This window comes from Micrococcus sp. HMSC067E09, assembly GCF_001812555.1.
GTDB lineage: Bacteria > Actinomycetota > Actinomycetes > Actinomycetales > Micrococcaceae > Micrococcus > Micrococcus lylae.
In genome coordinates, this window is the sequence record NZ_KV809438.1 from 179,185 (window position 1) to 234,859 (window position 55,675).

Below are 55,675 nucleotides of genomic sequence, written 5' to 3' on the forward strand. Positions count from 1 at the left end.
CCTCCACGGCGCGCGCGAAGTCGGCGTTCTCGGAGAGGAAGCCGTAGCCGGGGTGGACGGCGTCTGCGCCGGAGCGTTCGGCGGCGTCCATGATCTTGTCGATCAGCAGATAGGAGTCCGCCGCGGTCTGGCCGCCGAGGGCCACGGCCTCGTCCGCCAGTCGCACGTGCATGGCGTCCCGGTCCGGCTCGGCGTAGACGGCCACGGAGGTCAGCCCCTCGTCCTGGCAGGCGCGGATCACGCGGACGGCGATCTCCCCGCGGTTGGCCACGAGGACCCGGGAGAAGCGACGGGGCGGGGCGTCGGTCTCACGGTTCTCGTGTGCGGCGGCGGAAGTCATGCGCGTCAGTCTCCTCACGGTGGCAGGTCTACTCGGGCGCCCGCGCCGTCCGCGCACATGATGTGCGCCGAACCGGGCGTCGCCCACTCGGGCACCCTAGCCGCGAGACGTCGAAAACCTACAGTTCTCGGCGCCGATCCCGCGCTGTCAGCGCTCGGAGTTGGAGGAATCCCACAAAACGGTGAAGGGGACGCCCAGCTCCTCGCACTGTGTCCGCAGCGTGGACACGGACAGGCCGACCACCGCGTTGGGGTCACCGTCCACGGAGTCGACCAGTGCGGCACCTGCGCCGTCGATGGTGAAGGCGCCGGCGCACCGGAGTGGTTCTCCGGTGGCCACATAGGCGGCGATGGTCCGTTCGTCGGCGGCGGCGAACCTCACCACAGCGGACACCTGCGCGGAGGTTGACCGCAACGTGCCGTCCGGCTGCACCAGTCCCAGCCACTGCCCGGTGTGAAGCACGCCCTCACGGCCCTGCTGCAGCCGCCAACGCTCCACCGCCACCTCCGGCTCGTACGGCTTGCCGTGGGCGACGCCGTCGATCTCGAACACAGAGTCGCAGCCGATCACCAGGGTCGGCCGCTCCACGCCGGCCTCGGCGACCTGCGCGGCCACGTCCTGTCCCTTGGCCTCGGCCAGCAACAGGGCGAGCTGCGCTGGGGACGCGCCGGAGGCCCGGGCGCCGACCGCCGCCTCGTCCACGTGGGAGACGAGCGTGCGGAACGGCACCCGGGCCCGGGTGAGGATCTCGGCCCGGCCCGGCGAGGCCGAGCCGAGCACGAGCTCCGGTGCGTCGGTCATGCCAGCGCCTCGCGCAGGGTGTCCAGCCCCATGCCGCCGAGCTTGAGGGCGCGGGTGTGGAAGGCCTTGAGGTCGAAGTCCTCGCCCTCGCGCTGCTCGTGCTCGGCGCGGATCTGCTCCCAGATGCGCTGGCCCACCTTGTACGCCGGCGCCTGCCCCGGCCAGCCGAGGTAGCGCGTGAACTCGAAGCGGCGCTGGCCCTCGGAGATCATCAGGTGCTTGGCCAGGAACGCGTAGCCCTTCTCCGGGGTCCACGCGCCGCCGCCCTCGGACTCGGGGGCGTCGAAGCCGCAGTGGTAGCCGATGTCGAACACCACGCGGGCCGCGCGCATGCGCTGCATGTCCAGCATGCCGAGATGGTCGCCCGGGTCGTCGAGGAAGCCGAGCTCCTCCATGAGCTTCTCCGCGTACAGCGCCCAGCCCTCGCCGTGGCCGGACGTCCAGCAGAAGCTGCGACGCCACAGGTTGAGGTTCTCCCGGTTCATCATGGCGGTGGCGATCTGCAGGTGATGGCCCGGGACGCCCTCGTGGTACACGGTGGTGGTCTCGGCCCAGGTGGTGAACTCGTCTTCGCCGGCGGGGACGGACCACCACATGCGGCCGGGCCGGGAGAAATCGTCCGAGGGGCCGGTGTAGTAAATGCCGCCCTCCTGGGTGGGGGCGATCATGCACTCCAGCCGGTCCATCGGGGCCGGGATCTCGAAGTGCTCCTTCATGGCCTCGACCGCGTCGTCGGAGAGCCGCTGCATCCACGTGCGCAGGGCCTCGGTGCCCTTCAGGGTGCGCTCCGGGTCCGCGTCCAGGATCGCGCGCGCCTCCTCGATCGTGGCGCCCGGCCGGATGCGCTCAGCGTCCGCCTGCTGCGCGGCGATGATGCGGGCCAGCTCCTCCTGGCCCCAGCGGTAGGTCTCCTCGAGGTCGATCTCGGCGCCGAGGAAGACGCGGGAGGCCAGCCGGTAGTACTCGATCCCGACGCCGTCCGCCTCCGGGGCGTGCGGGCGCAGCTCGGCCTCGAGCGTGTCCGCGAAGTCGCGGTAGGCCTGCGCGGCGGTGTCCGCGCCGGAGCGGATGCGGGCGGCCAGGGCGTCGTCCACGACGTCGGCTGCCTCGGCCCGCTCGACCAGGCCCGGGAAGAACCCGCCCTCGGCGCCGTGGGCGCGGGCCTGCTCCACCACGATGTCCACCTGGCGCACCGCGGCCACCTGGCCGCGGTCGCGGGAGGCGAGCAGGGACTCGGTGTAGCCCTGCAGAGCGGCGGGCAGGTTCGTCAGGCGGCCGGCGATGTGTTCCCACTGCTCCGCGGTGTCCGTCGGCATGAGGTCGAAGACCGCGCGGATGCCCTGGGCGGGGGAGGCGATGTTGTTCAGCTCGGTGCGGCCGGTCGCGTGGATCTCGCGCTCGAGGCCGAGACGCTCGCGGAGGGCGGCGATCGTGACCCGGTCGACGTCGTCCGCGGGTTCGAGGCCATCGAGGGCGCCGAGGGTGTCCCGGTTGAGCTCGTCCAGGGCACGGGCCCCGGCGGGGGAGTAGTCGCCGTACTCGGTTTCGTAGCCGGCGCGGCCGAGGGTGGTGGCCTCCTCCGGGTGGAGCTCGAGGTAGCGGGCGACGTGGCGCTCGGCCAGATCGTCCACGGCGGTCGGGGTGCGCGTGCCGGTGGGCGCGTCAGAGATGATGGAGGTCATGCTCTGCACTCTATCCGCAGCCCGAACACCTGCCGAGGAAGTTCGACTCGCCTCGCGAAGGACCCCGGGGCGGCAGGTCAGGTGCCATCGGTGGGGGAGGGGGCGGCCGTCGCCAGAGCGGAGGAGAGGTTGCGGCGCTTGAGGGCGCGCATCTCCACGACGAGCAGCACGCAGAGGTAGACCGTGATGCATACCTCTGCCGCCGCGTATGCGAGAAGGAGCCCCGCGGCTCCGAGGAGGGCCGTCAACGGGTAGGCGGCGCAAGCCAGGGTGATCAGGGCGGCGGTTCCTCCCGCGGCGACGGATCGGGTACGGCCCAGCAGCACCAGGGACGAGTTGCCGGTGATCGAGTTGAAGGCGATCGCCCCGAGCACCACCCCGACCGCTGTGGACTCCACTGGAGACAGCGTGATCTCACCCGCCGAGATGACCGGGGAAAGCGACCAGGTCACGATGGCAGATCCGATGGTGGTGACGACAGACAGGACGATTGTGCGGAGAACGCCTCGCCGGATCCGCATGGCCAGGGGGCTGGTGCCGCGGGGAATAGAGGTCTGCATGAATTGCAGGAACGGCGTCAGCGCTCTGTTCCCCCACCGGATGAACTTGTCCGCGAGGGCTACGACTACGCCGATGCCTTCTGAGGCTATGCCCGCCGCGAGGACGGGCAGACTCATCCTGGCGACCAGCACGAGACCGATCACGAATGCGCTGAATCCGGCACGCAGTTCCGTGAGCGCCTGAGTGAAGGTGGGATGGGCGTAGGCGACGCCCGCGCGGGCGAGCCTGCGCCGCATGACGACCACAGGGATGACGGCGGCGACGACGTTGGAGGTCAGGACCGCCGTCGAGTACAGCCAGGCCTCCGGGTGCAGGGCAAGTGCCGCGACGCCGAACAGTGGCACGATGGTGCGTGGAAGCGCGTCGTACCGCAGGAGGCCGCGCGGATCGTGGGCACTGATGTAGATCCACGCCCCGTTGAGCCCATTGACCATGCCTGCGGATGCCATCAGGGCGAAGTCGATTGGCGAGGCTGTGGGAATAAGGGCCGTGGCAAGCGCGATCGCCCCTGCCGCCGGCAGGCACAGCAGGAGTCGGGGCGGTATGGAGTCTAGGTAAAAACCGGGGCGGGCGCCGTCCTCCAGTGCTGAGGCACGCGCTAGGCCGACGGAGTTCCAGCCCCAGATGACGACGACCCGCGCCAGCTCTCCCAGGGCCTGGCCCAGGGCGATGCTCAACCAGACCGCCTGTCCTGCCACACCCAGGAGGATGGGGACGGCCACCATGGCGCTGATGCTCACCAGGAGGGGGGCGAGGGTGAACCCACTGACGTTTTTCAGTGCCGAACGCATGGGAGGGTCAGGCGGATTCGGGGAAGTTCAGCCGGGACCGGCGCACCACCTCGGGCCGCACCCGGGTCAGCTGGTCGATCACGACGTTGCGCTGGTCGAGCCAGGAGCGGAGCACCGAGACAATGGCGTCTCCCATCCCCGGGCGGGGCTGGACGACGCCATCGGTGAGGCCCATCATCTCGTAGAGGCCCTCGACCTTTCCGGCGGTGGCCACAGTGACCACGGGGACGGAGTGCGTCATGGACATGATCGCCAGATGCATGCGTCCGGTCACGACGATGTCCGCATGTTGCACAAGCGCCTTGACTTGGGCCGGCCACAGCTGCTCGGTGACGAGGTGGTCCGTTGTGGCAGCGTAGCGCCGGAACACCGCAGACGAAGCCTGGAGGTCGTCGTCCCAGTCACGCAACACATGCGGCAGGACCAGGATCCTCAGGCCGCGCTCGTGCAGTTCTCGGAAGACTAGGTCATACTCGGTGGCCTGTGCGGAGAACTTCCGCCCCACCATCCCACTCACGTTGACGATGGCGACAGGCTGATCAGATGCGTCGAGCCATTGGGTGACGGCGTTCGGTAGGTCCTCGAGCGTTCCGTAGTCGAAGACGATGTCCGCCGCGTCCACGACCGGAGTTACGCCCGAGCTGACCAGACGCCGGTGCGATAACGGATCGCGTGCTATGAGACGTACCCCCTCCCGTGCGGCGTTCCGGGCGGCACGCACGACTGAACGCGGTGCGTCGTCGGACCAACTGAAGCCTAGGATTGTGGTCGGGACGCCCTGCGCGGCTGCCAGGCGCGCCAGGGAGAAGCGGGCGAGGGAGGCCGAAGGATGGCCTCCATCCATCGTGTCCGCTCCGGGAATCCAAAAACGGGCGGCACCGTCGAGCGCGCGGAGGAAGCGCCGGATGTCGGCCCCGCGGACGGGCGGCGGCGTCTTGAGGAGGTGAGGGACAGTGACGAGGGTCACGCGTCGGCGGTCGGCGTCGCGCAGCCGGAGCGCGTCGCCGTGGCTTACGAGGGCCACGATAGGACCCTGGGCGGTGGCGAGGATCATATCGAACATGGCTTGGTCGCCGATGTTCCCGCCCCCGGAGGGTGCCAGGAGCAGTGTATGGCCTGATGTCGAGGGCGCGACCGGGAACCGACGTCCGAGGAGTTTGTCGAACTGATGCAAAGCGGTCGCGTAGAGCGAGCTGGCCAGGACGTTTTTCCCGGTCTGACGGACCAGACGACGGGAACGGCTTTGGAATGACATGTTCCTCTTAAGAATGGGCGTGAGAGGGGGCGGGTAGCATGAGCGGTCGGGAGGCGGCCAGGAGCGTTCCCACCATCGGCTACAGTCTAACGTGAATTATGGAGACTCCATGACCTCTGTCCCCGTTGATCCGCAACGCCGCGGTGCCCCGCGAGCAAAGAGGTCGTTGTCCGAGCATCTGGTCTGGCTGGCCATGGCCACATTGCCCTTTCAGCGTGCCCTGACGATCGACGTGGGGGTTCCATTGAAGCTGAGCGAGATCTTTCTGGGCTTGGTGCTGGTCAGCCTTCCGTTCACCATCAGACGACGTCAACGCATCGTCGGCCTTCCAGCGGTTGTGGGTCTGGCGATGGTCGTAGTGTTGTCCACGCTGGTGGCGTACGCGGGGCCGCTCCCGCTGCAGCCGATCGGGGTCACGGATCTCCGCTTCGACACGGTGTTCTATGGAGTGTTCGCGGTAGTCACGCTTGTCTTCTGGTGGGCTGTGGCCACGCGGTCCGTCTCTGTGGTCGAGTCCGGGCTGCGGATGGGCGTCTGGCTCTGCCTGGCCGCGGTCGTCGTTCAGTTCGTGCTCTACACCAACGGACAGGTAGACCTCTTGGAGGCCATGAATTTTCAGACGGATCGGGCGACGCAGGCTCTGGAAGGCGACGGCGAGACCGCCTCGCTGCGCACCGGCCCCTTCACCGAGGGGCAGCATCTCGGGTTCTTCGCGGGGGGCATGTTCTTCCTCAGCCTGCGCCGGCGTGAGTGGTTTACCGCGCTGGCAGCGCTCGGTAGTGTCTACTATTCCCAGTCAACCACCAGTTTCATCGCTGTCCTCGCAGGGGTCGCGCTCATCGGATTGCGCTCCTGGTCCGCACCGGGATTGCTGCGCACCGTCATCGTGGGAGGTGGAACGGCGATCGCCGTGTTGTCCTCGGACTCGGCTCGGGCGTTCGTCCGGTTCCAGGGGGCGAAGCTGGGTCTGGTCGACATGCCTGGAGGCGCGTTGACCCGTTCCATGGACCTTCGTGCGGCCAAGACGGAGATGGGCTTTCAGATGGCCCTGGACCACCCATTGGTGGGTCTGGGACCGGGACGCTTCGCCGGGCATTTCGCCGACTACGTAGACCGCAGCGCCGTAACCTTCCCCAACAACTACTTCACCGGGGAGTTTCGCCCGATTGTGGAAAACGCCTACGCCCAGATCGGTGCGGAACTAGGTCTGGTCGCCCTCGTTCTGTTCATCTGCCTTCTCGTGGCCGTAGGGTGGAATGTTCGGCGGTCCCCTGTGATGTCGGCACTGGCGCTGTTCCTTGCGGTCATGCTGTCCACCGCTTCGTCGTGGACCTTCATGCCCGCATGGGCCTTCCTGGCAGTCCTCTGCCTCAGGAGAGGCCAGCGGTTCGTGGCGTCGGCGCCTGTCGCATGACGGCGCGCGGGTGCCGCATGGACAGATGCCGCCGCTCAGTCGTGGTGCCGGATCGTCTCGGCAGTCGGGCGACGGGGGGAGCGCGCCACCCGGTAGCCCGCGGCGGGGTACCCCAAGGCGATGACACAGATGATGTCCTCCCGGACCGGGATGTCGGCCACCTCGCGCAGGCGTGCGCTCATGGCGTTGGACTTCGACCAGTTCAGCATGCACGCTCCGACCCCATGAGCGTGCAGCGCCCAGACGAACGACATTGCCACCAGGGCACCGTCGATCCACTTCTGATTGCGTTCGCCGGCGCCAGCGAAGAGCGTCGAATTCACCGTCACGACGGCAAGCTGTCCGACGGTTTGGCCGAATCCCATGTTGCCGCGCTGGAGGCGGAGGATGTGCTCGACGAGCTCGTCTTCGCAGTAGAGGTGAATGCGACCTGCCCGCCGGTTGCAGACCGAAGGAGATGTCATGGCGAGCTCCGCGGCATGGTCGAGGATCTCGTGGGGGACCGGACGAGAGCGGTCGAAGTTCCTCACACTGTGCCGTGAGAAGACGAAGGCCTCAACGGCCTCGCGATCGAGTGCGCGTAGTTCGGGTCCAAGCGGAGCGATCTCCTCGTCCACCACGCCCTCATCGTTCCAGCGGGACAGGGCCGCACGGGCTGACGTGACGTTCCGCACAAGGTCGTCGTCCATGGAGGCCGGATCCAGGAGGCCGTCGATGCGGTGCTCCAATGCACTGCCGAACGGCCGCTTGGGCGCGGGCATGGCAAGGCCCTTCTCAATTCGGTGGTAGTCCTTGATGAGCTGTGTGTCCCGGGAATGCGGCCGCAGGTCGCGGCCGAATCCGACCTCGGGTGTGGAGGAAAGGGCGATGCTGCGACGCATGTCAGCCGTGTGTTCGAGGACGGTCTGACCCTTCAGGGCGAACCGCATGAGGGGCAATCTCAGTCGGGAGGGCAGATGGCCGAGGGCGGATCTTACAAGTCGACGCATAGGCGACCTTCCGTTACGGGGGAGATGGGTGTCCCAGGCTCACGGCAGCTGATCGCCGAGCGTGATGACATCGAGGACGGTTCGTGTGCCAGTATATGAGCGCACCACTTGCTCTGAATACACGGTGCCCCTGTGACCTACCCCGCCCCCGCGACGATTCGACTACCGCCATGCGCCCGCGAGGAGAATGATGAAGATCTACATGCCGTCTCGAATACTGGATCGTCATGTGGGAGGAAATACCACATACGCCCGGCATATAGCCCAGGGGATGCGTGAGCGCGGTCATCAGGTGCTCTCCATGCCTGCGCACACGATGGCCCCGGTGACGGCACTTCTCGAGACCGGCTTTGGACTGCGCCGCGGTGGTGCCGAGGACGTGCTCCACTACGTGGCGGACACCGGTCCGCTGCTGGACACCCGGCGTCCTTCGGTGGTGACGGTTCACGGAGTCGCTTCGCGGTGGATCTCGACGGCGCGCACTCCACGGCAGGAGTGGACGTGGCGTACCCGGGTCTCCCGCGCCATCGCCGCGACCGACGCTGTGATTACGGTCTCCGAGTCCAGCGCTGACGACATTGCCGATGTATTCGGCCTCGACAGGTCCCGGATCACGTCGATCCCGCATGGAATCGACGTCGCCCACTTCTCCCGACCGGTGGTGATGTCGGACGCCGTCCGAGCCCGGGTCCCGAAGAACTTCGTCCTGTACCTGGGGAACCTGGAACCTCGGAAGAACGTGGTGAACCTCATCCGTGCGTTCGAATCCCCGGCCGTCAAGGCCCTCGGCGTCCCCTTGGTCATCGCTGGAAAGCCTGCATGGAATTATTCGCAGATCCTGAACGAGATCGAGGGTTCCTCCAACGTGATCGCGCTGGGGTTCGTCAGTGACGACGACCGTGTCGCGATGATGCAGAATTGCGCTCTGTTCGCCTTCCCAAGTCTGTACGAGGGCTTCGGGTTCCCCGTCCTCGAGGCGATGGCCGCCGGTGCCGCCGTGATCACGACCGACCGCGGCTCCCTGAAGGAGGTCGCAGGGCCGGCGTTGCTGTTCGATGGCGTCGATGAAGAAGCGATCCAGGCCGGTCTCCTCCACGCACTTGAGGACTCCCGGCGACGGGAGGAGTCGCGCGTGTCGGGCCTTACCTGGGCCAGCCAGTTCAGCTGGGGTCGAAGTGTCGCCCGCCACGAGGAAGTCTACCGGGCGGTGCTTTCCGCATGAGAATCCTAGTCCTCCACGGCTACAGTGCTGCCAACCTCGGTGATGGTCTCCTCGTTACGGAGACACTCGAGTTGCTGCACGAGGCGTTCGGAGCTGATGTGGACCTGACGATCGTCGCCTCTCACCCCGAGACCTTCAGCGCACTGCCCCATCGAGTCGTCGACTCGATGCCGCGGTGGAACGGCTATGCCCCCGCGTACCGTGCTGTCCTTCGCGAGATCGACGAGTTCGATCTCGTGGTCGCCGTCGGTGGCGGGTATCTGCGAGCCGGCCGGCCTGTCGAGGCATTGAAGACCTTGCTGGTGCATGGGCCACAGCTGCGCGCAGCGGCGCGCACGACCGCGCCGACCTTCTATATGCCTCAGAGCATCGGTCCAGCGCGTGGGGGGACTCGGTGGATCTTCGAGGCTCTTCTGCGCGCTGTGGACATGGTCCACGTCAGAGACGACCGCAGCCTCGAACAGTTCCGGCGGGCGCAGGTCCATCGGACCCCTGACCTTGCTGTCCTGGCCAGTGAACGATCCTGGCCTCAGGAGGACTCCGTCCCGGACCTCCATCCCGTCTTCAGCATCCGGGCCATTCACGGCAGCGTCCCGGAGGCCGTGATGGATCTAGCGCGGCGATTCGAGGGCGTGGGCTACGATACGTACATCCAGAGCCAGACGGGAACGGGGAACGACGACCGCGCAGCCACCGATCAGCTCTCTCCCCGACGTGTCATCGATCGTGCGGAACTGATGACCACAGGGGCAGGGCCAACACGCGTCGTCGTCGCGGTGCGGCTCCACGCTTCCCTTATGGCTCTGGCCGCTGGTCATTTCGTGGTCCATCTGGCGTACGAACGCAAGGGCTTCGGTGCTTTCAGTGATCTCGGAGTTCCGGATTTCGTTCACAATGTCAACGATTTCGACGTGGACCTCGTTTCTGAACAGATCGAACGGTTGCGCACTGATCCGGCGGCGCGTCGCGACTATGCACAAGCGCTTCATTCACGAGCCGCCCAGATGCCGGCCGTACGTGAGTCGTTGGTGGGCTCACTGCGCAGGGCGGCTGCATCCCGATGACCGACCGTCTGTCACCTTTGACCACCCCGCTTTCAGTTAAGCTTGGCGCCATAGGAAACCTGAGGAATTCGTCGTGCGCATACTCCATCTGACACAGTGCCCTGTGGCCGGCGTGCCCCATGCGATTGAGCGTTATGCGCGGGGCACCTCCGAAGTCCACGAGCATCACCTACTAGCGGTGCCCGAAGTGGACGTGGAAAAGTCGGCTTTCGCCAGTTTCATGCCCCTGCCGTCCGGGACCCTGGGACGTATCCGTGAGGTGGCTCGGGCAGTGAAGAAGATCCGGCCGGACGTCATCCACGCCCATTCGAGCTTCGCCGGGGGATACGCGCGTCTGGCGCCCGTCGCCGTCCCGATCGTCTATCAGCCCCATTGCTTCGCCTTCGACGATCCAGGGCGGCCCTGGGCCGTTAGGGGTGCCTATTGGGCCGCAGAGGTCCTACTCGGGGTCCGCAGCACCTTGACGGTGGCCTTGACGCCGCATGAGAGGGCTCTCGCTCGCAGCATCGGCCAGGGGCGCCGCACAGTGGAGGTACCCAATGTGTCGAACGTGGAGCCTCTCGGCGCCAGCGTCGTGCGGCGGCACGTCGGCAGGGCCCTGAGAGTGGCCATGATCGGCCGCATCGCACCCCAGAAGGACCCAGCGTTCTTCGCTGAGACCGCTCGCAACCTGGGTCTCAACGAGGGGCGGAACCCGGGAGTCGAGCTAGTGTGGATCGGGGGCGGAGACCCGCAGGACGAAGCCACGCTGCGCGACTCCGGGGTCACTGTGACCGGCTGGACCGATCGTGAGGGCGTCGCACGGCAGCTCGACGAGGCGGATCTGTACCTGCATTCCGCTGCATACGAGGGGTTTCCCCTGTCGGTGCTCGATGCTGCTGCCAGGAATGTGCCCGTGGTGGTCCGAGACATCTCGTGCTTCCGCGGATACGACATTCGCAAGGTCTCCTCGCCGAAGGAGGCGGCGGCGCTGTTGACCACTCTGACTGAAGACAGGTCGCCCCTCAATGCGATCGGCAGACAATCGGATGCCCTTCTGCAGCACATGAACCCGGCCTCTCAGAAGAACGCACTTTTGGACCTGTACAGTCGTGCCGTGGGGTCGGCAGCCTTGGGTAAGGAGCACTGAGATGAGCTGGATGGTGACCGGAGCGGCCGGATACATCGGATCACACGTTGCGCACACCCTGCATGGCAGGGGGCGGGAGGTCGTCGCCGTCGACAACCTCTCCACGGGGCACCGCGCGTTCGTTCCGGAGGGCGCGGTGTGGGTTGCGTGCGACGTGCGGGACGCACGACAGTTGACGGAGGTCATGCGCCATCATGACGTAACGGGTGTCATCCACTTGGCCGGCTTTAAGTACGCGGGTCTGTCGGTGAAGGAGCCCCTGCGGGCCTATCAGGACAACGTCCACGGAACGATGGGTCTGCTGCAGGCCATGACTGACGCTGAGGTCCGCATGCTCGTCTTCTCATCTTCTGCGGCGACGTACGGTACACCGAGCGAAGAGGTCGTCACCGAGCGCACCCCGGTGCGACCGGAATCCCCGTACGGAGAGTCGAAGCTGATCGGGGAGTGGTTGATCGCCGATCAGGGGCGTGCCACAGGGCTGCGGCACACCTCGCTGCGCTACTTCAATGTCGTCGGTGCTGGCCGTCGCGAGGTGGCCGACACCAGCCCCCACAACCTCTTCCCTCGCATCTTCTCGGCTTTGGACCAGGGACGCTCCCCGAAGATCTTCGGCACGGACTACCCCACCTCCGACGGGACGTGCGTTCGTGACTACGTCCACGTCCAGGATCTCGCCGACGTGCACGTCGCGGCCGCAGACTGTCTGGAGGCCGGAATCGAGCTCGACCCTATCTACAACATCGGTTCAGGTACGGGGACGTCCGTGGCGGAGATCATGTCTGTGATGAAGAAGGTGACGGGGATCCCCTTCGATGCCGAGGTCTGTCCTCGGCGACCCGGCGATCCCTCCCGCATCGTCGCAGACGGTGCCGCCGCGCGACGTGACCTCGGCTGGGCCATGTCTCACTCGTTGGAGGAGATGGCGGCCTCCTCATGGGATGCGTGGAGGAGATTCCACCGCTGAGAGGCGTCAGAGGCACGCCACATTGACGCAGCGGGATCACCCGGCCGTGCGCTTACTCTCTTGGCGCAGGTGCGACGCGGCCCTCATGATCTGGGGTAGGTTCCTGAGGAACTTCTTCCAACGGGCCGTTCGCGCCTTCATACGATGCACACGCGAGGCGTTCTCCAGGGAGAGATCGCGTTTCACAAGAAGCTCAGCGGAAGGGAAAGCCGCGTGCCACAGGAGACGGGGCCAGTGTCTCAGTGGTGCCCGTCGGATGGCGTCCAGCCAGAGGACCGTGGGATGCTCCAGATGTTGATAGAGCAGCCACTCGTGGGAGGCCGGTCCGAGATCCGGGGTGATGCTCTCGGGAGCTTGCTCGGCGAAGAAGGAGGAGAGCGCGCGTGCCGCATCCAGGGTCTGGGCGAGGTCGTTCAGTGCATGCCAGTCGTCGACGTCGAGCACGGATGCCAGATGCGTCAGCTCCCTTTGGGCGCGCTTCTCCCAGGGTGTCCTGAGCCCATTGAGCATCAGGAGCATCGCATGGGCGATTCGTGACGGGACTGGGACGGGGACATGGGCTATCTCGAGTGCGTCGCGTTCCTCCCACAGGCGCTCGAACGCCTCCTCGGGGTCCGCTTCGATGCCCGGGACCCGGCGGTGGAGATCTATGTCCACGGGCCAGCCGTCGTGCAGCAGAGTCCGCGCGTGGACAAGACCAACGCCCAGATCACCTCCGGAGGGTCGGTCTCTCCAGCCGTGTGCGGCCAGGGCCTGGACGACGGCGTCTTCTCCCCCCGGCTCGATGAGAACATCAACATCGGACGACCGATTGCGCACCCGCAGATTCATGCCATGGGCGATGGGGCCCTTGAAGAAGAGTCCCCTTCCCCCGACGTCGACGAGCGTCTGGGCCACCACACCATGCGCCAACTCCACCGCGACATCAAGCGGCAGTCGAACCTCGACGGTGTGTTCGGAGGAAATTGAGGGCGTGTTCATGGTGTCAGGACCGGCCTGCAACGTCCTGCTGCTGACTTGCAGTGTAGTAGGTGGCCCCGTAGTACTGGTAGGCGCTCGCGGCGGTGCCCGACGCTGGGACGCGGTTGAGCACCGCGCCGAGAACCTCTCCATCGATTTTGCGGATGCTTGAGACGGCCTTGCTGAACTCGTCGTACGTGGTGCGACCGGCGCTGACGACCAGGAGGCATCCGTCGAATCGGCGGGCAAGGATGGCCGCGTCCGTGACAGGGAGGAGAGGCGGTGCATCGATGATGACTAGGGCGTCCTCGGCGAGGGCGTTGATGAGGTCGTTGAAACGGTCGGATGCGAGGATCTCAGATGGGTTCGGCGGAATGGGGCCCGACGCGAGCACTTGAAGCGACGGTCGATTCCCCACCGTCTGGAGCGCGTCAGCCAGTTCGACGCGTCCCAGGACTACGTCTGTGAGACCCACGGTAGAGATCAAGCCGAAGTTCTCTGCGACGACGGGGCGACGGAGGTCGCCGTCCACGAGGACAACCCGCTGGCCGGACTCGGCGACGGGGACGGCCAGGTTGGCCGCCACCGTGGACTTCCCTTCACCCGGGTGCGCCGAGGTGACCGTGACGATGCTCACGGCTTCGTCCGGACGGAGAAACTGCAGGTTGGTTCGCAGCTCTTTGAACGACTCGGTGAGCCGGAAGCTATCTTGATGCTGTTTCGGCGACGTCTCACCGTCGACACGGCCAGCCAGGTTAATGACGTCGCCGCCATCGCGGCGGCGTCGGTTTCTCGCGGAACGGGTGGACTCCGGAACCGTGCCGAGGATGGTCAGGCCGAACCGGCTCTCCAGAGCAGCCGCAGATCGGATCTTGTTGTCCAGCACATGCCGGACGACGGCGACGCCGAGTCCCGCGAGCAACCCCAAGGCGCCGCCGATGGAGAGGGCGAGTGGCAAATTGGGACTGGAGGGGGCGGAAGGGAGGGAGGCGTCGGAGAGCGTTTCGAGCGAGATGATGGACTGGCCTGCGATGCCCCCGGCCTCTACCTCGGTCGCCTGTGCCTCAAGTGCCCCTAGCCATGCGGAGGCCAGCTGCTGGGCACGTTCCGGTGAGGAATCCTCTGCACGGACGACGATTTGGGCGCTGCCGCTCGTGGAGGCCACCTCGACATTCCTCAGCGCCTCACCGGAACTCAGGTCGAAAGGGAGTTCCTCCACCGCCTTGTCCGAAACGGCGCGGGACTCTCCCAGCAGCGCGTATTGCTGGGCCTTTGATTTGGCCAGGTTGTCCGCTGTGAGGGCGACACCGAGGCTCTCACTGTTGCCCACCACCACCAGCGCGTTAGCTGTAGAGGCGTACCGAGGGTTCTGCGTCAGGACCCAGAGTCCGGCCAGCAGGACGCCGATGAGCGGCGCAGCAACGAGGATCATCCAGTGCCTCTGGAGCATTGACATGGCCTTGGAGAGGCTCATGACGGGGGGCGCTGGTGCCATGGGCGATTCTGTGGTCACAGGGGGTCCTTCGAAGCGGAGACGAAATGGTCGAACTGTGGGCTGGGCATGGCCAGGAACATGGCATGCCCTCTACGTGCATCGAGAATTCGTTCGTCCTTAGTGTAGGTGACGCTGAGCAGGTCAGTGCCGTTGACGTCGTCTCACTGGAGATTCACTCGATCAAACCTAGTCGTCTCAAAGCGCAGACCTGGGCGAGGACTTGCCGGGTGGACGGCGCATCGGCAAATGATCCTGCCGCGGCCAGACGCTCGCGGATCTCACGGGCCGTCGTCGTGCCGAGCGCCTCCCGCCAAACGCTGAGGCTGGGCTCGTGCAACCGATATGCGGATGAGGGATCAGGGGCTACATAGACCTCATCGGGGGACACCTCTACCCACGGGACTCGGACGGCGCGGATGCAGGTGTCCGGAGTCAGCGGACGATGCTGGTTTCCGGTCACTGCGGCCCCTCGCCCCGCCGCCACTGGCCGGAACCGGGCCGGGCCCACAGCCCGAGCCGCTGGCGGCGGTCCAGGGTGCGGTCCACGCCGCGCGGGCCGGAGGGGCGGTGCTGCTCGCGGCCCCCGCGCTCGCTCTCCACCGGGGGAGCGCCGGCCTGCAGCTGGTGGATGAGGGCGGTCAGCGCGGCCATCTCCTCCGGCTCCAGGTGGGCGCCGGAGATCTGCACGGCCTCCTGCGTCTCCTCGGCGGCGGTGGTGTCCGCGTCGAAGCGCTCCGGGTTCTGCTCGGTGCTCACAGCGGCATGTTCCCGTGCTTCTTGGCGGGCCGGGCTTCGCGCTTGTGCAGGGTGGCCCGCAGCGCCTTGAGCAGGTTCACGCGGGTGTGGGACGGCGGGATGACGGCGTCCACGTAGCCGAGCTCGGCGGCCTGGTACGGATTGAGCAGCTCGGCCTCGTAGTCCTGCACCAGCTGGGCGCGCGTGGCCTCCACGTCCTCGCCGGCCTCCGCCGCGGCGGCCAGGTCCCTGCGGTAGAGGATGTTGACGGCGCCCTGCGGGCCCATCACGCCGATCTGCGCGGACGGCCACGCCAGGTTCAGGTCCGCACCGAGCTTCTTGGAGCCCATCACGATGTACGCGCCGCCGAAGGCCTTGCGGGTGATCACGGTCAGCTTCGGCACGGTGGCCTCAGCGTAGGCGAAGATCAGCTTCGCGCCGCGGCGGATGATGCCGTTGAACTCCTGGTCCGTGCCGGGCAGGAAGCCGGGGACGTCCACGAAGGTGAGGATGGGGATGTTGAAGGCGTCGCAGAACCGGACGAAACGGGCGGCCTTCTCCGAGGCGGCGATGTCCAGGGTGCCGGCGAATTGCATCGGCTGGTTGGCCACCACGCCCACGGACATGCCGTCCATGCGCGCCAGACCGGTGATCACGTTCGGCGCGTACAGCTCCTGCAGCTGCAGGATGTGGCCGTCGTCCACCACGGAGCCGATCACGTCCAGCATGTCGTACGGCTGGTTGGCCGAGTCCGGGACGAGGGTGTCCAGCTCCTCGTCCTCCTCGGTGACCTCCAGGTCCGCCGGGGCCGGGAAGACGGGGGCCTCGGCGAGGTTGTTCGACGGCAGGAACTCGAGCAGCTCCTGCACGTAGGAGATGGCGTCCTCCTCGGACTCCGCCATGTAGTGGGCGGTGCCGGAGGTGGTGGAGTGCGAGTGCGCGCCGCCGAGGGTCTCCATGTCCACGTCCTCGCCGGTGACGGTCTTGATGACGTCCGGGCCGGTGATGAACATGTGGGAGGTCTTGTCCACCATGACCACCACGTCCGTCAGGGCGGGGGAGTAGGCGGCGCCGCCGGCGGAGGGGCCCATGATCAGGGAGATCTGCGGGACCACGCCGGAGGCGAGCACGTTGGCGCGGAAGATGTCCGCGAACTGGGCCAGGGACGCCACGCCCTCCTGGATGCGGGCGCCGCCGCCGTCCAGGATGCCGACCACGGGGCAGCCGTTGCGGGCGGCGAACTGCTGGACCTTCACGATCTTCTGGCCGTTGCGCTCGGACAGCGAGCCGCCGAACACGGTGAAGTCCTGCGAGTACACGGCCACCTGGCGGCCGTCCACGGTGCCGAAGCCGGCCACCACGCCGTCGCCGGCCGGATGCTTGGCGTCCATGCCGAACGCGGTGGTGCGGTGCACGGCCAGGGCGTCGAGCTCCACGAACGAGCCCTCGTCCAGGAGCATCTCGATGCGCTCGCGGGCGGTGCCCTTGCCGCGGGAGTGCTGGCGCTCGACGGCGGCCTCCCCGCTGGGGGCCTGCGTCTTCTCGAGGCGCTGATGCAGGTCCTCGAGGCGGCCGGCCGTGGTGGTCAGGTCCGGTGAGGTCACGGATGCTCTCCTTGCGACGGTGCGTTCTCGTGCGTCCTGCGGCGGGTTGCAGGGTTCGGACAATCCCTCCTGGTCCAGAAGGCTGGCCGGAACTGCCGCAATTCGCCAGTCTAGGCATGCGCCGCGTCGTCGCAGGCTTGGAGGAAACCTCCAAAACACCGGCCGGGCTCTGCAGGAGCCGTGCAGGGCACTGCGGTATAGGTAGGAGTCATGACCGAGATGATCTGGCTCGAGACCGTGGACTCCACGCAGGACGAGCTGCTGCGCAGGCTCGCCCCCGGCGGCCCCGGGCTTCCCGACGGCGGCGCCCTCGCCTCCACGGACCAGCGCGCCGGCCGTGGGCGTCAGGGGCGTACGTGGACGACTCCGCCCGGCACGGCCCTCGCCCTGACCGTCCACCTGACCCCGGCGGCCTGGCGGCCGCCGGTCGGCGTGCAGCACTACTCCTGGCTCTCCCTCGTGGTGGCCTCTGCGGTGGTGGACGTCGTCCGGGATCTCGGTGTCCCGGCCCACCTGAAGTGGCCCAACGACGTGCTGGTGGCGGACGGCCGCAAGCTGTGCGGCGTGCTCGCCGCGGTCACACCCGGCGGGGGCGTGGCCGTCGGCATGGGAGTGAACGTGGACCACCGCGCCGGCGTGCCCGTGGAGACCGCCACCGCACTCTCGGACTGGATGCCTGCCGAGGAACTTCCCGCCCCCCGGGACCTGGCGGCCCGCATCCACGCGGCGGTCCTGGACCGGGTCCGCGGCTGGGCCGCCGCCCTGCCCGCCGACGGCGGGGTGGTGGACGGCACGCACGGGTGCGTGGCCGGCGTCGTGGACCATCTGTCCACGCTGGGACGGCAGGTGCGGGCCGAGCTGCCCGGTGGAGAGGTGCTCGAAGGGGAGGCCGTCGGACTCGGCCCCGGCGGGACCCTGCGTGTGGCATTCGCCACGGGGGGCCATGAGAAGATGGCGGTGCGTGAGATCAGCGCAGGGGACGTGGTCCACCTGCGCGGAGACGTCCGCCGTGCGCACTGACCGCCGCCTGGCGGCGTGCCCGCCCGCGCAGACATGAAGGAGGGGCGATGCGACTCGAGGAGAACGAGCACGTCGTGATCCGCACGCGCGCCCACCCGCGCCAGCTGCTCGGCGCCGGCGCCGTCCTGGTCCTCACCGCCGCCGCCCTGGCCTTCGTGGTGGGCTGGCTGGAACGGCCGGACCTTGCCGCGCCGTTGGCGCAGTACGTGACGCCGCTGCGTGCGGCCGCCATGGTGATCGCCGCCCTCGTGGTGCTGCTGGGGACTGTCCGCCCGCTGTGGCGGTGGGCCACTCGCACCGTGGTGCTCACCTCGGACCGCCTGGTGCAGTCCGGCCCCCTCGGAGGCGGGGAGCGGTCCATGCCGCTGCTGAGCATCGCCGCCGTGGAGCAGCGCCGCCGCGGCTCCGGCGCCGGGGACCTGCACGTCACCTTCCAGGATGCCTTCCAGCAGGTCTACTGGCGCCTGACGAACGTCCCGGAGATCGAGCGCTTCGAGGCCGCCATGGCGGACGAGACCGTCTCTGCCCGCCGCCGGAGCGAGCGCGCCTGGGCCGCCGTCCCGCGCCACGCCGCCGGAACGCACACCGGAAGGTGGGGCCGGTGACCGACCACATGCCGCGCGACCGCGACGCGCTCCCGCAGAACCCCGGCTGGACCACCGCCATGCGGACCCTGGACGCCGGGCTCGTGGTGGGCCCGCGCAGGTACACCCGCGAGGAGGCCGCCGAGCGGCTCGGCATACCCGCCGAGTCCGCCCGCCCCATCTGGCAGTCCCTCGGCTTCTCCCACGTGCCCGAGGGCGAGAAGGTCTTCACCGCCGCGGACCTCGAGTCCTTCGAGGTCATCCTGTCCCTCGTCCGCCGCGGCGTGCTCACCGAGGCCACCGCAGGCTCCCTGGCCCGCTCGATCGGCCAGATGACGGACCGCATGGTGGTGTGGCAGATCGAGGCCCTCGTGGAGGACCGCGTGGCCTCCGGGATGTCCGACCCGGAGGCCCGCCGCGAGGTGGTGGACATGCTCCCGGAGCTCATCACCCCGCTGGAGAAGGTCATGCAGACCGTCTACCGGCGCCAGCTGAACAACGCCGTCCAGCGCCTCACGGTCAACGTGGAAGCCGGGCTGGCCGCCTCCGAGCGGGGCCGTGACGGCTCCGAGGACGACGCCCCGCTCCCGCTGGCCCGCGCCGTCGGCTTCGCGGACATGGTCTCCTACACCTCCATGTCCCGGACCATGGACGAGCGCACCCTGGCCCGCATGGTCCAGCGCTTCGAGGCCCGGGCCGCGGACATCATCACGGCCGAGGGCGGCTGGCTGGTCAAGACCATCGGAGACGAGGTCCTCTTCAACGCAGAGACCCCCGAGGTCGGCGCAAGGATCGCCCTGCACCTGGCCCGCGCCATGTCCGAGGACCCGGTGCTGCCTGCGGCCCGCGTGGCCCTCACCTGGGGGCGCGTGCTCTCCCGCCTCGGAGACATCTACGGCCCCACCGTCAACCTGGCCGCACGGCTGACGGTGCTGGCCGATCCGGGCACCGTCCTGGTGGACTCCCTCACCGCCGCCGCCCTGGCCCGGGACGACCGCTTCGTCCTGGTCCCGCAGCCGCCGCAGATCGTGCGCGGCTTCGGGGAGATCCGCCCCTCCATGCTGCTGGCCGCGTCCGCCGACGGCCTCGACTTCGACCGATGAGGATGCATGACCGACTCCACTGACCAGACGTCTCCGCAGCATCCGCTGGTGGCCGCCCGCACGGACGTCGGCGCCGTCCGCGAGCTCAACGAAGACTCCTACACCGTGCTCACCGATCCCGTGTTCCTGGCCGCCGTCGCGGACGGCATGGGCGGCCATGCCGCCGGCGAGGTGGCCTCCGCCGCCGCCGTGCGTGCCCTCGACGACGGCCTCGCACGCCTGGTCGAGGCCGAGGGCGGCCCCTCCCTCGAGGGCCTCGGCGAGCTCGTGCACGCCGCCCACCAGGCGGTGCTCGAGCAGGGCCCGGACGGCTCCGGCACCACCCTCACCCTGCTGGCCGCTCTCGACCCCGCGGAGGGGCGCTGGGCCGTGGCCAACGTCGGCGACTCCCGCGTCTACCGCCGCCCGGCGGGCTCCGCGGTGCTGCAGCAGCTCACGGTGGACCACTCCGCCGTGCAGATGCTCGTGGACGCCGGCGAGCTCACACCGGATGAAGCCCGCGTGCACCCGCGCCGCAACGTCATCACCCGAGCCCTCGGCACCACCGAGCAGCTCGTCGTGGACGTGGGCGAGGTCCACGCCGTGCCCGGAGACCGCTTCCTGCTCTGCTCGGACGGCCTGACCGGCGAGCTGCTGGACGAGGAGGTCCTCGCCCTGCTCGAGGACAACACGGACCCACAGTCCGCCGTGGACGCCCTCGTCCAGGCCGCCCTCTGGCGCGGCGGACGGGACAACGTCACCGTGGTGCTCGTGCAGATCCCCGAGGACGCTGAGGCCGCCGCAGAGGCGGAGCCGACCGCCGGCTGAGCAGGGCGCCGCCGGCGGTGTCCGCCCCGCCCGTTCACTAGGCTGGGGCCGTGACTGCCCAGAAGGATCCCCACGCCGAGTCCGCCGTGCCCGCCGACACCGCCGCCGAGGCGCATCTGTTGGACGCCGAGGACACCCCGCAGGCCTCCCTGCGCGAGGAGTACCAGGAGCTGGTGGAGCAGGTGCGCGCCGCCCGCACCGCCTACTACCAGAAGGACGCCCCCGAGCTCTCCGACGCCGAGTACGACCGGCTCTACCGGCGCCTCGAGGACCTCGAGACCCTCCACCCGGAGATCGTGGCCAACGACTCGCCGACCCAGGAGGTCGGCGGCGAGGCCTCCGAGGCATTCGCCCCCGTCACCCACGGCGCCCGCATGTACTCCCTCGAGGACCTCTTCTCCGAGAGCGAGCTCGAGGTCTGGTTCCGCCGCACCGCCGAGGCCGTGGCGGCCGCCCGCCCCGGCGCCGAGCCGCGCTGGCTCGTGGAGGTCAAGATCGACGGGCTCGCCGTCAACCTGCGCTACCAGAACGGCGTGCTCACCCGGGCAGCCACCCGTGGCGACGGCGTGACCGGCGAGGACGTCACCCACAACGTCCGCACCATCGGCTCCATCCCGCAGCGCCTGGAGGGCGACGGCTGGCCGGAGGACCTCGAGGTCCGCGGCGAGGTCTTCATGTCCTCCGCGGACTTCCGCGCTCTCAACGACTCCCGCGCCGAGGACGGCAAGGCCCCCTTCGCCAACCCGCGCAACGCCGCCGCCGGCTCGCTGCGCCAGAAGGACCCCAAGGTCACCGCCGCCCGCCCGCTGAGCATGTTCGTCCACGGCATCGGCGCCCACTCCGGGCTGGACCTGTCCAGCCAGGGCGAGACCTATGAGGCGCTCGCCGGCTGGGGTCTGCCCACCAGCCCGTACACCCGTACCGTGACCGGTCTCGGGGACACGGCACTGCAGGGCATCCTCGAGGTCATCGCCGAGTACGGCCGGCGCCGCCACGAGCTGGTGCATGAGATCGACGGCATCGTGGTGAAGGCGGACGACTTCGCGGACCAGCGGGCCCTGGGCCACACCTCCCGCGTGCCCCGCTGGGCCGCCGCCTACAAGTACCCGCCGGAGGAGGTCCACACGAAGCTGCTGGACATCCAGGTCTCCGTGGGGCGCACCGGGCGGGTGACCCCGTACGCGGTGATGGAGCCGGCCACGGTCGCCGGGTCCACCGTCTCCATGGCCACCCTGCACAACCAGGACGTGGTCAAGGCCAAGGGCGTGCTCATCGGGGACACGGTGGTGCTGCGCAAGGCCGGCGACGTCATCCCCGAGGTGGTCGGGCCCGTGCTTCCCCTGCGGGAGAAGGCCGAGGCCGCCGGAGAGGAGCTGCGCGAGTTCGTCATGCCCGCCGAGTGCCCGTCCTGCGGCACCGCCCTGGCCCCGGCCAAGGAGGGCGACGTGGACCTGCGCTGCCCGAACTCCCTGACCTGCCCGGCCCAGCTGGCCGGCCGCATGGAGCACCTCGCCTCCCGCGGCGCCTTCGACGTGGAGGCACTCGGCGAGGAGGCCGCCGTCTGGCTCACCACCGGTCCCGGCCCGGACCCGGCAGGTCAGGAGGGCGTGGTCACCCCGGAGGGCGCCGGCGTGCTCACCTCCACCGCCCAGGTCTTCGACCTCGCCACCGGGACCCCGGAGGAGATCACCGGACCGCGCGGCGAGGACGGCCTGACGGACCTGCAGCGCTCGCTCGGCGACGTCCGGGTCTGGCGGGAGAAGCGCACCAAGGTGGACGGGAAGTTCGTGCCGTCCGGCGTGTGGGAGCTCAAGCCGGCGTTCTTCACCCAGGGCTCCGCGAAGAAGCCGTCCGCGCCGACCGCCAACACCCTGCGCCTGTTCGAGGAGCTTCAGAAGGCCAAGTCCCAGCCGCTGTGGCGGGTGCTCGTGGCGCTGTCCATCCGGCACGTCGGCCCCACCGCCGCCCGCTCCCTGGCCGTGGCCTTCGGCTCCATGGACGCGCTGCGCGAGGTGGCGGAGGCGAAGGACGTCGAGCGCCTGTCCGAGACGGACGGCGTCGGACCGATCATCGCCGAGGCGGTGGTGGAGTGGTTCGCCGTGCCGGAGCACGTGGCGATCGTGGAGGCCTGGGCCGCCGCCGGCGTGCGCATGGAGGACGAGCAGGACGAGTCCACCCCGCGCACCCTGGAGGGCGTGACCGTGGTGGTCACCGGCACCCTGGAGGACTTCAGCCGCGACTCTGCCAAGGAGGCCATCCTGGTCCGCGGCGGCAAGGCCTCCGGCTCCGTGTCCAAGAAGACCCACTTCCTGGTGGCCGGCGCCTCCGCCGGCTCCAAGCTCGACAAGGCCGAGGCCCTCGGCGTCCCCGTGCTGGACGAGGACGGCTTCAAGCGACTGCTCGCCGAAGGACCCGAGGCCTTCGCCGAGGAGGGCGCCGACGCCGACGAGGACGCTGACGCCAAGGAGGGCGCTGCGTCCGAGGGTGCGGAGGAGGACAGGTGAGCGCCGCCGTCACCCCCGCCGGACTGCTCGCCGTCGCCCGGGCCGCCGCCCGTGCCGGTGCCGCCGTGCTCAACGAGCGCTGGACCGCCGCACACCCGGCGACCCCGCTGACCGCCGCCGCGCTGGGCGCGGAGACGAAGTCCTCCGGCTCGGACTGGGTCACCGACTTCGACCGCCGCGCCGAGGATGCCGTGCGCGCGGTGATCTCGGGCTACCGGCCGCAGGACGAGATCACCGGTGAGGAGTACGGGGCCACGGTCCCGGACGATCCCACCGGGTACCGCTGGTCCATCGACCCGCTGGACGGCACCACCAACTTCATCCGCGGCATCCCCCAGTTCTGCACGTCCGTGGCGGTCTGGGGACCGGACGGCCACGGGGAGGGGCGCTGGCTGGCGGGGGCCGTCGTCGCCCCGGCGCTCGGCCGCACCTGGTACGCGCACGCCGGCGGCGGCGCGCACTCCACCGTGGACGCGACGACGGCCGCCTCCGCCCGCGAGGACCGTGACGCTCCCGTGCGGCTCACCGGCCCCGTGCCGGGCCGCTCGGGGCGGCTGATCGCCACCGGCTTCGGCTACGACGCCGAACGCCGCGCCCGCCAGGTCCAGGCGCTCGCCGCGGTGTTCGCAGAGTTCGGGGACGTCCGCCGCATCGGCTCGGCCGCCCTGGACCTGTGCATGGTCGCGGACGGCACCCTGGACGCCTACGCGGAGTACGGCACCCAGGAGTACGACTGGGCGGCCGGTGCCCTGATCGCCGAGGAGGCCGGCGTGCCCGTGGTGCGCCCGGCCCACCCCGACGGCGACGCCCACCCGGACTGGATGCTGGCCGGCGACCTCGGCGGGCTGGAGACGACCCTGCGGACGGCGATGGCATGAGGAGACTGTTCGGACAGCCCTGGTACTACCCAGTGGTCTTCGTCTGCTTCGGCCTGGCCTTCGCGGGCTGGGGCGCGATCGACGGCAACATCTGGCTCGTGATCCCCGGACTGCTGATCGCCGCCTTCGGCGTCTGGTACTGGCCGGCCATGAAGGTCTCCTCCCGCCCGGCCTCCGGCGTCGAGGAACATGTGGCGAACGGGGGAGTGGTGCTCTACTGGCGCCCCGGTTGCCAGTTCTGCCTCAAGCTCATCCGGAGCCTGAGCGCACAGGAGCGGGACACCGCCTACTGGGTCAACGTCTGGACCGACGAGCAGGGCCGCGCCCAGCTCTGGGAGGCCCACGAACGCCGCACGGGCGTGCTCGAGGGCCGGCCGGACGAGACCGTCCCCACCGCCGTCAGCCGCCGCCAGGCGGTGGTGGTCACCGGTGAGAAGAACATCGCACGCCTGCGCCAGATGCTGCAGGCGGCCGCACGGAGGAGGGGCGCATGAGCTCAGACGAGCAGCAGGCCACGCCGACCACGTCCACCGGGGGTGCGGACAACGAAGGGCGGACGGCCGTCGTCGTGCGTACGATCACCGAGGCGGACTACGCCTGTGTGGCGGAGCTGACCGAGCAGGCATACGTCCAGGGCGGGCACGTGAAGCCGGACGACGCCTACCTGCCCAAGCTCCGCGACGTGGCCACCCGCGCCGCCGAGGCCGAGGTGCTCGTGGCCGAGGTCCCCGTGGACGGCCGGCCCCGCGTGGCCGGCTCCGTGGTGCTCGCCCCGCACGGCCACCCCTGGGCCGAGGTCGCCTACGAGGACGAGTTCGAGTTCCGCATGCTCGCCGTGCACCCGGACCTGCACCGCCGCGGTGTGGCCCGAGCCCTGGTGGAGGCCGTGATCGAGCGGGCGAGGCAGACTGAGGGCGTGCGCGCCGTGGTGCTGTCCACGGTGCTCTCCATGCGTGGGGCACAGCGGCTCTACACCGCCCACGGATTCGAGCACGTGCCGAGCCGGGACTGGATGCTCTCCGAGGTCATCCCCGGGATCCCGCCGGAGGAGGACAAGGGACCGTTCCCCGTGTACCGGATGGAGCTGGAGTCCTCCTGACGTGTGAGTCCACGCGGGGCCGGTGTGGAGTGAGCGACTAGACTCGACGCAGACCCCCGCCTCGCCTGCCGGTCGGCCCCGCCGTGCCCGCAGCCGGGCGGAGACCGCCGACCGACGACCGAGGAGATCCATGGCTGAGATCACTCGAGACCAGGTGGCCCATCTGGCCCGCCTGGCCCACATCCGGATGAGCGAGCAGGAGCTGGACACCCTGTCCGGCGAGCTCGGCCTCATCCTGGACTCCATCTCCCAGGTGCAGGAGGTGGCCGGCGAGGACGTTGTGCCGACCTCCCACCCGATCCCGCTGACCAACGTCTTCCGCGAGGACGAGCCGCGGGACATGCTGACCCAGGAGCAGGCCCTCGACCAGGCGCCGGACTCCGAGGACGGCCAGTTCAAGGTCCCCACGATCCTGGACGGAGAGTGAGCACAGCCGTGACTGAGAGCTTCGACGTGAACGCCGAGCTGACCGCTGACCAGCTCGTCCGCCTCACCGCCCTGCAGATGGCCGAGCGCCTCGCCGCCGGCACCACCACCTCCGTGGAGCTCGTGCAGGCGCACCTGGACCGGATCGGCGAGTACGACGGCGACCCGCGCTCCGACGCCGCCTCCGACCGCGGCGTGCGCGCCTACCTCCACGTGAACACCGACGAGGCCCTCGCCGTGGCCGCCGAGGTGGACGCGATCCGCGCCGCCGGCGGTGCCGAGGCCGAGGCCCTGCACCCGCTGGCCGGCGTCCCGGTGGCCGTCAAGGACAACATCGTCACCGTGGGCCAGCCCACCACCGCCGCCTCGACGATGCTCGACGGCTGGATGAGCCCGTACGACGCCCACGTGATCGAGCGCATCCGCGCGGCCAAGCTGCCGATCCTCGGCAAGACCAACATGGACGAGTTCGCCATGGGCGGCTCCACCGAGCACTCCGCGTTCGGCATCACCCGCAACCCGTGGGACCTGGACCGCGTGCCCGGCGGCTCCGGCGGCGGCTCCGCCGCGGCCGTGGCGGCCTTCCTCGCCCCGTTCGCCCTCGGCTCGGACACCGGCGGCTCCATCCGCGAACCCGCCGCCTTCACCGGCACCGTCGGCATGAAGCCGACCTACGGCACCGTGTCCCGCTACGGCGTGATCGCCATGGCCTCCTCTCTGGACCAGGTGGGCCCGGCCGCCCGCACCGTGGCGGACGCCGCGGCGCTGCAGCAGGTCATCGGCGGCCACGACCGCCGCGACTCCACCTCGCTGCCGGATGAGCAGGCCGACTTCGTGGCCGCCGCCGGCAACCGCGACCTCACCGGTGTGAAGGTCGGCGTCATCGCCGACCAGTCCACGGAAGGGTTCGACGCCGGTGTGAAGGCCGCGTTCGACGCGGACGTGGAGGCGCTGCGCGGGGCCGGTGCGGAGATCGTGGAGGTCTCCTGCCCGCACTTCGACGCCGCCCTGGCCGCGTACTACCTGATCATGCCCTCCGAGGCCTCCTCCAACCTGGCCCGCTACGACGGCGTCCGCTACGGCAACCGCGTGGTGCCGGAGGGCGGCGGCACGATCGAGCAGGTCATGGCGGCCACCCGTGAGGCCGGCTTCGGCCCCGAGGTCAAGCGCCGCATCATCCTGGGCACCTACGCCCTGTCCGCCGGCTACTACGACGCCTACTACGGCTCGGCCCAGAAGGTCCGCACCCTGGTGCAGGAGGACTTCGCCGCCGCGTTCGAGAAGGTCGACGTGCTGCTCACCCCGACCGCCCCGACCCCGGCGTTCGAGCTGGGCGCGCAGACCACGGACCCGATGGCGATGTACCTCAACGACATCGCCACCATCCCGGCCAACCTCGCCGGCGTGCCCGGCCTCTCCGTGCCGGGCGGCACCGTGGACGGCCTGCCGTACGGCCTGCAGCTGGTGGCTCCGGTCCGTGAGGACGCCCGCCTGTACTCGGTGGGCGCCGCCGTCGAGGCGCTCCTGGACGAGCGCCGCGGCACCCCCGTCTGGGCCCAGGCCCCGGACCTCGTCAAGGGCGCCGAACGCGCCGCCGCTCCGACCGCAGGAGGCCAGCAGTGAGCTCGAACGACGTGATGGACTTCGGCCAGGCGATGGAGCAGTTCGACCCGGTCCTCGGGTTCGAGGTGCACGTGGAGCTGAACACCAGGTCCAAGATCTTCTCCTCGGCCCCGAACGCCTTCGGCGACGAGCCGAACACCAACGTCACCGCCCTGGACCTCGGTCTGCCGGGCACCCTGCCGGTGGTGAACAAGGAGGTCGTGGAGTACGCGATCCGCCTCGGCGTGGCCCTGAACGCGCAGGTCGCCGAGTCCTGCCGCTTCGCCCGGAAGAACTACTTCTACCCGGACACCCCGAAGAACTTCCAGACCTCCCAGTACGACGAGCCGATCGTGTTCGACGGCCACCTGGACGTGGAGCTGGAGGACGGCGAGGTCTTCCGCATCGAGATCGAGCGCGCCCACCTGGAGGACGACGCCGGCAAGCTGACCCACCAGGGCGGCTCCGGCCGCATCCAGGGCGCCTCCGCCTCCCTGGTGGACTACAACCGTGCCGGCGTGCCGCTGATCGAGATCGTCACCCGGCCGATCGTCGGCGCCGGGGACCGCGCCCCGGAGCTGGCCCGCGCCTACGTGACCGCGATCCGTGACATCGTCAAGGCGATCGACATCTCCGACGCGAAGATGGAGCAGGGCAACGTCCGCTGCGACGCCAACGTGTCCCTGATGCCCAAGGGCTCAGACACGTTCGGTACCCGCACCGAGACGAAGAACGTGAACTCCACCCGCGCCGTGCAGCACGCGGTGCAGCACGAGATCCAGCGCCAGGCCGCCCTGCTGGCCGCCGGCGGCACGGTCACCCAGGAGACCCGCCACTGGCATGAGGACACCCGCACCACCACCTCGGGCCGCCCGAAGTCCGACGCGGACGACTACCGCTACTTCCCCGAGCCGGATCTGGTGCCGGTGGTGGTGGACCGCGAGTGGGTCGAGCGCGTCCGCGCCGAGCTGCCCGAGCTGCCGGCCGTGCGCCGCAAGCGCCTCAAGGCCGAGTGGGGCTTCTCGGACGAGGAGTTCCGGGACGTGGTCAACGCCGGCGTGGACGGCGAGATCGCCGCGACCGTGGAGGCCGGTGCCACCCCGGCGGCCGCCCGCAAGTGGTGGATGGGCGAGATCGCCCGCCTCGCCAACGCCCGCGAGGTCGAGGTCTCCGCGCTCGGCGTGGAGCCCGCCCACGTGGTGCAGGTCGAGGAGCTGATCGCCGCCAAGACCATCAACGACAAGATCGCCAAGCAGGTCCTCGGACACGTCGCCGACGGCGAGGGCACGCCGAAGCAGATCGTGGAGGCCCGGTCCCTGGCCGTGGTGTCCGACGACGGCGCCCTCACCGAGGCCGTCGACGCCGCCATCGCCGACAACCCGGACGTGGTGGAGAAGATCAAGGGCGGCAAGATGCAGGCCATCGGCGCCCTGATCGGCCCCGTCATGAAGGCCACCCGCGGTCAGGCCGACGCCGGGCGCGTCCGCGAGATCGTGATGGAGCGCCTGGGCGTCGGCTGACCCCGCGCTCCCCGGTCCGGGCGCTGCGGAGCGCGCAGCGCCCGGGCCGTCGCCGGAGCATCGGAGAGTGGACGGGTGCGCCCGCCGGATGACCTGCCGTGCTCGGCGCGGCGCCGCATTGCCAGTACCCTCATGGGTGGCGCACCGTCGACGTCGCGCCCTGAGCAGCGCAGCCGCCGCAGCACCCCCGGGGCGGCTTCGACCACCGACCTCATCAGGAGAGCCCCACACCCATGAAGGCCCTGTACAAGTCCGGCCCCCACGCCGGCTTCGAGTTCACCGACCGCCCTGAGCCCGTGTGCGGCCCGCACGACGTGAAGATCCGCGTGCACACCACCGGCATCTGCGGCACCGATCTGCACATCGAGGCCTATGACGCCGCCGCGCAGGCGATGATCCAGGCCCCGATGATCCCGGGCCACGAGTTCTACGGGGAGGTCGTGGAGGTCGGGGACATGGTGGAGCACGTGGCCGTCGGCCAGCGTGTCTCCGGCGAGGGACACGTGGTCTGCGGCATGTGCCGCAACTGCCGTGCCGGCCGCCGCCAGATGTGCATCAACACCGTCTCCGTGGGCGTGCAGCGAGACGGCGCCTTCGCCGAGTACGTGGTGATCCCGGAGTCCAACGTGTGGCAGCACAAGGACGACGCGATCACCCCCGAGGTCGGCGCGATCTTCGACCCGCTGGGCAACGCCGTCCACACCGCCCTGTCCTTCCCGCTGGTCGGCGAGGACGTGCTCATCACCGGCGCAGGGCCGATCGGCCTGATGGCCATCGGCATCGCCCGCCATGCCGGGGCCCGCCGCATCGCCATCACCGACGTCTCCCCGGCGCGCCTGGAACTGGCGACGAAGATGGGTGCCGACGCCGCGATCGACGTCTCCGCCCAGCGGATCAGGCAGGCCCAGGCCGAGCTGCGCATGGAGGAGGGCTTCGACGTCGGCATGGAGATGTCCGGCCGTGCCTCCGCGCTGCAGGAGATGGTGGCCAACATGAACCACGGCGGCAAGATCGCCCTGCTCGGGCTGCCGGACGGGGAGATCGCGATCGACTGGCAGTCCGTGGTGACCCACATGATCACCATCAAGGGCATCTACGGCCGCGAGATGTTCGAGACCTGGTACGCGATGTCCGCGATGCTGCAGTCGAACCCCGCCCTGCTGAAGCAGATCGAGTCGGTCGTCACCGACGTCATCCCCGCCCATGACTGGCAGCGCGGCTTCGACGCCGCCCGTGCCGGCGCCACCGGAAAGATCGTCCTGGACTGGAGGAACCTCTGATGTACGCATTCAAGGACCAGCTGGCCGCCGAGCTGAACGAGCTCCGCGAGTCCGGCCTCTACAAGCACGAGCGGGCCATCACCACCCCGCAGTCCGCCCACGTGCAGGCCACTGCGGCCGGTGCCGAGGACGCCCAGCCCAAGCCGGTGCTGAACTTCTGCGCCAACAACTACCTCGGCCTGGCGGACGACGAGCGGCTGATCGAGTCCGCCAAGAAGGCCCTGGACGAGCGCGGCTTCGGCATGGCCTCCGTCCGCTTCATCTGCGGCACCCAGGACATGCACGTCGAACTCGAGCAGCGCCTGTCCGCGTTCCTCGGCACCGAGGACACCATCCTGTTCTCCAGCTGCTTCGACGCCAACGGCGCCGTCTTCGAGCCCCTGTTCGGCCGCGAGGACGCCATCATCTCGGACGCGCTGAACCACGCCTCGATCATCGACGGCATCCGCCTGTCCAAGGCGCACCGCTTCCGCTACGCCAACCAGGACATGGAGGACCTGCGCGCCCAGCTGGAGGCCACCAAGGAGCTGAACGACGGCGCCGGCGCCCGCCGCACGGTGATCGTCACCGACGGGGTGTTCTCCATGGACGGCTACCTGGCCCCGCTGGAGCAGATCTGCGACCTCGCCGAGGAGTACGGCGCCCTGGTGATGGTGGACGACTCCCACGCGGTGGGGTTCATGGGCGCCACCGGTGCCGGCACCCCCGAGCACGCCGGCGTCTCCGACCGCGTGGACATCTACACCGGCACCTTCGGCAAGGCCCTCGGCGGCGCCTCCGGCGGCTACGTGTCCGGCCGCAAGGAGATCGTGGAGGTGCTGCGCCAGCGTGGCCGCCCCTACCTGTTCTCCAACTCCGTGGCCCCGGTGATCGTGGCCGCCACCCTCACCGCCCTGGACCTCGTGGAGGGCTCCGCCGCCCTGCGCAAGACCCTCTTCGACAACGCGGCCCTGTTCCGCCGTCGCATGACCGAGGAGGGCTTCGAGCTGCTCGACGGCGAGCACGCCATCGTCCCCGTGATGTTCGGCGACGCGGCGCTGGCCGCGCGCGTGGCCGACGCCATGCTGGACCAGGGCGTCTACGTCACCGCCTTCTCCTACCCGGTGGTCCCGAAGGGCGCCGCCCGCATCCGCGTGCAGCTCTCCGCCGCCCACTCCGAGGAGGACGTGGAGAACGCCGTGCAGGCCTTCGTGAAGGCCCGCGCCGCCGTGCAGGGCTGATCGACCCGAGACGACGCCGAGGCTCGGCCCGAGGCGACGCTCAGGAGACGGGCCCGGACCACCGGCTCACCGGCTGGGGTCCGGGCCCCTCCCGTATCGTCAGCGGGCGCTTTCGTTCGTGAAAGTGTCGAGACCGGCCGCGGTCCGGGCCCCTCCCATATCGTCAGCGAAAACGCCTGGGAAGCGGAGCGGACTGCGCGCGGCGGCGCCGGTTCTGCGAGCGACAGCGCGAGGGGCTCAGAACGCGGTCATCGCCCGCTCGATGCGCGGCAGGACCTTCCGCAGCAGCTTGTCCCAGCGCAGCGGCCGGCCGGTGAGCTCCTGCCGTGCGCGGGCGTCGTCCAGCGCCTCGAGTGCCGCGTTGCCGAGCCACACACGGGCCCGGCCGGCCTCGTCCGTGTCCCGGGCGATCTCGTCGATGAGGTCCTGGCCGTGCCAGATCGCCAGGTCCGCGACGTTCCGTGCCGGGTCTCCGGCATGCGCCAGGTCCCAGTCGAGGATGCCCGCGAGCCTCCACACGACCGCGTCGCCCTCGCCGGGGACGGGCACCCAGCGCAGGTTGTGGCCGGCCAGGTCCCCGTGGACCAGCCGCGGCGCCACGGCGGGCTCGGAGAACCAGGTGCGGACCGTCGTCGCGATGACCTCCACCGCCTCCTGCCAGGACTGCGGCAGGGCTCCGGCATGCTCGGCCGGCAACGCCGCCGGCAGCGCCCGCAGTGCCTGGATGCGCTCGTCCGTCCACGGTCCGCGGAAGGCCCACGCCGGGCCGAGCCCTGCGGCCACATCCCCATCCGTGACGTCCACGGCGTCCAGGGCGTCCACGATCCCGCGCAGCACTGCCGGGTCGCCCTCGTGCACCGGATGCGGCTGGCCGGGCAGGTAGGGCTGCAGCACCGCCGCGGTCAGCGGCACGCCCTCAGCCGTCTCGGCGTGCCACACCTCGGACAGCGGCGCCGGCACGGAGAACGGCAGGCCCCGTGCGGCCAGCGCCTGCAGCAGGCCCATGCGACGAGGAAGGTGGAAGGCCGGGGAGTCGTCCGGCGCCCAGCAGGTGCCGGGGGCGGCACCGGCCTCCGCCATCCGCGTCATGCGCAGCACGGCCACGTCGTCCAGGACGAGCACCCGGTGGAACTGGCCGGACTCCTCCACACGTCCGGCATCCCAGCGCGCTCCGGTCAGCCGCTCGGCGGTCTGGGCGTCCACGTGGGGCAGCAGCCGCTCGGCGCAGGTGCGCGCGAGCCCGATCTCTGAGGGAAGCGGATCCGACGCCATGACTGACACCGTACCCCCGGCGGACGGACCTACACTGCGCACGTGAGCACCTCCGGAACCACCCCCCAGGCCAGTCAGGGCCCGACGACGGCACGCTCCTCCGGCGCGCTGCCCGCCCCTTCGGCGCGCACCGTCCGCTGGGAGGTCGCGATCGTCCTCGGCCTGTCCCTGGGCAAGTCCGCGGTCTACGCCGTGGTGCAGCTGCTGGACAAGATGACCCAGGGGCCGCTGCGGGACCAGACGACCGTCCTCAACCCGGTCCTGAACAACCGATGGGTCTTCGACCTCACCTACCAGCTGCTGAACATCGGCTTCGCCCTCGTCCCGGTGGCCCTCGTGCTCCACCTGGTCCGGCTGCACGGCCGCAACCCGTTCCGCGCGTTCGGCCTGGACTTCCGCCGCCCGTGGGCGGACCTCGGCTGGGGCGCCCTGCTGTTCCTCGTGATGGGTCTGGGCACCCTGGCCGTCTACGCCGGCGGCCGCGCCCTCGGCGCCACCACGGCGATCGTCGGCTCCGCCATGGACGACACCTGGTACGCCGTGCCCGTGCTGGTCCTGTCCGCCCTGCGCCATGCGCTGGTGGAGGAGATCATCGTGGTCGCCTGGATGGTGGACCGGCTGTCCTATCTGCAGCAGCTGCGCTCCTGTGGCCTGGCGGGGGAGCAGGCTCCGGAGCTGCCGGCCCCGCGCACCACGGACACCGGTGCCTTCCTGCCGGTCCGCGTCACCGCGATCGTGATCGGGCTCGCCGTGCTCCGTGCCGGCTACCACCTGTACCAGGGCATCGGCCCCGGACTGGGCAACGCGGCGATGGGCGTCGTCTTCGTGCTGTTCTACCTGCGCTGGCGCCGCGTCATGCCGCTGGTCGTCGCCCACCTGCTGCTGGACGTCACCGGGTTCGTCGCCGCCCCGCTGCTGGCCCAGCTGGGCTGGTTCGGCACCTGACCGTCCCCGCCCGAGGCCCGGTCCGATGCCCAGTCCAACGTCCGGTCCGTCCCCGTCCGACGCCAACTGGTGAGGACACACCCTCATCGCCCGCGCAGGAGGGGTGCCAGACGGTGTGTCCTCACCAGTAGACAAGTAGGCCAGCAGACCAGTAGGCGAAGCGCGCCGGGGAGGCCGCCAGGAAGAGCGTCGGGGGCCGTCAGGAAGAGCGCCGGGGGAGGCCGTCGGGAACAGCGCCGGGGTGGCCGTCGGGAACAGCGCCGGGGTGGCCGTCGGGAACAGCGTCGGGGGGCCGCCAGGACGAGCGCCGGGGGTGAGGGAGCCGTCAGAGGGTGACGGTGCCCCGGGGGGTCTCGAACCGTACGGTCAGCAGGCCGGGGGTGCCCGAGGGCGCGGCGTACTCGATGGTGAGGTCCTCGACCTTCTGGGACGGATCGTCCAGGCCCAGCCAGGAGCGGACGCGCTCGCGGGAGCCGGCCAGGGTGAGCGAGGAGATCGAGGCCTGCGCCGGGGCCGCCAGGGAGGGGTGGAGGTCCTCGGTGCCCTCGTCCCAGCAGACGAGGTACGGGACCTGCGGGTCCGCGATCAGGCCCTTGATGCCGATCTGCTTCCAGGTCAGCTCGCGGCCGTCCGGGAACTTGCGGTTGCCGGGCACGGCGGAGCGGCCGAGGCGCTCTTCGAAGGCGGAGAGGTCGTCTGTGGCCACGACCCAGCCCATCCAGCCGCCGCCCTGCTCGGAGCGGGAGCGCACGGCCTGGCCGAACGGGGCGTTCGCCGCTGCCGGGTGGTCCAGGACCTCCACGACCTCCAGGTACTGGCCGTGGGCCATGGGGAACAGGGCGTTGCGGGTGCCGAACCGAGGGTGCACGCCGCCCTTCACGCGCTCCACGCCGAGGGCGTCGGAAACCCGTTCCACGGTGGCGTCGAGGCCCTCGGGGCCGGCGGCGTAGGACACATGGTCCAGGCGGATGGTGCTCACGAAGATCGTCCTCTCGTCGGCCCAGGGGATGTCAGCCGGGCTGTCGTGAGGCTCAGGCTAGCCCTGTGTGACGAAGGACATGAAATCGTGACGAGCCGGTGTGCGGTCGGTGTGTCCCCGATGCCACACTGGCGTCACGGTCACGAGAGCCAGCACCAGTGCCCCGGCATTCTGGCCGGCAACCCTCCCCACCGCGGCGGGGTGCCCCGGGTGACGACCAGGCCGGCCCCAGACCGGGGCCCGGCAAGCGCGGTCGTGTCATGCGCCCGCTCCCGCACGGGCGTGCCAGAGCCCCGGACCTGCTCAAGGTCCACGGCAGTCCGAGGTGCGGGGGCATGGCCGACCCTGACAGCCCCAGGAGTCCGCCATGACCACCCAGAACAGCGCCCCTGAGACGAGCGCCTCCGCGAACGCCGAGACCCCCGCCGCCGAGGCCTGGGGCTTCGAGACCCGTCAGATCCACGCCGGCGCCGAGCAGCCCCACGCCCACGGCGCCACCGCTCTGCCGATCGTGCAGACCACGTCCTTCGACTTCCCCAGCTCCCAGGTGGCCGCGGACCGCTTCGCGCTGGCGGACCTGGACCCGCTGTACACGCGGATCGGCAACCCCACCCAGCAGGCGGTGGAGGAGAAGATCGCCGCGCTCGAGGGCGGCGTGGGTGCGCTGCTGCTGTCCTCCGGGCAGTCAGCCACCACGTTCGCGATCCTCAACGTCGCCGGCGCCGGGGACCACGTGGTGGTCTCCACCTCGCTCTACGGCGGCACACAGAACCTCTTCAAGCACACCCTGGCCAAGGTCGGGGTCCGGACCACCTTCGTGCAGGACCCGGACGACCTGGAGCAGTGGCGGGCCGCCGTCCGCCCGGAGACCAAGGCGTTCTTCGGCGAGTCCCTCGGCAACCCGCGCGGGGACGTGCTGGACGTCGCCGGTGTCTCCGCCGTCGCCCACGAGGCCGGTGTCCCGCTGATCGTGGACAACACCCTGGCCTCGCCGTACCTGTTCCGGCCGATCGAGCACGGTGCGGACGTGGTCACCCACTCGGCCACCAAGTACCTCGGCGGCCACGCCGCAGCCATGGCCGGCGTGATCGTGGACGCCGGCACCTTCGACTACGGCAGGTACCCCGAGCGCTTCGGCGGCTTCACCGAGCCGGACGAGTCCTACCACGGCCTCGTCTACGCTCGGGACCTCGGCGCCGACGGCGCCTTCGGCGTGAACCTCTCCTACATCCTCAAGGCCCGCGTGCAGCTGCTCCGTGACTACGGATCGGCGATCTCCCCGTTCAACGCCTTCCTGGTGAACCTCGGCCTGGAGACCCTGTCCCTGCGCATGGAGCGCCACGTGGCCAACTCCCGCCGGGTCGTCGAGTACCTGGAAGGCCACGGGCAGGTGGAGGCCGTGGTCCATCCCGAGCACGCCTCGAGCCGGTGGAACGCCCGTGCGAAGGAGCTGTTCCCGCGCGGCGCGGGTGCGATCGTCTCCTTCGAGATCGCCGGCGGCCGCGAGGCCGGCGCGGCCTTCGTGGACGCTTTGACCCTGCACCACCATGTGGCGAACGTGGGCGACGTCCGCTCGCTGGTGATCCACCCGGCCTCCACCACCCATTCCCAGCTCACCGAGGACGAACAGCGCGCCACCGGCGTCACCCCGGGCCTGGTCCGCCTCTCCGTGGGCCTGGAGTCGATCGAGGACATCCTCGCGGACCTTGAGACCGGCTTCGCCGCCGCCTCCGGCGCCGTGAGGCACGACGACGGCCCGGCCGCCTCCGCAGGGGAGGCCCGGTGACCGCGGTGGACGTCAGGGGCACCCGCACCGATCTGCCCGCCGGCGGGTTCCACCGGCTCTGCGTCGGGCCGCTGGACACGGAGACCGGCGGCCACCTGCCGGCAGTGGAGCTCGCCTATGAGACGTGGGGCACGCTGAACGCCGAGGGCACCAACGCCGTGCTGGTCCTCCACGCCCTCACGGGAGACGCCCACGTGGCCGCCCACCGCCAGGACCCGAGCACCGGCTGGTGGGATGAGCTCGTCGGTCCCGGCCGCGCCGTGGACACGGACCGCTGGTTCGTGGTGGCGCCGAACATGGTGGGCGGCTGCTCCGGTTCCACCGGCCCGGCGAGCCCGGCCCCGGACGGACGTCCGTGGGGCTCGCGGTTCCCGTTCATCACCCTGCGCGATGCGGTGGAGGCGGAGGCACGGCTGGCCGACCACCTCGGCATCGCCCGCTGGCATGCCGCGATCGGCGGGTCGATGGGCGGCGCCCGGGCCCTGGAGTGGGCCGTGAGCAGGCCGGACCGTGTGGCGGGCGTGGGGGTGCTGGCGTCGACCGCGCACTCGAGTGCCGAGCAGATCGCCTTCGCCCAGTCCCAGGCACAGGCCATCCGCCTCGACCCGCAGTTCCGGGGCGGTGACTACTACGGAGGTCCGCAGCCCGAGGCCGGCCTCGGCATCGCCCGGCGCATCGCCCACATCACCTACCGCAGCGCCGAGGAGCTGGCCGTGAGGTTCGGGCGCCGCCACCAGGGTGAGGAGGATCCCTTCGGCACGGCGGCAGGAGAGCGTCTGGGCCGGTACCAGGTGGAGTCCTACCTGGACCATCAGGCCTCCAAGCTGGTCGGCCGGTTCGACGCGAACGCCTACCTGACCCTCACCGAGGCCCTCATGAGCCATGACGTCAGCCGTGGCCGTGGGGGCGTGGCCGAGGCGCTGCGGCGGTTCACAGGCCGGGCCTTCGTGGCCGCCGTGGAGACCGACCGGCTCTACCTGCCCGCCGAGTCCCACGAACTGGCCGCGCTGCTGCCGGCCCGGCCGCAGGTGCACATGATCGACTCACCGCTCGGGCATGACGGCTTCCTCGTCCACTACGGGCAGGTCGCCGAGCAACTCCGGCAGGACCTGGCCCTCTGAGCCGACGGCGGCCCGGACGCACCCCTTGTGCGTCCGGGCCGTCGTCGGGGCGGCGGGTTCTCAGCCCTCGTTGTAGTCCGAGCCGTGCGGCATGTCCGCGCCGAACAGGGGAGCGGCGTCGGGGCGCTTGGCGCTGCGGCCGTCTCCGGAGGAGACGCCCTTGATGCGGCGGATGACCCACGGCACCAGGTGGGTGCGCGCCCACACGACGTCCTCGGCCCGCGCGTGGCGCCAGTTCCGCGGCGGCAGCGGCTTGGGCACGAACGGCTCCAGGTCGTGCTCCACGTTCAGCGTCTCCAGGACCATCGCCGCGATCGTGTGATGTCCGGTGGGGGAGAAGTGCAGGCGGTCCTCGGCCCACATCTCCGGGCGGGAGAGGACCTTCAGGGACCACATGTCCGGGACCAGGCAGTCGTGGCGGGCGGCGATGGTGCGGACGTTCTCGTTGTAGATGGCCACCTTGCCGCGGATGCGGCCGAGCACCGGGGTCTCCTTCACGTCCGTGGCGTTGAAGAGGAGGATGGTGGCCCCGGAGGCGGACAGCCGCTCGACCGCGGTGTCCAGCCGGACGGCCACCTCGTCCGGGTCCGCCCGGCGAAGGATGTCATTGCCGCCGGCGCAGATGCTGACCAGGTCCGGCTGCAGCTCGAGGGCGGGGTCGATCTGGTCCGCTGCGATCTGGTCCAGGAGCTTGCCGCGCACTGCAAGGTTGGCGTAGGCGAAGCGCTCGTCGTCCGGGGTGAGGCGGGCGAGTTCTTCGGCCACGCGGTCGGCCCAGCCGCGGTGGTAGCCCGGCTTCTCGGCCACCGGGTCGCCGATGCCCTCGGTGAACGAGTCGCCCAGGGCCACGTAGCGGCGCCACGGATGCGTGGTGGGCGAGGCGGCAGGGGAGGCGTCGTCGGGACGGGAGGCTGTGGAGGAGTCTGGGTGCGGAGTCGTCACAACAGTGCATTCTGGACCCCAAAGGGCATGTGGAACAAGGAATCGGAGCGGGATGCTCCACTTCGGTTGCTCCGCATACGCTGGACGCCATGACTTCCACCACCGAGTTCACCGTCCGCTGGTCCCACCCTGAGGGGGAGCGCACCGATCACCTGCTGGTGATGCTGCACGGCTTCGGCGCGGACGAGAACGACCTGTTCGGCCTGGCCCGCGAGTTCCCGGAGCGTCTCACCGTGGCCTCCGTGCGCGCGCCGCTGCAGATCCCGATGGGCGGCTTCGCCTGGTTCCCGCTGTCCCAGGACCCGGTGACCGGGGAGATCGGTTCGGACGCCCCGTCCGTGCGCGCCGCCGTTGAATCACTGCAGGCCTGGGTGGAGTCCGTCCGCGCAGACTTCCGGTCCGTGACCCTGCTCGGCTTCTCCCAGGGCATGGCGATGGCCATGTCCCTGCTGCGCCTGGACCCGGCCGCCTACGCCTGCACCGTGGGCCTGTCCGGCTTCGTCGCCGACCCGGACCGCGCCGAGCCCGAGCTCGCCACCCTCTTCGACCGGGACGACGAGGTCGCCCGCGTCCGGCCGAAGGTCTTCTGGGGTCGCGGCCAGGAGGACCCGATCATCTCCGAGGCCCGCGTGGAGGCCACCCACGGCTGGCTCAACGAACATGTGGACATGACGAAGATCGTCTACGCCGGCCTCGGCCACGCCGTCCACCCGCAGGAGCTCACCCACGTGGTGCAGTACCTGGACCAGGTGGTGCCGGGGAGGGGCTGACTCAGCCTCACGGCGCCTCGATCACGATCGACTCGCCGTTGAACTCCACCACGTCTCCGTCGTGCAGCTGCGCGCCGCGCTGGGTGCGGACCTCGCCGTTCACGGTCACCATGCCGTCCTGGATCACGTCGCGGGCCATGGCGCCGTCCTCCACGAGGGAGGCGAGCTTGAGGGCCTGGCCGAGGCGGATGGTCTCGTCACGGATGGGCAGGGGCTGTGCGTCGGAAGCCATGAGGCCCATTGTCCCCGGTAGGCTTGCCCTCACGCGAGTCGTGCGCGTCCTTCGGCCATGCCCGGACGCCGCCGGCCCGCCGCCCATCGCCCCGCCGCCGTGTGCGGGGCGCCCCACACCCAGGACGGAAGTGACATTCACCCATGGCTGCCAAGTCCCCGCTGGACAACGTCATCAACCTCGCCAAGCGCCGAGGCTTCGTGTTCCAGGCCGGTGAGATCTACGGCGGTTCCCGCTCGGCCTGGGACTACGGGCCGCTCGGCGTGGAGCTGAAGGAGAACATCAAGAACGAGTGGTGGAAGACCTTCGTGCGCTCCCGCGCGGACATGGTCGGCCTGGACTCGTCCATCATCCTGCCCCGCGATGTGTGGAAGGCCTCCGGCCACGTGGACACCTTCACCGACCCGCTGGTGGAGTGCACCTCCTGCCACAGGCGCCACCGCCAGGACCACCTGGAGGAGGCCTTCGAGGCGAAGAAGGGCCGCATGCCCGAGTCCATGGCGGAAGTGGTGTGCCCGGACTGCGGCACCCGCGGCGAGTTCACCGAGCCCCAGCTGTTCTCCGGCCTGATGAAGACCTTCCTCGGCCCCGTGGACAACGAGGAAGGCCTGCACTACATGCGCCCGGAGACGGCGCAGGGCATCTTCGTGAACTTCCTCAACGTGGTGAACGCCGCCCGCAAGAAGCCTCCGTTCGGCATCGGCCAGATCGGCAAGGCGTTCCGCAACGAGATCACCCCGGGCAACTTCATCTTCCGCACCCGCGAGTTCGAGCAGATGGAGATCGAGTACTTCGTGCCGCCGGCCCAGGCGCAGGAGCACTTCGACCGCTGGGTGGACCAGTGCTGGAACTGGTTCGTGGACCTCGGGATCAACCCGGACAACCTCCGCAGGTTCGACGTCCCCGCCGAGGAGCGCGCGCACTACTCGGACGGCACCATCGACCTGGAGTACCGCTTCGGCTTCGGCGGCGGCGAGGGCTGGGGCGAGCTCATGGGCGTGGCCAACCGCACGGACTACGACCTGTCCCAGCACACCGAGCACTCGGGCACGAAGATGCAGTACTTCGACCAGGCCGCCAACGAGCACTACACCCCGTACGTGATCGAGCCGTCCTTCGGCCTGACCCGCGCCATGATGGCGTTCCTCGTGGACGCCTACGCGGAGGACGAGGCCCCGAACACCAAGGGCGGCGTGGACGTGCGCACCGTGCTGAAGCTGGACCCGCGCCTGGCCCCGGTCAAGGCCGCCGTGCTCCCGCTGTCCAAGAAGCCCGAGCTGCAGCCCGCCACCCAGTCCCTCGCGGCGGAGCTGCGCGGCCTGTGGAACGTCGAGGACGACGACGCCGGGGCCATCGGCCGCCGCTACCGCCGCCAGGACGAGATCGGCACCCCGTACTGCATCACCGTGGACTTCGACACCCTCGAGGACCAGGCCGTCACCATCCGCGAGCGGGACACCATGGCCCAGGAGCGCGTGGCCCTGTCCCAGGTGAAGTCCTACCTGCTGGAGCGTCTGGTCAAGTGACCGGCGCGCAGCAGAACGGCAGCGCCCGTACCGCCCCGGAGGGACTGACCCTGCGGGCGTGGGAGGACGGCGACGACCTGCGGCTGCTGGAGGTCTTCGGCGACCCCGTGGACGTGCAGCAGCACCAGGACCGCGCCATGCTGGCCGCCTCCTCGGACACCCCATGGCGCCGGTGCATCGTGGCCGAGGTGGACTCCGTCCCCGTCGGCGCCGCGGTGGTCTATGCCTCCTCGCTGCACCCGCAGCGGCTCTGGCTCTACGTGGAGACCGCCGCCTCCGAGCGCGGCCGCGGCATCGGCTCCGCCCTCCTGGACGCTCTGCGCCGGATCGTCACGGCGGCGCACGCCGCCGGTGAGGTCACGACGACGGCACTGAAGTCCCGCTTCGGCCTCGCCCCCGAGGACACCAGGACGGTGGCCGAGGGGGAGGAGCTGCCGGAGCTCGACCTCGAGTCCCGCGCCGAACGCGCGGCCCAGGCCGAGGCGACCGGCGGCTTCCTCGCCGCCCGGGGCTTCACCCGGATCCAGCGCTCCCGGCGTGTGGCCGTGGCCGCCCGCTCCGTGGCACTGCCGACGCTGCGCACCGATCAGACCCCGGAAGGCGTGAGCCTCGAGGAGTCCTCCACCGGCTCCGTGGAGCTCACCCGTGCCGTGGCCGCGTTCTACAACGGTGTCCATGACTGGGACCCGGCCGAGATGAGCCTCGGCCGGGCCCAGCAGATGCTGCTGGGCCCGGACACCGGCGCCGCCGGCGCCGTGGTCCTGCGCGACCGGCCCGGCGCCGACGGCGGGGCTATCCGTGCGTTCGCCGTCTCCTACACGGCCGAGCGCCAGGAGGACCCTGCTGACGTGCTGCTCGGCTGGGACCCTGAGCTGGAGGACGCCGAGGCTCAGCAGGCCGTGGCCGACCTGCTTGCGCTGCTCGTGGCCCAGCACCCCGTGCAGATCGAGGTGGACGACTCCATGACGGCCCTGGCGCCGATCGTGGACGGCCTGCTCACCGCCGGCTACGCCCAGGTGCTCGCCGACGCCTCCGTGGTGGCGACCGCATGACCACTGCCGGCCGTGAGCCGGAGGAGGCGGCCAGCGCGCCGTCTGCGGGCGAGAGCCGGTCAGCGGTGGCCGGCGCGGTGCAGGACCAGTGAGCACAGCACACCGAGCGCGGCCAGCACGGGGAAGACCAGCAGGGCCAGGGTGAGCGGCACCGTCGTGGCCAGCAGGCCGACCAGCGGGCTCAGACCGATGCCGGCCACACGCATCAGCCAGGACACGATCGCCAGGCCGGTCTGCGCCGGCAGGCCGGGGACCTCATCGCCGAGCGCGTAGGCGGTGGGGACCACCACCGCGCAGCCGAGGCCGCACAGCGCCAGGCCGGAGAGCACCACCGGCAGGGCAGCGGTGAACAACACCAGCAGCAGGCCGAGGACCACACAGGACAGCCCCACCGTGAGCGTGGTGCGGCGGCCCAGCGCCGCGAGGACGCGGTCGCCGGTCAGGCGGCCGAGGAACTGGGCGAGCAGCAGAGTGGAGGCGCCCAGGCCGGCGACGGCGGCGTCCAGGCCCCGCTCGGTCTGCAGGAAGAGCGAGGTCCACGCGTTGCCGAACTCCTCCACGCTGAACCCGGCCATCGCGATCACCACGATCGGCACGAGCGCCAGGTAGGCGCCGGTGCGGGTCGGAGTCCGGGCGGAATCCGTGGCGGCGTCCGGTGCCGTGGAGGGCCCGCCGCGGTCGGCCGCCTCGACGGCCTGGGGCGAGGCCGAGTCGGAGGCCACGGTCTCCGTCGACGGCGCGGGGCCGTCGTCGGGACGTGAAGGGGCGTCCGGGAGGAACCGGCGGTGGACCAGCAGCAGGATGACGGCGCAGGCCAGGCCGTTCAGGCCCAGGTGCACGGACATCGGCAGCCCGGCGCCCACCGAGAGCGCACCGAGGCCTGCTCCGGCGGCGGCACCGATGCTCCACCCGGCATGCATGGAGGTCAGCACCGGCCGGCGGAGCACGGTCTGCACACGGATGCCCTGGGCGTTCTGCGCGGTGTCCACGATCGCGTCGCCGATGCCGCAGACGAACAGCAGGCCCGCGAAGACCCAGACGAAGCCGCCCCAGGGCAGGCCGCCGTCCCCGCGGACGGCCGCCGCGGCGTCCACGGCGAGACCGGCACCGGAGACGAGCACCGCCAGCAGGAGCGTGCCATAGAGCACCACACGGCGACTGCCGACCCGGCGCAGGATCGGTGCCGGCATGCTGCCGGTGAGCGCCGCGCCCAGCGTCAGGGCGATCACCAGCAGGCCGAACTCGCCGGCGCCGAGTCCGAAGGCGGACTTCGCCTCCGGATAGTGGGGGATCAGCGCGCCGAACAGGGCGCCGTTGGTGAGGAACGCGAACGTCGCGGCCCAGCGGGCGCGGCGGAGCTCGGCAGCGGCTGCGGACGCAGCGGAGGGGCGTGAGAGCCTGGACATCCGCTCCAGGCTCTCACGCCCCGCCGGGTGTGCGCGGCACCGTGTGACGTACGGCTCCTCTGCCGGCGGCGTGGAGGGGGCCGGCTCAGTCCGCCCAGCCGAGCAGGCGCCAGGACTCCATCCAGCCGGCGAACTGCTTCGCGTTGTACGCGGCGCCCAGCGTGCTCGGATTGGCCACCAGCACCAGGTCAGCGGCCTGGACGGCCTCGTCCTTCGCCAGCAGCTCGGCGACCTCCTCCGGGGTTCCCGCGTAGGTGGGCCCGGAGACGGCGCGGGAGCCGTCCAGGAAGCCGGAGGAGTCGCGGCCGTGACGCTCGTGCCCGAACCTGCGCTCGTCCTGCTCGTCCTGGATCGCCAGGATCGAACGGGTGACGGCGGTGTGCGGGGTGCGCTCGTGCCCGGCGGCGGCGAACGCCTCACGGTAGCGGGCGACCTGGTCGGCCTGCTGCACGTGGAAGGGGCGGCCGTCGTCCTCCAGCAGCAGGGTGGAGGAGACCAGGTCATAGCCGGCCTCGCCGGCGCGGACGGCCGTGGGGGTGGAACCGGCGCCCCACCACAGCCGGTCTGCCAGGCCAGGGGACTGCGGCTCGATCCGCAGCATGCCCGTGGTGTGGGACCAGCCCGACTCCAGGTCCGGCTGCGCCAAGGGCGTGCCGCGCAGCGCGGTGCGGATGCGCTCGCCGCGCTGCCAGGCGACCGAGGCCCAGCTCTCTCCCTCGGCGAGCGTGTACCCGAACTGCTCCTGCCCGTCCCTCGCCGCCTCCGGGGAACCGCGCGAGACGCCGAGCTCGAGTCGGCCGGCGGCGATCAGGTCCGCGGTGGCCGCGGCCTCGGCGAAGTAGAGCGGGTTCTCATAGCGCAGGTCGATCACGCCGGTGCCCAGGTGGATCCGCTCGGTCCGCGCGGCCATGGCGGCCAGCAGCGGGAAGGGGGAGGAGATCATCCGCTGGAAGTGGTGAACGCGGATCCAGGCGTCGTCCAGCCCGGCCGCCTCCGCGTCCACGGCCATCTGCACCGTGTCCTGCAGTGCCGCGGCCGCGTCCGGCCTGCCGGCGGAGTCGCGGTGCCAGTGTCCGAAGGAGAGGAAGCCCAGTCGCTTGTTGTTCATGTTTGAAGCAAACACCGGGGTGGGGTCTTCCATTCCCGACGACGGCCCGCTGCCGCCCTGCCCGCCGCGCTCGTCTGGGACGCCGCGCTCGTCTGGGACAATGGGCGGCGATATGACTGCAGCCTCCCAGACCACCTCCGCACCCGCCGTGGACGTGCCCGGCGTGGACCCGAACGCCGCGCTCTACGCCAAGTCCGCCGGCGCCGGCCGCCGCATTGCGGACGACGACCAGCTCCACGAGGGCACCCACGCCGGTCCCACCGCGGATCGGCTCACCCTGCCGCCGCTGACGCTCGGCCCGATCACCGTGGACGTGCCCGTGGTGCTCGCGCCCATGGCCGGCATCACCAACACCGCCTTCCGCCGTCTCTGCCGCGAGTACGGCGGAGGCCTCTACGTGAACGAGATGGTGACCGCGCGCGCCCTGGTGGAACGCAAGCCGGAGTCCATGCGCATCATCCGGCACGACCCGGACGAGGTCCCGCGCTCCGTGCAGCTGTACTCCGTGGACCCGGTGACCACCGCCGGCGCCGTGCGCATGCTGGTGGAGGAGGACCGCTGCGACCACCTCGACATGAACTTCGGCTGCCCGGTGCCCAAGGTGACCCGCCGCGGCGGCGGCTCGGCCCTGCCGTGGAAGTCGGAGCTGTTCGCCTCGATCGTCAAGGCGGCCGTCACCGAGGCGTCCAAGAAGGACATCCCGGTGACCGTGAAGATGCGCCGCGGCATCGACGAGGACCACCTCACCTTCCTCGACGCCGGGCGAGCCGCCCGTGACCTCGGCGTGGCCGCCGTGGCCCTGCACGGACGCACCACCCGCCAGTTCTACTCCGGCACCGCCGTGTGGGAGGACATCGCCCGCCTGCGCGAGGCCCTGCCGGACATCCCGGTGCTCGGCAACGGGGACATCTGGTCCGCCGAGGACGCCATCGCCATGGTGGAGCAGACCGGCGTGGACGGCGTGGTCATCGGCCGCGGCTGCCAGGGCCGCCCCTGGCTGTTCGGGGACCTGCAGAACGCGTTCGAGGGCAGGGCGGAGCGCTTCCGCCCGAACCTCGGCATGGTCGCGGACACCCTGTACCGGCACGCCGAGCTGCTGGTGGACACCTTCGGCGGCGACGAGGTCAAGGCGCTGCGGGACATCCGCAAGCACGTGGCCTGGTACTTCAAGGGCTACCCCGTCGGCTCGCAGATCCGCACCGCACTGTCCACCGTCCCGGACCTGGCGACCCTGCGTCAGCTCCTCGACGGCATCGACCGGGACATCCCGTACCCGGGCCCGGACGCCGAGGGCCCCCGCGGCCGCGCCGGCGCCCCCAAGCGCCCCCATCTGCCGGACGGCTGGCTCGACTCCCGCGAGCTCAACGCCGAGCAGAAGGCCATGATCGCCGCCGCCGAACTGGACGTGTCCGGTGGCTGAGCGGACAGTCGGAGGCGCCGTGCCGTCGTCGGGAACGAAGAAGGAGACGACGACGGTCTCCCGCGCCCACCAGCCGACCCTCACCTCCCAGCCGGTCCTGTTCGGGCCGGAGGGGCGCCCGCCCTATGCCGGGCGTGCGGTGCAGACGCCCGGCTACACCGGCTGGGACCGCACGCGGTGGCTGCCGGAGCCGTCGAAGAGCACGTACCGCTCCGACTTCGAACGGGACCGGGCGCGTGTGCTGCACTCCTCGGCGCTGCGTCGACTGGGGGCGAAGACCCAGGTGGTGGCCCCGGACGCGGACGACTTCGCCCGCACCCGCCTGACCCACTCGCTGGAGGTGGCGCAGATCGGCCGTGAGCTCGGCCGGTCGCTGGGCTGCGACCCGGACGTGGTGGACACCGCCTGCCTGTCCCACGATCTGGGCCACCCGCCGTTCGGGCACAACGGGGAGAAGGCGCTGGACGCCGTGGCTGAGGACTGCGGCGGCTTCGAGGGCAACGCCCAGACCCTGCGCCTGCTGGCGCGGCTGGAGCAGAAGAAGTCCTTCGAGGACGGGACGTCCGTGGGGCTGAACCTCACCCGGGCCAGCCTGGATGCGGCCTGCAAGTACCCGTGGCTCCGTGAGGACGCCCCGCTGAAGCCCGACGGCAAGCGCTCGAAGAAGTTCGGCGTCTACGAGGACGACCTGCCGGTGTTCGAATGGTTCCGCCATGGGGTGCACGGCACGCGCACCTCCATGGAGGCACAGGTCATGGACCTGGCGGACGACATCTCCTACTCGGTGCACGACGTGGAGGACGGCGTGGTCAACAATGCCTTCCAGCTGCGGTGGCTCGCGCGCGGCGAGCACCGGCAGCGTGTGGTGGAGACCACCCGCGGGTGGTACCTGCCGACCACGGACCCGGCCGAGATCGAGGCGGCGCTGGACCGGCTCGAGGCGACCGACCAGTGGGTGTCGCAGTTCGACGGCTCCCGCCGAGCCCTGGCGGCGATGAAGGACATGACCAGCCAGCTGATCGGACGCTTCTGCACGGCCGCCTTCGACGCGACGCGGGAGGTGTTCGGCAACGAGCCGCTCACCCGCCACAACGCTGACGTGGTGGTCCCGGCGGAGACACAGATCGAGATCGCGGCGATGAAGGGAATCGCCGCGGCCTACGTGATGACCTCCGAGCAGCGGCAGCCGCTCTATGCGAAGCAGCGGGAGGTCCTCACCGAGCTGGTGGACCTGCTGTGGAGCACGGGTGAGCAGTTCCTCGAGCCGATGTTCGCGTTCGACTGGGAACAGGCCCCCGACGACGACGCCCGGCGGCGGGTGGTGATCGACCAGGTGGCGTCCCTGACCGACTCCACCGCGCTCGAGTGGCACCACACCCTGGTGCAGGGCAAGAGCTTCACCCGCGTCTGGATCTGAGCCCCACCCCTTGACGTCTTGGGGATACAACACGGTGTTGAGATGCAATCTCAACGCCGTGTTGGCCCCTCACTTTCCTGGATCTGCCCCTTCCTGGCCCCTCACCTTCCTGACCTTCAGTCGACCAGGGCCGGGAGCACCTGACCGGCGGTGCCGCGCAGGACGTGGGTCACCGCGTCCGTCAGCTCGGTCTGGTCCGGGTTGACCTCCACGACGGGCGCCCCGGCTCCGAGCGCGACCAGGGGCAGGGACGCCGCCGGCTGCACCAGGCCGCTGGTGCCGACCACCACGCAGAGGTCGCAGCGCTCGAGGGCGTCGTAGGCACGGTCCCAGGCCGCCGGCGGAAGCATCTCGCCGAACCACACGATGCCCGGACGCAGTCGGCCCTCGCCGCAGACTTCGCAGCGCGGGGGAGTGTGCAGCCGCTGCGCCTCCAGGTCCTCCTCCGAACCGGCCTCCACGCCCTGGTCCAGCTCGCCGAGGTCCACGTCCGCCGGGGTGCTGCAGAGCACGCAGCGGAACTCGAACAGGGAGCCGTGCAGATGGGACAGCACACGGGTTCCGGCCCGCTCGTGCAGGTCATCCACGTTCTGGGTGGCGACCACCAGGCCCGGTGCGCCGCCGGCCTCGGGTGAGCTGCCGTCGTCGGGAACGGAGTCCAGGCGCTGCTGCCAGCGGGCGACCGCCTCGTGCCCCGGGTTGGGCTGCCGTGCGCGGACCATGCGAGCCCGCCAGCGGTACCAGGACCACACCAGCTTCGGGTCGGCGAGGAACGCCTCCTCGGTGGCGAGCTGCTCGGCGGAGAAGCGCTCCCACAGGCCGGTCTGGGCATCACGGAACGTGGGGATGCCGGACTCGGCGGACATGCCCGCGCCGGACAGGACCACAGGGCGCCGGGCCGCGGCGACGAGCTCGCGGACCTCGGCGAGCAGGCCGGGATCGACGGCGGGCGAGGGGATCTCGCTCATGGGCCCATCCCATCACGCCTCCTGCACACCCGTCCTGTCCCGTCCGGTGGTCGACCTAGGATGGTGGGCATGGCTGGGCTGATCGTGCGGAAGGACATCGACCTCGTCCGTGAGCGCGCCGACCTGAAGGCCATCGTGGAGGAGTACGTGACGCTGCGCTCTGCCGGCGTCGGCTCGTTCAAGGGCCTCTGCCCGTTCCACGACGAGCGGACGCCCTCCTTCCACATCCGCCCCGCCGTCGGCACCTACCACTGCTTCGGCTGCGGCGAGCACGGGGACGTCATCAGCTTCCTCATGGAGCTGGAGCACACCACCTTCACCGAGACCGTGGAGCGCCTGGCCGCCCGCGTGGGCGTGGAACTGCACTACGAGGACGGCGGCACCGGTCCGGACAAGGCCGAGGTGGGCCGCCGGCGCCGGCTGATCGAGGCCAACAAGATCGCCGACGAGCTGTTCGTGAAGGCCCTCGGCTCCGCGGAGGCCCAGACCGCCCGCGACTTCCTCACCGAGCGCGGCTTCACCGCCGAGCACGCCAGGCAGTTCGGCCTCGGCTACGCCCCGCAGGGCTGGTCCCACCTCCTCGACGCCCTGCGCAAGCGCGGCTTCCGGGACGAGGAGCTGCGCGCCACCGGCCTGTTCTCCGAAGGTCAGCGCGGCCTGTACGACCGCTTCCGCGGCCGCCTCGTCTGGCCCATCCGGGACATGACCGGCAACACCATCGGCTTCGGCGCCCGCAAGCTCTACGAGGACGACCCCGGGCCCAAGTACCTCAACACCCCCGAGACCGCGCTCTACAAGAAGTCCCAGGTGCTCTACGGGATCGACTTCGCCAAGCGGACCATCGCCAAGCAGCGCCAGCTCGTGGTGGTGGAGGGCTACACGGACGTGATGGCCGCGCACCTGGCCGGCATCGGCACCGCCGTGGCCACCTGTGGCACCGCCTTCGGCACCGAGCACATCAAGATCGTCCGCCGCCTGATCTCGGACGACGGCACCGGCGGCGAGGTCATCTTCACCTTCGACGGTGACGAGGCCGGGCAGAAGGCCGCCCTCAAGGCGTTCGAGGAGGACCACCGCTTCCTCGCCAAGACCTACGTGGCCGTCGAGCCCTCCGGCATGGACCCCTGCGACCTGCGCCGGCACAAGGGCGACGAGGCCGTCCGGGCCCTGATCAGCTCCCGGCGGCCCCTGTTCGAGTTCGCCATCCGCTCCGGCCTCAAGGACTATGACCTGGACACGGTCGAAGGCCGTGCCGGCGCGCTGCGCCACGCCGCGCCCATCGTGGCCGGCATCAAGGACTCCGTCCTCCGCCCCGGCTACGAGCGCGAGCTCGCCGGCTGGCTCGGCATGGACCCCAACGTGGTCCACCGGGCCGTCGCCCAGGCCTCCCGGCGGCAGGCGCCCGGGCCCGCCCCGCGCCAGGAGAACGCCCCGGGCCGAGGTGAGCCGGCAGGCGGAGGCGAGGGGCCGGCGTCGGGAAACGTTGCACCACGGCCTCAGGTGCAGATCGTCCGCGTGGACCCGCGCGACCCGGTCGCCCGGCGCGAACGCGAGTCCCTCGAGGTGGTCCTGCAGCACCCCACCCTGCTCTCGGCCGAACAGTGGCAGGCGTTCTACGAGGCCCGCTTCACCGTGCCCCAGTACGCCGCCGTGCATCGCGGCATCATGACCGCCGCCACCGGGGGAGCGACCCCGCAGGTGTGGGTCGAGTCCATCAGCGACCACGTCCCGCCCGAGGTCCGCGGCGTGGTCTCCGCGCTCGCCGTGCGGGACATCCCCGCCCGCACGGAGGCCGACGTGGTCCGCTACTGCCGAGACATCATGAACCGCCTGTTCGGCCTGCAGATCCAGCACCGCAAGGCCGAGCTGCTCGGCCAGCTGCAGCGCCTCGGCGCCGGCGGAGACCCCGCCGAGTTCTCCCGCCTCAACACGGAGCTCATGGAGCTCGAGGCGCGCCGCCGCGCCCTCCGCAGCGACGACTGACCCCCGGCCGGCGTTTTCGTTCGGGAAACGGTCGAGTCCCGCGACGCTTTCGTTCGGGCGAGCGTCGGGTTCGCGCCGCTGACGTCACCCAGTCACCCAGAACGACGACGGTCCGGCACCTTCCTGCCGGAAGGCACCGGACCGCGCACAGGCGAACGGCGTCCCGAGGAGGATCAGCCCTTCACGATGTCGCCGGTGACGGCGTCCACGTAGACCTTGTCGGCATCGTTGCCGTCGGCGTCGTCGAAGTCGATCTCCCACACGAGGGTGCCGTCCTCCTCGTCCAGTTCCACATCGTCCACGGTCTGGCCGTCGCGGCCCTCGAGGGCGGTGCTGATGGCGTCGTCGATGGAGACCTCGGCGCGGTTGGCCTTGTCCGCGTCGTCCTTGTCCGTCTCACGCTCGGTCTCGGTGACCTCGCCGTCCTGGGTGACGTCGTACTCCACGGTCTCCTCGCCCTCCACGGCCTCGACGTCCCACATGGTGTCGTCGTCATCGCGGTCCAGGGAGAGCACGATCGCGTCGGCGGCTGTGCCCTTCACAGCGTCGATCGCGTCGAAGGCCGGATCGGTGCCGGCGGCGGAGGAACTCGAGGCGGCCGAGGCGGCGGAGGGAGCCGAGGAGGCGTCGTCCTTGTCATCGGCGTTGTCTGAGGCGTCGTCATCGGCGTCGCCCGAGGAGTCGGCCTGGGCAGGAGCCGAGGAGGACTGGTTGTCCTGCAGCTCGATCGAGTCGCCGGCCTCGGAGTCGCCGGAAGCGCCGCAGGCAGAGAGGGCGAGCACGGCCAGGATGCCGGTGCCGGTGAGGGTGAGCTTCTGGGTGAGGGTCTTCTGCATGGTGTGACTCGCTTTCCAATCCGGGGCAGATCGTCCGTCGATCTTGTGTTTCATGAAACGGGACGATCATGAGAACAGTGTGAGCACGTTGCGCTGGGGAACCCGAAGCCCGCGATCACGCCGATTTGGCATGTGCACGGGAGGGCTTGTAAGATAGTCTCCGTTGTCCAGATGACCTGGAGGTCGCCTGGGAGACATTCCCCCGTAGCTCAACGGCAGAGCATTCGACTGTTAATCGAAGGGTTACTGGTTCGAATCCAGTCGGGGGAGCAGAGCAGAAGCTTCCGAAGCCCCTGCACCGACGAGCTCGGTGTGGGGGCTTCGTCGTGCCTGGAGGACGACCGGGCCGCGGGAGCTAGTTGGGCCCGCCACTGTCGCCCGTGTTGGACGCGATCGCGCGGACTTCGAAGTCTCGCGGCAAGGACAACACCTCGGTCTCCGAACAGATCCACGACACCGAGGTGGTCTCGGTCGCGGAGCTGCGTCGGCTGCCGTTCGGGTGGGGGATCCTGCTGAACCGCAACGGGCGTCCGATCCTGATGCAGATGACCCGTTGGTGGGACCGCAAGGACGGCAAGCAGATCAAGGAGGCCGCGGGGCGGTACTCGAAGGCGCTGCTGGCCGAGCTGGAGTCCAAGGACCCGGCCCCGTCCACACCGACCGACGCGGACCGGGCCGAGGACTCCGTGGCGGCGTTGGACCCGGTGCCGGAGACGGCCCCGGCGATCCCTGTGCGGTGAGGGCATGGGCAGGTTCGGGCTGCACCGCACCGGCTCGGCCGAGTACAAGCGGTACCTGCGGTCCCAGGCGTGGGGGTACAGGCGGGTGCGGTGGTTCGCGGACTGCCGGCAGGCCGGCCAAGAGCCGGCCTGCCAGGTCTGCGGGATCACGCTGACCCAGGCCGGGACCCTGGACCTACACCACGTCTCGTACAAGGGCGTGGGCCAGGACGAGGAGGGCCGGTGGCAGGCCCGTGAAGCGCACAACGACCTGATGCCGTTGTGCCGGGACCATCACCAGCGGGTGCATCAGATCATGGACGGCAAGAAGGAGTTCTTTGGATGGGACCGCAGGCGGGCGACGGTCGTGATCGTGGCCAGGATGATCCGGCAGAGGCAGGCATGAGCGACGGCGGGGGTGCACGGTGCCATGTGTGCCAGCGGCCCGTCTCCACGAGGTGGCACTGTACCGATGGACGACATCTGGACCGCGCCGAGTGTCGTGCCACCGGCGGAATCGGGGTGTGGTTGTGCGGTACATGCGAGGACGCCGCGCATCGCTACATGTGCTCGACCGGGGCAGACGGGCGCGAGGCCGTTGAGGAGCTGTTCGCCCGGCTCGAGAGGCTGTTGGGCGGGCCAGCACGCCGGTACACGAGAGAAGGACGGAACTGATGACATCGCCCTGGGTTGAAGACGACGAGCCCACGGACTGGGAGGGGCCGGCGACCGCCGATGACGACGGACAGACGGGAACTCCGCTGCCCTACGTCGACCCGGAGGTCGCCGCGGAACTCGCGGGCGAGGGTCCGCCGGTGTGGATGGGCACGCGGTGGAGGGAGATCAAGGCAGAGCACCAGTGGGAGGCGTGGAACACGCTGCGTCGGTGGGTGGACTGGTTCGTAGCCGAGTACCGGCTGGTGACCTCGGTGGTGCCGCCGTGCTGGTACAAGCACTCGGACCTGACGGCCGAGCTGTATGCGGCGATGTGCATGGAGTACAAGGTCTGGGAGGAACAGGCTCCGGGGCTGGGCCCGATGATGATGTGGCACCCGCATGTGGAGATGCTCACCGCGCGTCTGCGCCGCATGGTGGATGAGGCCGGCTGCGCGAAGATCGGGAGGCACAAGGAGCCCGAGGCGTACGGAGACCGTCCAGCGTTCACGCTGGACTACGACGAGGACGACTTCACGGCCTGGGCTGGTACCACCCGTGAACAGGACACCCTCGAACGACCCGCGACGGGCGTGCAAAACGTGCGGGCACGTGTGGTGGACGGCGACGGCGGGCAGGTCGCGGTGTCGAACCCGGTGGGGCTGGCCGCCTCCCGGCAGCCTGAAGACGTGGCCGTGGTGCTGGAGATGTCCTCGTCTACGCCGTCGGCTCCACGGCTGGCGGTGTCCGTGGCTGATAGTCGGGACGACCTCAGTGTGGAGTGGGAGAGCTCCCCGGACGGGCACATCTGGGGCACCCTGGGAGATGAGCAACAGCCGGAAGACTCGAGCGAGGAGGAACGACGATGAACTGGGTTCGCGGCACCGGTAGCCCGTGGAACATGCACTGGGTCCAGCAAATGGACAGGCAGGAGTGGGACCTCTATGAGGACGACCGCACCGGCGCAATGTGGGTGGAGCGGGAGTACGGCACCGTGCTGGCCATGCTCAGCGACTGAAGCGCCCTGGGTTTCGTTCCGAGGTCAGGACGCAACGGGCGCTGAGTCCTGGTCGTGAGTGTAGGCCGCCTCGACCTCCGCCGGAGTGCGGTAACCGAGGGCCTCATGCAGGCGGGCGGTGTTCCACCAGTGCACCCACCCCATGGTGGCCAGCTCGACCGCCTGCACGGACTCCCAGAGCCGCTTGGAGTGGATGAGTTCGGCCTTGTAGAGGCCATTCACGCTCTCGGCCAGGGCGTTGTCGTAGGAGTCGCCCACGGTGCCCACCGAAGCGCTCACCCCGGCGGTGATGAGCGCGTCCGAGTACGCCAAGCTGACGTACTGGGCGGGTTCAACCGGTCGTTGCAACACCGTGCGTTGAGAGCGAGCGTAGCTGCTCGGCGAAGACCTCCGCGGGAGTCTTCCAGTCCAGGACCTTCCTGGGCCTGTTGTTCAGCGTGTACGCGACCGCGGCGAGGTCGTCCGCAGACCAGCGCGACAAGTCAGTTCCCTTGGAAAAGTACTGCCGGAGCACCCCGTTCATGTTCTCGTTCGTCGGCCGCTGCCACGGAGAGTGCGGGTCCGCGAAGAACACTCTCGTGCCCGTAGCCATCGTGAACTGAGCATGCCCAGCCAACTCTCCACCTCGGTCCCAGGTGAGCGTCTGACGCAGCTGCTGGGGAAGGCCCGTCATCGCCTTAGTCAGGGCCGCGGTCATCGCCTCGGCCCCGTACCCGCCCAGCGACGGCCCGTTCTTCACCGGCGACCGCTCACCCCATCCCTCCAGGCGGGGCAAGTGGACCAGGATCGTGGCCCGGCTCTTGCGCTCGGCCAGAGTCCCGATCGCTGAACGCTCGGTCCCGATGATCAGGTCCCCTTCCCAGTGCCCGGGCACAGCACGATCAGCGGCCTCAGGTGGGCGCTTGCTGAACACCACGTCCTCGGTGACGTGGCCCTGGGGCTTGTTCCGGGTACGTGCCCGCGGCTCGCGCAGAGCCCGCCCGGTACGCAGGCACCCGACGAGTTCGCGTTTGAGTGCGCCCCGTCCCTCGACGAACAGGGACTGATAGATCGCCTCGTGAGAGATCCGCATGGACACATCATCCGGGAACTCCAGGCGCAGCCGGTGGCTGATCTGCTCAGGGCTCCACGCCGTGGACCACCGCCGGTCCGCCCGGCGCGGTTTCATCTTCCGCCCCTTGAAACCGGGCCCGACCGGTCCCGGCACGGCCACGCCATCGGGGCCCAGGACCACCCCGTTCAGCCGTGCCTGGACGTAGTCATGCAGCCGCTGGTTCGTGGCCAGCTTCGCCGGCTTGGGCCGCCTGGCCGCCTCCTGAGCCTTCCACTGCGCCACCGTGGCCCGGTACTCCTTGCTCCCGGAACGAGTGGCGCAGTTACGGCGCAGCTCACGGCTGATCGTGCCGGGATCACGTCCCAGGGCACGCCCGATCTGACGCACCCCGTGGCCCTGAGCGTGGAGGATCGCGAGCTCCTCACGCTCAGCGAAGGACAGATACCGGCCGGTGGGCTCGGCTAAGGACAGCGGGGTCATCCCGCCAGCGTGACGGAACCAGCGCGCCCCGACGGGCCAGGACACGCCCACCGCCAGCGACGCCTCGACCGTGGTGACACCGGTGGCGATCACACGACAGAACTGGCGTTGGACCTCCCGTGAGGGCTGCGGCCTGCCAGGAGAGCGCATCGGGGCCCGCAAGGCCCGATCCGCTCTCCACTGCCGACGTGTCCCCTCGGGCACGTCACTGATCTTCCTCGCCCAGTCCTTGCTTGCCATCGCCCATACCTCCAGTGATTCCGAGAGGGTGTTGCGACGACCGATTGAATCCACCCTGGGCGCCTCGGTCCGAGTGGTGCACCAGGCCTTGGCGGCCACGGCTGGCACCCGTGCTCAGGAGAGCATGTTCAAGGGCCAGCAGCGGCAGCCCCTGGGTATGCAGAATGGCTGACACGGCCCACCCCACGATCCGGCGGGTGAAGACGTCGGTGATGAACGCGACGTAGCAGAACCCGGTCAAGATCCTGACGTAGGTGATGTCAGCGACCCACAGCTGGTGAGGACGCTCAGCGGCGAAGCGGCGTTCGACCAGGTCCGGGCGGGTATCCGGCTCACCTGCCGGTCGCGTGGTGATCGGCTTGCGGCCCCGCCGCACTCCCTGCAGACCGGCGGCCCGCATGAGCCGGGCGACCTGGTCCCGGCCGATCTGCCAGCCGGCCCGGACCATCGCGTGGTGCATCTTCCGGACCCCGTAGACGCCGTAGTTCTCCGCGTGGATCCGCCGGAGTTCCTCGATGAGGATCGCATCTCGCAGCGCCCGCGCGGAGGTGGGCCGTGTCTTCGCGGCACGGTAGGCCCGGGAGGTGATGAACCCACACGCTGTCGCACTAAGGGTGCGGCAGATGGCCTCGACCCCGAAACGATCGCGGTGTTCGTCGATGAACGCGATCATCTCGTCGTGGGGCGGTCGAGTT

At 70.2% G+C, this 55,675-nt stretch carries 51 protein-coding genes, 1 tRNA gene, 1 pseudogene and 1 riboswitch (1 of these 54 cut by a window edge); of the genes and pseudogenes, 32 read left to right on the plus strand and 21 right to left on the minus strand.

Annotated elements, in window-relative coordinates:
• From HMPREF2863_RS06220 to HMPREF2863_RS06240, 5 genes are all read right to left on the minus strand, one after another.
• A protein-coding gene (locus HMPREF2863_RS06220; RefSeq protein WP_070638824.1) for an acetyl/propionyl/methylcrotonyl-CoA carboxylase subunit alpha crosses the window boundary here: on the minus strand, positions 1–340 show its 5' end (the start). 1,514 nt of this gene lie to the left of the window's left edge; 340 of the gene's 1,854 nt are visible here — the first part of the coding sequence; its start codon is at positions 338–340; its stop codon lies beyond the left edge, outside the window.
• A 147-nt stretch (positions 341–487) separates the two neighbouring features.
• Positions 488–1,141: a Maf family protein gene (locus HMPREF2863_RS06225; protein ID WP_070638826.1), complete on the minus strand. Its 654-nt coding sequence runs from the start codon at positions 1,139–1,141 to the stop codon at positions 488–490.
• Positions 1,138–2,823 carry a DUF885 domain-containing protein gene (locus HMPREF2863_RS06230; protein ID WP_070638828.1) on the minus strand — a complete coding sequence of 562 codons (1,686 nt, stop codon included), beginning with the start codon at positions 2,821–2,823 and terminating at the stop codon, positions 1,138–1,140. The genes HMPREF2863_RS06225 and HMPREF2863_RS06230 overlap by 4 nt, the downstream gene beginning before the upstream one ends.
• Positions 2,824–2,900: 77 nt before the next feature.
• Positions 2,901–4,124 (minus strand): hypothetical protein, encoded by a 1,224-nt coding sequence (locus tag HMPREF2863_RS06235; RefSeq protein ID WP_135103239.1) that lies wholly within the window; start codon positions 4,122–4,124, stop codon positions 2,901–2,903.
• A gap of 58 nt (positions 4,125–4,182) precedes the next feature.
• Positions 4,183–5,238: a polysaccharide pyruvyl transferase family protein gene (locus tag HMPREF2863_RS06240; protein ID WP_168165765.1), complete on the minus strand. Its 1,056-nt coding sequence runs from the start codon at positions 5,236–5,238 to the stop codon at positions 4,183–4,185.
• 301 nt (positions 5,239–5,539) lie between these two features.
• On the opposite strand from HMPREF2863_RS06240, the gene HMPREF2863_RS06245 reads away from it, so the two are divergent.
• A complete protein-coding gene (locus HMPREF2863_RS06245; RefSeq protein ID WP_083315265.1) occupies positions 5,540–6,844 on the plus strand; it encodes an O-antigen ligase family protein in 1,305 nt (434 codons plus the stop codon).
• A gap of 35 nt (positions 6,845–6,879) precedes the next feature.
• Here HMPREF2863_RS06245 and HMPREF2863_RS11505 read toward each other — a convergent pair whose 3' ends face one another.
• The gene (locus HMPREF2863_RS11505) at positions 6,880–7,773 is read right to left on the minus strand and encodes a nitroreductase family protein (RefSeq protein ID WP_067188238.1); all 894 of its coding nucleotides are present in this window, start codon (positions 7,771–7,773) and stop codon (positions 6,880–6,882) included.
• 247 nt (positions 7,774–8,020) lie between these two features.
• Between HMPREF2863_RS11505 and HMPREF2863_RS06255 the strand changes: the two genes are divergently transcribed.
• The 4 genes from HMPREF2863_RS06255 to galE all read left to right on the plus strand — a co-directional run bounded on the left by HMPREF2863_RS06255 (position 8,021) and on the right by galE (position 12,215).
• Positions 8,021–9,055 (plus strand): glycosyltransferase family 4 protein, encoded by a 1,035-nt coding sequence (locus HMPREF2863_RS06255; protein ID WP_209279928.1) that lies wholly within the window; start codon positions 8,021–8,023, stop codon positions 9,053–9,055.
• Complete coding sequence (locus HMPREF2863_RS06260; protein ID WP_067188241.1) at positions 9,052–10,119, plus strand: polysaccharide pyruvyl transferase family protein; 1,068 nt, start codon at positions 9,052–9,054, stop codon at positions 10,117–10,119. Before HMPREF2863_RS06255 ends, HMPREF2863_RS06260 begins: the two co-directional genes overlap by 4 nt.
• Positions 10,120–10,192: 73 nt before the next feature.
• Positions 10,193–11,248 (plus strand): glycosyltransferase, encoded by a 1,056-nt coding sequence (locus HMPREF2863_RS06265; protein ID WP_067188243.1) that lies wholly within the window; start codon positions 10,193–10,195, stop codon positions 11,246–11,248.
• A 1-nt stretch (position 11,249) separates the two neighbouring features.
• Entirely contained in the window at positions 11,250–12,215 is a 966-nt protein-coding gene (galE, locus tag HMPREF2863_RS06270) for a UDP-glucose 4-epimerase GalE (protein WP_067188245.1), read from the plus strand.
• Positions 12,216–12,251: 36 nt separating this feature from the next.
• Here the strand turns inward: galE and HMPREF2863_RS11510 are convergent, their stop codons facing one another.
• The 4 genes from HMPREF2863_RS11510 to HMPREF2863_RS06295 form a co-directional block, all read right to left on the minus strand.
• Positions 12,252–13,196, minus strand: a complete 945-nt coding sequence (locus HMPREF2863_RS11510; protein ID WP_167635487.1) for a nucleotidyltransferase family protein — start codon at positions 13,194–13,196, stop codon at positions 12,252–12,254.
• Between the two features lie 4 nt (positions 13,197–13,200).
• Positions 13,201–14,649: a polysaccharide biosynthesis tyrosine autokinase gene (locus HMPREF2863_RS06285; protein ID WP_070638832.1), complete on the minus strand. Its 1,449-nt coding sequence runs from the start codon at positions 14,647–14,649 to the stop codon at positions 13,201–13,203.
• Between the two features lie 477 nt (positions 14,650–15,126).
• Positions 15,127–15,426 (minus strand): acyl-CoA carboxylase subunit epsilon, encoded by a 300-nt coding sequence (locus HMPREF2863_RS06290; protein ID WP_246828842.1) that lies wholly within the window; start codon positions 15,424–15,426, stop codon positions 15,127–15,129.
• Positions 15,423–17,009, minus strand: coding sequence for an acyl-CoA carboxylase subunit beta (locus tag HMPREF2863_RS06295; protein WP_070638833.1), 1,587 nt, complete (start codon positions 17,007–17,009; stop codon positions 15,423–15,425). The genes HMPREF2863_RS06290 and HMPREF2863_RS06295 overlap by 4 nt, the downstream gene beginning before the upstream one ends.
• A 210-nt stretch (positions 17,010–17,219) precedes the next feature.
• On the opposite strand from HMPREF2863_RS06295, the gene HMPREF2863_RS06300 reads away from it, so the two are divergent.
• The 13 genes from HMPREF2863_RS06300 (at position 17,220) to HMPREF2863_RS06360 (ending at position 31,052) form a co-directional block, all read left to right on the plus strand.
• Entirely contained in the window at positions 17,220–18,029 is an 810-nt protein-coding gene (locus HMPREF2863_RS06300) for a biotin--[acetyl-CoA-carboxylase] ligase (protein ID WP_070638835.1), read from the plus strand.
• A 47-nt stretch (positions 18,030–18,076) separates the two neighbouring features.
• Entirely contained in the window at positions 18,077–18,634 is a 558-nt protein-coding gene (locus tag HMPREF2863_RS06305; protein WP_067188261.1) for a hypothetical protein, read from the plus strand.
• A gap of 8 nt (positions 18,635–18,642) precedes the next feature.
• A complete protein-coding gene (locus tag HMPREF2863_RS06310) occupies positions 18,643–19,716 on the plus strand; it encodes an adenylate/guanylate cyclase domain-containing protein (RefSeq protein ID WP_082739487.1) in 1,074 nt (357 codons plus the stop codon).
• 6 nt (positions 19,717–19,722) lie between these two features.
• Positions 19,723–20,523, plus strand: a complete 801-nt coding sequence (locus HMPREF2863_RS06315; RefSeq protein WP_070638837.1) for a PP2C family protein-serine/threonine phosphatase — start codon at positions 19,723–19,725, stop codon at positions 20,521–20,523.
• Positions 20,524–20,609: 86 nt separating this feature from the next.
• Entirely contained in the window at positions 20,610–23,027 is a 2,418-nt protein-coding gene (gene ligA, locus HMPREF2863_RS06320; RefSeq protein WP_180962234.1) for an NAD-dependent DNA ligase LigA, read from the plus strand.
• Entirely contained in the window at positions 23,024–23,905 is an 882-nt protein-coding gene (locus HMPREF2863_RS06325; RefSeq protein ID WP_070638842.1) for an inositol monophosphatase family protein, read from the plus strand. The genes ligA and HMPREF2863_RS06325 overlap by 4 nt, the downstream gene beginning before the upstream one ends.
• Positions 23,902–24,399 (plus strand): glutaredoxin family protein, encoded by a 498-nt coding sequence (locus HMPREF2863_RS06330; protein ID WP_070638844.1) that lies wholly within the window; start codon positions 23,902–23,904, stop codon positions 24,397–24,399. The genes HMPREF2863_RS06325 and HMPREF2863_RS06330 overlap by 4 nt, the downstream gene beginning before the upstream one ends.
• Positions 24,396–25,004 carry a GNAT family N-acetyltransferase gene (locus HMPREF2863_RS06335; protein ID WP_083315267.1) on the plus strand — a complete coding sequence of 203 codons (609 nt, stop codon included), beginning with the start codon at positions 24,396–24,398 and terminating at the stop codon, positions 25,002–25,004. The genes HMPREF2863_RS06330 and HMPREF2863_RS06335 overlap by 4 nt, the downstream gene beginning before the upstream one ends.
• Before the next feature lie 130 nt (positions 25,005–25,134).
• Positions 25,135–25,431 (plus strand): Asp-tRNA(Asn)/Glu-tRNA(Gln) amidotransferase subunit GatC, encoded by a 297-nt coding sequence (gene gatC / locus HMPREF2863_RS06340; RefSeq protein ID WP_070638846.1) that lies wholly within the window; start codon positions 25,135–25,137, stop codon positions 25,429–25,431.
• A gap of 77 nt (positions 25,432–25,508) precedes the next feature.
• Entirely contained in the window at positions 25,509–27,053 is a 1,545-nt protein-coding gene (gene gatA, locus HMPREF2863_RS06345; protein ID WP_371327623.1) for an Asp-tRNA(Asn)/Glu-tRNA(Gln) amidotransferase subunit GatA, read from the plus strand.
• Positions 27,050–28,552 (plus strand): Asp-tRNA(Asn)/Glu-tRNA(Gln) amidotransferase subunit GatB, encoded by a 1,503-nt coding sequence (gene gatB / locus HMPREF2863_RS06350; RefSeq protein WP_067191388.1) that lies wholly within the window; start codon positions 27,050–27,052, stop codon positions 28,550–28,552. Before gatA ends, gatB begins: the two co-directional genes overlap by 4 nt.
• A gap of 233 nt (positions 28,553–28,785) precedes the next feature.
• Positions 28,786–29,832: an L-threonine 3-dehydrogenase gene (gene tdh, locus HMPREF2863_RS06355; protein WP_070638850.1), complete on the plus strand. Its 1,047-nt coding sequence runs from the start codon at positions 28,786–28,788 to the stop codon at positions 29,830–29,832.
• On the plus strand, positions 29,832–31,052 hold the full coding sequence (locus tag HMPREF2863_RS06360; RefSeq protein ID WP_067191384.1) for a glycine C-acetyltransferase: 1,221 nt from the start codon (positions 29,832–29,834) through the stop codon (positions 31,050–31,052). The genes tdh and HMPREF2863_RS06360 overlap by 1 nt, the downstream gene beginning before the upstream one ends.
• Before the next feature lie 237 nt (positions 31,053–31,289).
• On the opposite strand, the gene HMPREF2863_RS06365 is transcribed toward HMPREF2863_RS06360, so the two are convergent.
• On the minus strand, positions 31,290–32,324 hold the full coding sequence (locus HMPREF2863_RS06365) for a phosphotransferase family protein (RefSeq protein ID WP_070638852.1): 1,035 nt from the start codon (positions 32,322–32,324) through the stop codon (positions 31,290–31,292).
• A gap of 42 nt (positions 32,325–32,366) precedes the next feature.
• Between HMPREF2863_RS06365 and HMPREF2863_RS06370 the strand changes: the two genes are divergently transcribed.
• Positions 32,367–33,269 (plus strand): CPBP family intramembrane glutamic endopeptidase, encoded by a 903-nt coding sequence (locus HMPREF2863_RS06370; protein ID WP_070638854.1) that lies wholly within the window; start codon positions 32,367–32,369, stop codon positions 33,267–33,269.
• A 325-nt stretch (positions 33,270–33,594) separates the two neighbouring features.
• On the opposite strand, the gene HMPREF2863_RS06375 is transcribed toward HMPREF2863_RS06370, so the two are convergent.
• Entirely contained in the window at positions 33,595–34,248 is a 654-nt protein-coding gene (locus tag HMPREF2863_RS06375; RefSeq protein WP_067191378.1) for a VOC family protein, read from the minus strand.
• Positions 34,249–34,386: 138 nt separating this feature from the next.
• Positions 34,387–34,504, plus strand: a riboswitch (SAM riboswitch).
• A gap of 111 nt (positions 34,505–34,615) precedes the next feature.
• Here HMPREF2863_RS06375 and HMPREF2863_RS06380 point away from each other — a divergent pair.
• Both HMPREF2863_RS06380 and HMPREF2863_RS06385 read left to right on the plus strand, forming a co-directional pair.
• Entirely contained in the window at positions 34,616–36,034 is a 1,419-nt protein-coding gene (locus HMPREF2863_RS06380; RefSeq protein ID WP_070638856.1) for an O-acetylhomoserine aminocarboxypropyltransferase/cysteine synthase family protein, read from the plus strand.
• Positions 36,031–37,155: a homoserine O-acetyltransferase MetX gene (locus HMPREF2863_RS06385; protein ID WP_070638858.1), complete on the plus strand. Its 1,125-nt coding sequence runs from the start codon at positions 36,031–36,033 to the stop codon at positions 37,153–37,155. The genes HMPREF2863_RS06380 and HMPREF2863_RS06385 overlap by 4 nt, the downstream gene beginning before the upstream one ends.
• 60 nt (positions 37,156–37,215) lie before the next feature.
• Here HMPREF2863_RS06385 and HMPREF2863_RS06390 read toward each other — a convergent pair whose 3' ends face one another.
• Positions 37,216–38,097 carry an SGNH/GDSL hydrolase family protein gene (locus HMPREF2863_RS06390; RefSeq protein ID WP_067191372.1) on the minus strand — a complete coding sequence of 294 codons (882 nt, stop codon included), beginning with the start codon at positions 38,095–38,097 and terminating at the stop codon, positions 37,216–37,218.
• An 89-nt stretch (positions 38,098–38,186) separates the two neighbouring features.
• Between HMPREF2863_RS06390 and HMPREF2863_RS06395 the strand changes: the two genes are divergently transcribed.
• Positions 38,187–38,867 (plus strand): alpha/beta hydrolase, encoded by a 681-nt coding sequence (locus HMPREF2863_RS06395; RefSeq protein WP_070638860.1) that lies wholly within the window; start codon positions 38,187–38,189, stop codon positions 38,865–38,867.
• Positions 38,868–38,874: 7 nt separating this feature from the next.
• Here the strand turns inward: HMPREF2863_RS06395 and HMPREF2863_RS06400 are convergent, their stop codons facing one another.
• Positions 38,875–39,108 carry an RNA-binding S4 domain-containing protein gene (locus HMPREF2863_RS06400; protein ID WP_087134606.1) on the minus strand — a complete coding sequence of 78 codons (234 nt, stop codon included), beginning with the start codon at positions 39,106–39,108 and terminating at the stop codon, positions 38,875–38,877.
• 134 nt (positions 39,109–39,242) lie between these two features.
• On the opposite strand from HMPREF2863_RS06400, the gene HMPREF2863_RS06405 reads away from it, so the two are divergent.
• Together HMPREF2863_RS06405 and HMPREF2863_RS06410 are read left to right on the plus strand one after the other, a co-directional pair.
• Entirely contained in the window at positions 39,243–40,625 is a 1,383-nt protein-coding gene (locus tag HMPREF2863_RS06405) for a glycine--tRNA ligase (protein WP_070638862.1), read from the plus strand.
• The gene (locus HMPREF2863_RS06410) at positions 40,622–41,677 is read left to right on the plus strand and encodes a GNAT family N-acetyltransferase (protein ID WP_070638864.1); all 1,056 of its coding nucleotides are present in this window, start codon (positions 40,622–40,624) and stop codon (positions 41,675–41,677) included. Before HMPREF2863_RS06405 ends, HMPREF2863_RS06410 begins: the two co-directional genes overlap by 4 nt.
• A gap of 59 nt (positions 41,678–41,736) precedes the next feature.
• Here HMPREF2863_RS06410 and HMPREF2863_RS06415 read toward each other — a convergent pair whose 3' ends face one another.
• Both HMPREF2863_RS06415 and HMPREF2863_RS06420 read right to left on the minus strand, forming a co-directional pair.
• On the minus strand, positions 41,737–43,083 hold the full coding sequence (locus tag HMPREF2863_RS06415) for an MFS transporter (protein ID WP_067191398.1): 1,347 nt from the start codon (positions 43,081–43,083) through the stop codon (positions 41,737–41,739).
• An 85-nt stretch (positions 43,084–43,168) separates the two neighbouring features.
• Positions 43,169–44,191 carry an LLM class flavin-dependent oxidoreductase gene (locus tag HMPREF2863_RS06420; RefSeq protein WP_067192105.1) on the minus strand — a complete coding sequence of 341 codons (1,023 nt, stop codon included), beginning with the start codon at positions 44,189–44,191 and terminating at the stop codon, positions 43,169–43,171.
• A gap of 112 nt (positions 44,192–44,303) precedes the next feature.
• Between HMPREF2863_RS06420 and dusB the strand changes: the two genes are divergently transcribed.
• Both dusB and HMPREF2863_RS06430 read left to right on the plus strand, forming a co-directional pair.
• Positions 44,304–45,611: a tRNA dihydrouridine synthase DusB gene (dusB, locus tag HMPREF2863_RS06425; RefSeq protein WP_083315268.1), complete on the plus strand. Its 1,308-nt coding sequence runs from the start codon at positions 44,304–44,306 to the stop codon at positions 45,609–45,611.
• 97 nt (positions 45,612–45,708) lie between these two features.
• On the plus strand, positions 45,709–47,028 hold the full coding sequence (locus HMPREF2863_RS06430; protein WP_371327624.1) for a deoxyguanosinetriphosphate triphosphohydrolase: 1,320 nt from the start codon (positions 45,709–45,711) through the stop codon (positions 47,026–47,028).
• A gap of 116 nt (positions 47,029–47,144) precedes the next feature.
• On the opposite strand, the gene HMPREF2863_RS06435 is transcribed toward HMPREF2863_RS06430, so the two are convergent.
• Entirely contained in the window at positions 47,145–47,996 is an 852-nt protein-coding gene (locus HMPREF2863_RS06435) for an SIR2 family NAD-dependent protein deacylase (RefSeq protein WP_070638866.1), read from the minus strand.
• Positions 47,997–48,065: 69 nt separating this feature from the next.
• Here HMPREF2863_RS06435 and dnaG point away from each other — a divergent pair, with 69 nt between their 5' ends.
• Complete coding sequence (gene dnaG / locus HMPREF2863_RS06440; RefSeq protein ID WP_067192107.1) at positions 48,066–49,979, plus strand: DNA primase; 1,914 nt, start codon at positions 48,066–48,068, stop codon at positions 49,977–49,979.
• Positions 49,980–50,152: 173 nt separating this feature from the next.
• On the opposite strand, the gene HMPREF2863_RS06445 is transcribed toward dnaG, so the two are convergent.
• The gene (locus HMPREF2863_RS06445; RefSeq protein ID WP_070638868.1) at positions 50,153–50,815 is read right to left on the minus strand and encodes a PepSY domain-containing protein; all 663 of its coding nucleotides are present in this window, start codon (positions 50,813–50,815) and stop codon (positions 50,153–50,155) included.
• A gap of 198 nt (positions 50,816–51,013) precedes the next feature.
• On the opposite strand from HMPREF2863_RS06445, the gene HMPREF2863_RS06450 reads away from it, so the two are divergent.
• From HMPREF2863_RS06450 to HMPREF2863_RS12055, 5 genes are all read left to right on the plus strand, one after another.
• Positions 51,014–51,085: transfer RNA gene (locus tag HMPREF2863_RS06450), tRNA-Asn, on the plus strand.
• A 110-nt stretch (positions 51,086–51,195) separates the two neighbouring features.
• Positions 51,196–51,555 (plus strand): hypothetical protein, encoded by a 360-nt coding sequence (locus HMPREF2863_RS06455; RefSeq protein WP_070638870.1) that lies wholly within the window; start codon positions 51,196–51,198, stop codon positions 51,553–51,555.
• Positions 51,556–51,559: 4 nt separating this feature from the next.
• Complete coding sequence (locus HMPREF2863_RS06460; RefSeq protein ID WP_067192093.1) at positions 51,560–51,940, plus strand: hypothetical protein; 381 nt, start codon at positions 51,560–51,562, stop codon at positions 51,938–51,940.
• A 268-nt stretch (positions 51,941–52,208) separates the two neighbouring features.
• Entirely contained in the window at positions 52,209–53,057 is an 849-nt protein-coding gene (locus HMPREF2863_RS06465) for a hypothetical protein (RefSeq protein ID WP_070638873.1), read from the plus strand.
• Positions 53,054–53,206: a hypothetical protein gene (locus HMPREF2863_RS12055; RefSeq protein ID WP_168165761.1), complete on the plus strand. Its 153-nt coding sequence runs from the start codon at positions 53,054–53,056 to the stop codon at positions 53,204–53,206. Before HMPREF2863_RS06465 ends, HMPREF2863_RS12055 begins: the two co-directional genes overlap by 4 nt.
• Before the next feature lie 24 nt (positions 53,207–53,230).
• Here the strand turns inward: HMPREF2863_RS12055 and HMPREF2863_RS06470 are convergent.
• The 3 genes and pseudogenes from HMPREF2863_RS06470 to HMPREF2863_RS11515 all read right to left on the minus strand — a co-directional run.
• Positions 53,231–53,533: pseudogene (locus tag HMPREF2863_RS06470) on the minus strand (integrase core domain-containing protein); the annotation flags it as partial.
• A 4-nt stretch (positions 53,534–53,537) separates the two neighbouring features.
• Entirely contained in the window at positions 53,538–54,740 is a 1,203-nt protein-coding gene (locus HMPREF2863_RS06475) for an IS30 family transposase (protein WP_102957544.1), read from the minus strand.
• A 205-nt stretch (positions 54,741–54,945) separates the two neighbouring features.
• Positions 54,946–55,653, minus strand: a complete 708-nt coding sequence (locus HMPREF2863_RS11515; protein ID WP_088477941.1) for an IS3 family transposase — start codon at positions 55,651–55,653, stop codon at positions 54,946–54,948.
• Positions 55,654–55,675: the final 22 nt, after the last annotated feature.

What these genes read in the sequence shown, in the direction of transcription:
- HMPREF2863_RS06225 (WP_070638826.1), bottom strand. Translation starts at nt 1,141, where the DNA reads ATGACCGACGCACCGGAGCTCGTGCTCGGCTCGGCCTCGCCGGGCCGG.
- HMPREF2863_RS06230 (WP_070638828.1), bottom strand. Translation starts at nt 2,823, where the DNA reads ATGACCTCCATCATCTCTGACGCGCCCACCGGCACGCGCACCCCGACC.
- HMPREF2863_RS06240 (WP_168165765.1), bottom strand. Translation starts at nt 5,238, where the DNA reads ATGTTCGATATGATCCTCGCCACCGCCCAGGGTCCTATCGTGGCCCTC.
- HMPREF2863_RS06245 (WP_083315265.1), top strand. Translation starts at nt 5,540, where the DNA reads ATGACCTCTGTCCCCGTTGATCCGCAACGCCGCGGTGCCCCGCGAGCA.
- HMPREF2863_RS11505 (WP_067188238.1), bottom strand. Translation starts at nt 7,773, where the DNA reads ATGCGGTTCGCCCTGAAGGGTCAGACCGTCCTCGAACACACGGCTGAC.
- HMPREF2863_RS06255 (WP_209279928.1), top strand. Translation starts at nt 8,021, where the DNA reads ATGATGAAGATCTACATGCCGTCTCGAATACTGGATCGTCATGTGGGA.
- HMPREF2863_RS06260 (WP_067188241.1), top strand. Translation starts at nt 9,052, where the DNA reads ATGAGAATCCTAGTCCTCCACGGCTACAGTGCTGCCAACCTCGGTGAT.
- galE (WP_067188245.1), top strand. Translation starts at nt 11,250, where the DNA reads ATGAGCTGGATGGTGACCGGAGCGGCCGGATACATCGGATCACACGTT.
- HMPREF2863_RS11510 (WP_167635487.1), bottom strand. Translation starts at nt 13,196, where the DNA reads ATGAACACGCCCTCAATTTCCTCCGAACACACCGTCGAGGTTCGACTG.
- HMPREF2863_RS06285 (WP_070638832.1), bottom strand. Translation starts at nt 14,649, where the DNA reads ATGAGCCTCTCCAAGGCCATGTCAATGCTCCAGAGGCACTGGATGATC.
- HMPREF2863_RS06300 (WP_070638835.1), top strand. Translation starts at nt 17,220, where the DNA reads ATGACCGAGATGATCTGGCTCGAGACCGTGGACTCCACGCAGGACGAG.
- HMPREF2863_RS06305 (WP_067188261.1), top strand. Translation starts at nt 18,077, where the DNA reads ATGCGACTCGAGGAGAACGAGCACGTCGTGATCCGCACGCGCGCCCAC.
- HMPREF2863_RS06310 (WP_082739487.1), top strand. Translation starts at nt 18,643, where the DNA reads ATGCCGCGCGACCGCGACGCGCTCCCGCAGAACCCCGGCTGGACCACC.
- HMPREF2863_RS06315 (WP_070638837.1), top strand. Translation starts at nt 19,723, where the DNA reads ATGACCGACTCCACTGACCAGACGTCTCCGCAGCATCCGCTGGTGGCC.
- HMPREF2863_RS06330 (WP_070638844.1), top strand. Translation starts at nt 23,902, where the DNA reads ATGAGGAGACTGTTCGGACAGCCCTGGTACTACCCAGTGGTCTTCGTC.
- HMPREF2863_RS06335 (WP_083315267.1), top strand. Translation starts at nt 24,396, where the DNA reads ATGAGCTCAGACGAGCAGCAGGCCACGCCGACCACGTCCACCGGGGGT.
- gatC (WP_070638846.1), top strand. Translation starts at nt 25,135, where the DNA reads ATGGCTGAGATCACTCGAGACCAGGTGGCCCATCTGGCCCGCCTGGCC.
- gatA (WP_371327623.1), top strand. Translation starts at nt 25,509, where the DNA reads ATGGCCGAGCGCCTCGCCGCCGGCACCACCACCTCCGTGGAGCTCGTG.
- tdh (WP_070638850.1), top strand. Translation starts at nt 28,786, where the DNA reads ATGAAGGCCCTGTACAAGTCCGGCCCCCACGCCGGCTTCGAGTTCACC.
- HMPREF2863_RS06360 (WP_067191384.1), top strand. Translation starts at nt 29,832, where the DNA reads ATGTACGCATTCAAGGACCAGCTGGCCGCCGAGCTGAACGAGCTCCGC.
- HMPREF2863_RS06365 (WP_070638852.1), bottom strand. Translation starts at nt 32,324, where the DNA reads ATGGCGTCGGATCCGCTTCCCTCAGAGATCGGGCTCGCGCGCACCTGC.
- HMPREF2863_RS06380 (WP_070638856.1), top strand. Translation starts at nt 34,616, where the DNA reads ATGACCACCCAGAACAGCGCCCCTGAGACGAGCGCCTCCGCGAACGCC.
- HMPREF2863_RS06395 (WP_070638860.1), top strand. Translation starts at nt 38,187, where the DNA reads ATGACTTCCACCACCGAGTTCACCGTCCGCTGGTCCCACCCTGAGGGG.
- HMPREF2863_RS06400 (WP_087134606.1), bottom strand. Translation starts at nt 39,108, where the DNA reads ATGGGCCTCATGGCTTCCGACGCACAGCCCCTGCCCATCCGTGACGAG.
- HMPREF2863_RS06405 (WP_070638862.1), top strand. Translation starts at nt 39,243, where the DNA reads ATGGCTGCCAAGTCCCCGCTGGACAACGTCATCAACCTCGCCAAGCGC.
- HMPREF2863_RS06415 (WP_067191398.1), bottom strand. Translation starts at nt 43,083, where the DNA reads ATGTCCAGGCTCTCACGCCCCTCCGCTGCGTCCGCAGCCGCTGCCGAG.
- HMPREF2863_RS06420 (WP_067192105.1), bottom strand. Translation starts at nt 44,191, where the DNA reads ATGAACAACAAGCGACTGGGCTTCCTCTCCTTCGGACACTGGCACCGC.
- dusB (WP_083315268.1), top strand. Translation starts at nt 44,304, where the DNA reads ATGACTGCAGCCTCCCAGACCACCTCCGCACCCGCCGTGGACGTGCCC.
- HMPREF2863_RS06435 (WP_070638866.1), bottom strand. Translation starts at nt 47,996, where the DNA reads ATGAGCGAGATCCCCTCGCCCGCCGTCGATCCCGGCCTGCTCGCCGAG.
- dnaG (WP_067192107.1), top strand. Translation starts at nt 48,066, where the DNA reads ATGGCTGGGCTGATCGTGCGGAAGGACATCGACCTCGTCCGTGAGCGC.
- HMPREF2863_RS06445 (WP_070638868.1), bottom strand. Translation starts at nt 50,815, where the DNA reads ATGCAGAAGACCCTCACCCAGAAGCTCACCCTCACCGGCACCGGCATC.
- HMPREF2863_RS06460 (WP_067192093.1), top strand. Translation starts at nt 51,560, where the DNA reads ATGGGCAGGTTCGGGCTGCACCGCACCGGCTCGGCCGAGTACAAGCGG.
- HMPREF2863_RS06465 (WP_070638873.1), top strand. Translation starts at nt 52,209, where the DNA reads ATGACATCGCCCTGGGTTGAAGACGACGAGCCCACGGACTGGGAGGGG.
- HMPREF2863_RS12055 (WP_168165761.1), top strand. Translation starts at nt 53,054, where the DNA reads ATGAACTGGGTTCGCGGCACCGGTAGCCCGTGGAACATGCACTGGGTC.
- HMPREF2863_RS06475 (WP_102957544.1), bottom strand. Translation starts at nt 54,740, where the DNA reads ATGACCCCGCTGTCCTTAGCCGAGCCCACCGGCCGGTATCTGTCCTTC.
- HMPREF2863_RS11515 (WP_088477941.1), bottom strand. Translation starts at nt 55,653, where the DNA reads ATGATCGCGTTCATCGACGAACACCGCGATCGTTTCGGGGTCGAGGCC.